55 protein-coding genes and 3 tRNA genes (1 of these 58 only partly in view) are annotated in these 57,671 nt (G+C 40.7%); 42 read left to right on the forward strand and 16 right to left on the reverse strand.

Annotated elements, in window-relative coordinates:
• From pcaF to I593_RS10810, 15 genes are all read left to right on the forward strand, one after another.
• The coding region (pcaF, locus tag I593_RS10740; RefSeq protein ID WP_035309901.1) for a 3-oxoadipyl-CoA thiolase at positions 1–1,113 on the forward strand (1,113 nt) is incomplete at its 5' end.
• 22 nt (positions 1,114–1,135) lie between these two features.
• Positions 1,136–2,491 (forward strand): 3-carboxy-cis,cis-muconate cycloisomerase, encoded by a 1,356-nt coding sequence (pcaB, locus tag I593_RS10745; RefSeq protein WP_016167599.1) that lies wholly within the window; start codon positions 1,136–1,138, stop codon positions 2,489–2,491.
• Positions 2,492–2,499: 8 nt separating this feature from the next.
• On the forward strand, positions 2,500–3,276 hold the full coding sequence (pcaD, locus tag I593_RS10750; protein WP_035302136.1) for a 3-oxoadipate enol-lactonase: 777 nt from the start codon (positions 2,500–2,502) through the stop codon (positions 3,274–3,276).
• A 41-nt stretch (positions 3,277–3,317) separates the two neighbouring features.
• Positions 3,318–4,673 (forward strand): 4-hydroxybenzoate transporter PcaK, encoded by a 1,356-nt coding sequence (locus I593_RS10755; protein WP_016167601.1) that lies wholly within the window; start codon positions 3,318–3,320, stop codon positions 4,671–4,673.
• Between the two features lie 14 nt (positions 4,674–4,687).
• Positions 4,688–5,122, forward strand: coding sequence for a 4-carboxymuconolactone decarboxylase (pcaC, locus tag I593_RS10760; RefSeq protein ID WP_016167602.1), 435 nt, complete (start codon positions 4,688–4,690; stop codon positions 5,120–5,122).
• A gap of 26 nt (positions 5,123–5,148) precedes the next feature.
• Positions 5,149–5,874 carry a protocatechuate 3,4-dioxygenase subunit beta gene (gene pcaH / locus I593_RS10765; protein WP_016167603.1) on the forward strand — a complete coding sequence of 242 codons (726 nt, stop codon included), beginning with the start codon at positions 5,149–5,151 and terminating at the stop codon, positions 5,872–5,874.
• A 15-nt stretch (positions 5,875–5,889) separates the two neighbouring features.
• The gene (gene pcaG, locus I593_RS10770; RefSeq protein ID WP_016167604.1) at positions 5,890–6,519 is read left to right on the forward strand and encodes a protocatechuate 3,4-dioxygenase subunit alpha; all 630 of its coding nucleotides are present in this window, start codon (positions 5,890–5,892) and stop codon (positions 6,517–6,519) included.
• Positions 6,520–6,662: 143 nt separating this feature from the next.
• Complete coding sequence (aroD, locus tag I593_RS10775; protein WP_016167605.1) at positions 6,663–7,523, forward strand: type I 3-dehydroquinate dehydratase; 861 nt, start codon at positions 6,663–6,665, stop codon at positions 7,521–7,523.
• A 28-nt stretch (positions 7,524–7,551) separates the two neighbouring features.
• Positions 7,552–9,012, forward strand: coding sequence for a right-handed parallel beta-helix repeat-containing protein (locus tag I593_RS10780; RefSeq protein ID WP_016167606.1), 1,461 nt, complete (start codon positions 7,552–7,554; stop codon positions 9,010–9,012).
• Positions 9,013–9,072: 60 nt separating this feature from the next.
• Positions 9,073–10,389 carry a carbohydrate porin gene (locus tag I593_RS10785; protein WP_016167607.1) on the forward strand — a complete coding sequence of 439 codons (1,317 nt, stop codon included), beginning with the start codon at positions 9,073–9,075 and terminating at the stop codon, positions 10,387–10,389.
• A 179-nt stretch (positions 10,390–10,568) separates the two neighbouring features.
• On the forward strand, positions 10,569–12,998 hold the full coding sequence (locus I593_RS10790) for a glucose/quinate/shikimate family membrane-bound PQQ-dependent dehydrogenase (RefSeq protein ID WP_016167608.1): 2,430 nt from the start codon (positions 10,569–10,571) through the stop codon (positions 12,996–12,998).
• Between the two features lie 149 nt (positions 12,999–13,147).
• Complete coding sequence (locus I593_RS10795; RefSeq protein ID WP_228130581.1) at positions 13,148–15,202, forward strand: TonB-dependent receptor; 2,055 nt, start codon at positions 13,148–13,150, stop codon at positions 15,200–15,202.
• Positions 15,203–15,344: 142 nt separating this feature from the next.
• Positions 15,345–16,382 carry a hypothetical protein gene (locus tag I593_RS10800; protein ID WP_016167610.1) on the forward strand — a complete coding sequence of 346 codons (1,038 nt, stop codon included), beginning with the start codon at positions 15,345–15,347 and terminating at the stop codon, positions 16,380–16,382.
• An 89-nt stretch (positions 16,383–16,471) separates the two neighbouring features.
• Positions 16,472–17,245, forward strand: coding sequence for a Rossmann-like and DUF2520 domain-containing protein (locus tag I593_RS10805; protein WP_016167611.1), 774 nt, complete (start codon positions 16,472–16,474; stop codon positions 17,243–17,245).
• 125 nt (positions 17,246–17,370) lie between these two features.
• Positions 17,371–18,156 (forward strand): fatty acid desaturase family protein, encoded by a 786-nt coding sequence (locus I593_RS10810; RefSeq protein WP_016167612.1) that lies wholly within the window; start codon positions 17,371–17,373, stop codon positions 18,154–18,156.
• Positions 18,157–18,210: 54 nt separating this feature from the next.
• Here the strand turns inward: I593_RS10810 and trmB are convergent, their stop codons facing one another.
• Together trmB and I593_RS10820 are read right to left on the reverse strand one after the other, a co-directional pair.
• A complete protein-coding gene (trmB, locus tag I593_RS10815; protein ID WP_016167613.1) occupies positions 18,211–18,927 on the reverse strand; it encodes a tRNA (guanosine(46)-N7)-methyltransferase TrmB in 717 nt (238 codons plus the stop codon).
• A 225-nt stretch (positions 18,928–19,152) separates the two neighbouring features.
• The gene (locus tag I593_RS10820) at positions 19,153–20,601 is read right to left on the reverse strand and encodes a SulP family inorganic anion transporter (protein WP_016167614.1); all 1,449 of its coding nucleotides are present in this window, start codon (positions 20,599–20,601) and stop codon (positions 19,153–19,155) included.
• Between the two features lie 226 nt (positions 20,602–20,827).
• Here I593_RS10820 and gstA point away from each other — a divergent pair, with 226 nt between their 5' ends.
• The gene (gene gstA / locus I593_RS10825; protein ID WP_016167615.1) at positions 20,828–21,439 is read left to right on the forward strand and encodes a glutathione transferase GstA; all 612 of its coding nucleotides are present in this window, start codon (positions 20,828–20,830) and stop codon (positions 21,437–21,439) included.
• A gap of 46 nt (positions 21,440–21,485) precedes the next feature.
• On the opposite strand, the gene I593_RS10830 is transcribed toward gstA, so the two are convergent.
• The 6 genes from I593_RS10830 to I593_RS10855 form a co-directional block, all read right to left on the reverse strand.
• A complete protein-coding gene (locus I593_RS10830) occupies positions 21,486–22,175 on the reverse strand; it encodes a hypothetical protein (protein WP_016167616.1) in 690 nt (229 codons plus the stop codon).
• A gap of 79 nt (positions 22,176–22,254) precedes the next feature.
• Positions 22,255–23,040: a thiazole synthase gene (locus I593_RS10835; protein WP_016167617.1), complete on the reverse strand. Its 786-nt coding sequence runs from the start codon at positions 23,038–23,040 to the stop codon at positions 22,255–22,257.
• Positions 23,041–23,052: 12 nt separating this feature from the next.
• Complete coding sequence (thiS, locus tag I593_RS10840; protein WP_016167618.1) at positions 23,053–23,250, reverse strand: sulfur carrier protein ThiS; 198 nt, start codon at positions 23,248–23,250, stop codon at positions 23,053–23,055.
• 25 nt (positions 23,251–23,275) lie between these two features.
• The gene (locus I593_RS10845) at positions 23,276–23,641 is read right to left on the reverse strand and encodes a DUF423 domain-containing protein (protein WP_016167619.1); all 366 of its coding nucleotides are present in this window, start codon (positions 23,639–23,641) and stop codon (positions 23,276–23,278) included.
• 137 nt (positions 23,642–23,778) lie between these two features.
• Positions 23,779–24,648 carry an RNA polymerase sigma factor RpoH gene (gene rpoH, locus I593_RS10850; RefSeq protein ID WP_016167620.1) on the reverse strand — a complete coding sequence of 290 codons (870 nt, stop codon included), beginning with the start codon at positions 24,646–24,648 and terminating at the stop codon, positions 23,779–23,781.
• 141 nt (positions 24,649–24,789) lie between these two features.
• Positions 24,790–25,023, reverse strand: a complete 234-nt coding sequence (locus I593_RS10855) for a sulfurtransferase TusA family protein (RefSeq protein WP_016167621.1) — start codon at positions 25,021–25,023, stop codon at positions 24,790–24,792.
• 384 nt (positions 25,024–25,407) lie between these two features.
• Between I593_RS10855 and I593_RS10860 the strand changes: the two genes are divergently transcribed.
• Both I593_RS10860 and rhlB read left to right on the forward strand, forming a co-directional pair.
• Positions 25,408–25,620 carry a cold-shock protein gene (locus I593_RS10860; protein ID WP_005177104.1) on the forward strand — a complete coding sequence of 71 codons (213 nt, stop codon included), beginning with the start codon at positions 25,408–25,410 and terminating at the stop codon, positions 25,618–25,620.
• A 98-nt stretch (positions 25,621–25,718) separates the two neighbouring features.
• Complete coding sequence (gene rhlB / locus I593_RS10865) at positions 25,719–26,870, forward strand: ATP-dependent RNA helicase RhlB (protein WP_016167622.1); 1,152 nt, start codon at positions 25,719–25,721, stop codon at positions 26,868–26,870.
• Between the two features lie 78 nt (positions 26,871–26,948).
• Here the strand turns inward: rhlB and I593_RS10870 are convergent, their stop codons facing one another.
• The gene (locus tag I593_RS10870; protein ID WP_026441043.1) at positions 26,949–27,326 is read right to left on the reverse strand and encodes a hypothetical protein; all 378 of its coding nucleotides are present in this window, start codon (positions 27,324–27,326) and stop codon (positions 26,949–26,951) included.
• Positions 27,327–27,523: 197 nt separating this feature from the next.
• On the opposite strand from I593_RS10870, the gene I593_RS10875 reads away from it, so the two are divergent.
• From I593_RS10875 to I593_RS10940, 14 genes are all read left to right on the forward strand, one after another.
• The gene (locus tag I593_RS10875; protein ID WP_016167624.1) at positions 27,524–28,099 is read left to right on the forward strand and encodes a nitroreductase family protein; all 576 of its coding nucleotides are present in this window, start codon (positions 27,524–27,526) and stop codon (positions 28,097–28,099) included.
• Between the two features lie 29 nt (positions 28,100–28,128).
• Complete coding sequence (locus I593_RS10880; protein ID WP_016167625.1) at positions 28,129–29,202, forward strand: NAD(P)H-dependent glycerol-3-phosphate dehydrogenase; 1,074 nt, start codon at positions 28,129–28,131, stop codon at positions 29,200–29,202.
• Between the two features lie 113 nt (positions 29,203–29,315).
• Positions 29,316–29,771 (forward strand): phosphoglycerate mutase family protein, encoded by a 456-nt coding sequence (locus tag I593_RS10885; RefSeq protein WP_016167626.1) that lies wholly within the window; start codon positions 29,316–29,318, stop codon positions 29,769–29,771.
• Positions 29,772–29,798: 27 nt separating this feature from the next.
• Positions 29,799–30,941 carry a type II secretion system protein GspL gene (gspL, locus tag I593_RS10890; protein WP_026441042.1) on the forward strand — a complete coding sequence of 381 codons (1,143 nt, stop codon included), beginning with the start codon at positions 29,799–29,801 and terminating at the stop codon, positions 30,939–30,941.
• On the forward strand, positions 30,941–31,420 hold the full coding sequence (gene gspM / locus I593_RS10895; protein ID WP_016167628.1) for a type II secretion system protein GspM: 480 nt from the start codon (positions 30,941–30,943) through the stop codon (positions 31,418–31,420). The genes gspL and gspM overlap by 1 nt, the downstream gene beginning before the upstream one ends.
• Before the next feature lie 90 nt (positions 31,421–31,510).
• Positions 31,511–32,521 (forward strand): quinone-dependent dihydroorotate dehydrogenase, encoded by a 1,011-nt coding sequence (locus tag I593_RS10900; RefSeq protein WP_016167629.1) that lies wholly within the window; start codon positions 31,511–31,513, stop codon positions 32,519–32,521.
• Complete coding sequence (locus I593_RS10905; RefSeq protein ID WP_016167630.1) at positions 32,518–33,102, forward strand: CvpA family protein; 585 nt, start codon at positions 32,518–32,520, stop codon at positions 33,100–33,102. The genes I593_RS10900 and I593_RS10905 overlap by 4 nt, the downstream gene beginning before the upstream one ends.
• Before the next feature lie 24 nt (positions 33,103–33,126).
• Entirely contained in the window at positions 33,127–34,668 is a 1,542-nt protein-coding gene (purF, locus tag I593_RS10910) for an amidophosphoribosyltransferase (RefSeq protein WP_016167631.1), read from the forward strand.
• A 130-nt stretch (positions 34,669–34,798) separates the two neighbouring features.
• Positions 34,799–36,649, forward strand: coding sequence for a M48 family metallopeptidase (locus tag I593_RS10915; RefSeq protein ID WP_409360593.1), 1,851 nt, complete (start codon positions 34,799–34,801; stop codon positions 36,647–36,649).
• 97 nt (positions 36,650–36,746) lie between these two features.
• A complete protein-coding gene (locus I593_RS10920; protein WP_016167633.1) occupies positions 36,747–37,439 on the forward strand; it encodes a hypothetical protein in 693 nt (230 codons plus the stop codon).
• Positions 37,432–38,397 carry a 2-hydroxyacid dehydrogenase gene (locus tag I593_RS10925; protein ID WP_016167634.1) on the forward strand — a complete coding sequence of 322 codons (966 nt, stop codon included), beginning with the start codon at positions 37,432–37,434 and terminating at the stop codon, positions 38,395–38,397. Before I593_RS10920 ends, I593_RS10925 begins: the two co-directional genes overlap by 8 nt.
• A 120-nt stretch (positions 38,398–38,517) precedes the next feature.
• Positions 38,518–39,921 carry a M48 family metalloprotease gene (locus tag I593_RS10930; protein ID WP_154653740.1) on the forward strand — a complete coding sequence of 468 codons (1,404 nt, stop codon included), beginning with the start codon at positions 38,518–38,520 and terminating at the stop codon, positions 39,919–39,921.
• A 43-nt stretch (positions 39,922–39,964) separates the two neighbouring features.
• Positions 39,965–40,330, forward strand: a complete 366-nt coding sequence (locus tag I593_RS10935; protein ID WP_016167636.1) for a GFA family protein — start codon at positions 39,965–39,967, stop codon at positions 40,328–40,330.
• A 71-nt stretch (positions 40,331–40,401) separates the two neighbouring features.
• Positions 40,402–40,767: a hypothetical protein gene (locus I593_RS10940; protein WP_016167637.1), complete on the forward strand. Its 366-nt coding sequence runs from the start codon at positions 40,402–40,404 to the stop codon at positions 40,765–40,767.
• Positions 40,768–40,836: 69 nt separating this feature from the next.
• On the opposite strand, the gene I593_RS10945 is transcribed toward I593_RS10940, so the two are convergent.
• Both I593_RS10945 and rpsU read right to left on the reverse strand, forming a co-directional pair.
• Positions 40,837–41,283, reverse strand: a complete 447-nt coding sequence (locus I593_RS10945; protein ID WP_016167638.1) for a GatB/YqeY domain-containing protein — start codon at positions 41,281–41,283, stop codon at positions 40,837–40,839.
• 37 nt (positions 41,284–41,320) lie between these two features.
• Entirely contained in the window at positions 41,321–41,536 is a 216-nt protein-coding gene (gene rpsU, locus I593_RS10950) for a 30S ribosomal protein S21 (protein ID WP_001136722.1), read from the reverse strand.
• Between the two features lie 145 nt (positions 41,537–41,681).
• Between rpsU and tsaD the strand changes: the two genes are divergently transcribed.
• Positions 41,682–42,698: a tRNA (adenosine(37)-N6)-threonylcarbamoyltransferase complex transferase subunit TsaD gene (gene tsaD / locus I593_RS10955; protein ID WP_016167639.1), complete on the forward strand. Its 1,017-nt coding sequence runs from the start codon at positions 41,682–41,684 to the stop codon at positions 42,696–42,698.
• Positions 42,699–43,240: 542 nt separating this feature from the next.
• A complete protein-coding gene (locus I593_RS10960) occupies positions 43,241–44,368 on the forward strand; it encodes a tetratricopeptide repeat protein (RefSeq protein ID WP_016167640.1) in 1,128 nt (375 codons plus the stop codon).
• A gap of 119 nt (positions 44,369–44,487) precedes the next feature.
• On the opposite strand, the gene I593_RS10965 is transcribed toward I593_RS10960, so the two are convergent.
• Entirely contained in the window at positions 44,488–45,360 is an 873-nt protein-coding gene (locus I593_RS10965; protein WP_016167641.1) for an ATP-binding protein, read from the reverse strand.
• A 181-nt stretch (positions 45,361–45,541) separates the two neighbouring features.
• Here I593_RS10965 and I593_RS10970 point away from each other — a divergent pair, with 181 nt between their 5' ends.
• The 5 genes from I593_RS10970 (at position 45,542) to I593_RS10990 (ending at position 48,284) form a co-directional block, all read left to right on the forward strand.
• Positions 45,542–47,056 (forward strand): DUF3336 domain-containing protein, encoded by a 1,515-nt coding sequence (locus tag I593_RS10970; RefSeq protein WP_016167642.1) that lies wholly within the window; start codon positions 45,542–45,544, stop codon positions 47,054–47,056.
• A 106-nt stretch (positions 47,057–47,162) separates the two neighbouring features.
• Entirely contained in the window at positions 47,163–47,870 is a 708-nt protein-coding gene (locus I593_RS10975; RefSeq protein ID WP_051195117.1) for a serine/threonine protein kinase, read from the forward strand.
• 108 nt (positions 47,871–47,978) lie between these two features.
• Positions 47,979–48,063 (forward strand) — tRNA-Leu (locus I593_RS10980).
• Between the two features lie 31 nt (positions 48,064–48,094).
• Positions 48,095–48,168 (forward strand) — tRNA-Trp (locus tag I593_RS10985).
• Between the two features lie 31 nt (positions 48,169–48,199).
• Positions 48,200–48,284 (forward strand) — tRNA-Leu (locus tag I593_RS10990).
• Between the two features lie 300 nt (positions 48,285–48,584).
• On the opposite strand, the gene I593_RS10995 is transcribed toward I593_RS10990, so the two are convergent.
• Together I593_RS10995 and metK are read right to left on the reverse strand one after the other, a co-directional pair.
• Positions 48,585–48,788, reverse strand: coding sequence for a hypothetical protein (locus I593_RS10995; protein WP_016167644.1), 204 nt, complete (start codon positions 48,786–48,788; stop codon positions 48,585–48,587).
• A 350-nt stretch (positions 48,789–49,138) separates the two neighbouring features.
• Complete coding sequence (gene metK, locus I593_RS11000; protein WP_016167645.1) at positions 49,139–50,305, reverse strand: methionine adenosyltransferase; 1,167 nt, start codon at positions 50,303–50,305, stop codon at positions 49,139–49,141.
• Between the two features lie 1,055 nt (positions 50,306–51,360).
• Between metK and tkt the strand changes: the two genes are divergently transcribed.
• Together tkt and I593_RS11010 are read left to right on the forward strand one after the other, a co-directional pair.
• Positions 51,361–53,349 carry a transketolase gene (gene tkt, locus I593_RS11005; protein WP_016167646.1) on the forward strand — a complete coding sequence of 663 codons (1,989 nt, stop codon included), beginning with the start codon at positions 51,361–51,363 and terminating at the stop codon, positions 53,347–53,349.
• Between the two features lie 357 nt (positions 53,350–53,706).
• On the forward strand, positions 53,707–54,291 hold the full coding sequence (locus I593_RS11010) for a YceI family protein (RefSeq protein ID WP_016167647.1): 585 nt from the start codon (positions 53,707–53,709) through the stop codon (positions 54,289–54,291).
• 104 nt (positions 54,292–54,395) lie between these two features.
• On the opposite strand, the gene I593_RS11015 is transcribed toward I593_RS11010, so the two are convergent.
• Positions 54,396–55,109 (reverse strand): glutamine amidotransferase, encoded by a 714-nt coding sequence (locus I593_RS11015; RefSeq protein WP_016167648.1) that lies wholly within the window; start codon positions 55,107–55,109, stop codon positions 54,396–54,398.
• Positions 55,110–55,524: 415 nt separating this feature from the next.
• Entirely contained in the window at positions 55,525–57,036 is a 1,512-nt protein-coding gene (gene exaC, locus I593_RS11020; protein ID WP_016167649.1) for an acetaldehyde dehydrogenase ExaC, read from the reverse strand.
• A 196-nt stretch (positions 57,037–57,232) separates the two neighbouring features.
• Here exaC and I593_RS11025 point away from each other — a divergent pair, with 196 nt between their 5' ends.
• On the forward strand, positions 57,233–57,671 hold the 5' end (the start) of the coding sequence (locus I593_RS11025; RefSeq protein ID WP_016167650.1) for a hypothetical protein. It continues 752 nt past the right edge of the window; the window shows 439 of its 1,191 coding nt (coding positions 1–439); the start codon lies at positions 57,233–57,235; the stop codon falls past the right edge of the window.

Genomic DNA, 57,671 nt, shown 5'->3' on the forward strand with positions numbered 1-57,671 from the left:
GTGCCGATTCAGGCCTTAATGCAACGTAATCCAAGCGTGGACTGGAAACAAGTCGATGATGTGATTTACGGCTGTGCCAACCAAGCGGGTGAAGACAACCGCAATGTCGGTCGTATGTCAGCACTACTTGCAGGCTTACCTGTCGAAGTACCAGCAACCACCATCAACCGTCTATGTGGTTCATCCCTAGATGCGATTGCCATGGCAGCCCGTGCCATTAAAGCGGGTGAAGCGAACCTGATCATTGCGGGTGGTGTGGAAAGCATGTCACGTGCTCCCTTTGTGATGGGCAAATCAGAAACGGCTTATAGTCGTAGTCAGAAGATTGAAGACACCACCATGGGATGGCGTTTTATCAATCCGAAGCTAAAAGCCATGTATGGTGTAGAGACCATGCCACAGACTGCAGAGAATGTGGCACAACAATTTAAGATTGATCGTGCAGATCAAGACCAGTTTGCCTTGACGAGTCAACAGCGCACAGCAACCGCGCAAGCTCAAGGCTTTTTTAAACATGAGATCGTCCCTGTAAGTATTGCACAGCGTAAGGGTGATCCGATTGTGGTGGACACCGATGAACATCCTCGTGCATCGACCACCTTGGAAGGTTTGGCGAAACTGAAGCCAGTCGTCACAGCAGAAGGCACCGTCACAGCGGGAAACGCGTCAGGCATCAATGACGGTGCGGCTGCTGTACTGATTGCTTCGGAACAAGCCGTCGAGCAATACCAACTTAAACCACGTGCCAAGATTATTGCATCTACGGCTGTGGGGGTTGAACCTCGCATCATGGGCTTTGCCCCAGCACCAGCAATTAAGAAATTGCTGAAACAAGCTAATCTCACAATCGAGCAGATGGATGTGATTGAGTTGAATGAAGCCTTTGCGGCACAGGCACTGGCGGTTACCCGTGATTTAGGTCTGGCAGACGATACGACACAAGTGAATCCCAATGGTGGTGCGATTGCGATTGGTCATCCGTTGGGTGCATCGGGTGCACGTTTAGTCACCACGGCTTTAAACCAATTGGAACAAACGGGTGGAACCTATGCGCTATGTTCGATGTGTATTGGTGTCGGTCAAGGTATTGCAATGATTATTCAGCGGGTTTAAAGCAGAGTTAAGGATAGCGATCATGAGCCAGTTATATGCCAGCTTATTTTACCAAAATGAGGTGACTGAAATTTTCAGTGATCGCGCTTTGGTGTCTTACATGATTGAGGCGGAAGTTGCCTTGGCACAAGCACAGGCTCAAGTTGATGTCATTCCAGAATCTGCCGCAACCGCAATTTCAAATATTGCAGCAACTGCACTCGATCAGATTGACTTTGATGCTTTAGCTATTGCTACAGGCTTGGCGGGCAATATCGCGATCCCTTTTGTGAAGCAATTAACTGCGATTGTGAAACAAAACGATGAAGATGCTGCACGTTATGTACATTGGGGTGCAACTAGTCAAGACATTTTAGATACTGCCTGTATTTTGCAGTGCCGTGCAGCAATGACACATGTTGAAGCTTTAATTCAACAATGTTATCGCACAGCTTTGGCTCAAGCAGAACAGTATCGCTCACAAGTGATGATTGGGCGCACGTGGTTGCAGCAAGGTTTACCCATTACCTTAGGTCATAAATTAGCACGTTGGGCTTCGGCCTTTCATCGTGATTTGGCCCGTATTGAAGCCATGAAATCACGCGTGTTGACTGCTCAATTGGGTGGTGCAGTCGGTTCATTGGCTTCTTTGCAGCATCAAGGCACAGCAGTTGTACAAGCATTTGCAGCGCAGTTACAACTTTCTGTTCCAAGCTGTACTTGGCATGGTGAGCGCGACCGTATTGTTGAAATCGCGAGCGTCTTAGCAATGGTGACAGGTAGCTTGGGCAAGATGGCACGTGACTGGTCTTTGATGATGCAAACTGAAATTGCTGAAGTGTTTGAGCCAACCGCAAAAGGTCGTGGTGGCTCATCCACTATGCCACATAAGCGCAATCCTGTCGCGGCGGCATCTGTATTGGCCGCAGCCAATCGTGTCCCTGTGTTGATGTCGAGTTTGTATCAAAGCATGGTGCAAGAACATGAGCGCAGTCTAGGGGGATGGCATGCGGAATGGCTAGCATTGCCTGAAATTTTCCAACTCTGTGCTGGTGCTTTAGAGCGAACTTTGGATGTTTTACAAGGGATGCAAGTTAATGCAGAGAACATGCAGCGCAATTTGGAATGTACTCAAGGCTTAATTATGGCAGAAGCGGTGATGATGGCATTGGCGCCACACATCGGACGTTTACAGGCTCATCATCTAGTAGAGGACGCGTGTAAAACAGCTGTTGCAAAAGGTGTGCACTTAAGAGATGTGATTGCTGAATTGGATCAAGTTAAAAACTTATTTAGCGTAGCTCAGGTTTTAGAAATTTTTAAACCCGAATCTTATCTTGGCAATATTCAAGACCAGATTGATGCGGTGTTGCAAGAAGCAAAAGGAGAGGCAAAGTGAATATCACGATGACCAATCGTCAAGGCAAGACTTTAGCCGTTGCGATTAGTGGGCAAGACAATGCGCCTGTGATTGTATTTTCAAACTCGTTGGGTACAGATAAAGGCATGTGGCAGCCGCAAGTTGCTGCTTTTGAACAGCAGTTCAAAGTGGTGACTTATGACACGCGTGGTCATGGGCAAAGCGATGTGATTGAGCAGACCACTGTACAAAATCTTGCAGAAGATGTGATTGATATTCTTGATGGTTTAAACATTGAAAAAGCACATTTCTGTGGAATTTCGATGGGCGGTATGACGGCTTTATGGCTCGGTATTCACCATGCGGATCGTTTTCATAGCATAACTGTGGCGAACTCAGCAGCCAAAATTTGGACTGAAGAGGGTTGGAATGCACGTGCAGATGCAGTGACAGCCAATGGCTTAGCAGATTTGGTCAAAACTACGCACACCCGTTGGTTCAGCGAACAGTTTGATTATCAACATGATGCTTTGGCACAGCGCACCATTCAGTCTTTAGCGACTACGCCAGCACTGGGTTATGCAGAATCTTGCCGCGCATTGGCTCAAGCAGATTTGAGCGAAGAAATTCAACAGATTCAGATTCCTACTTTATTGATTGCAGGCGCATTTGATCCAGTCACGACAGTGGCAGATGGCGTCTTTATGCAACAACAGATTCAAAAGAGTGAACTTGCGGTGATTGATGCATCGCATCTTTCCAATATTGAGCAACCTGAGCTGTTTACCCAAACCCTCAGCCAGTTTATTGGATCGATTCAATAGTTTAAGGATTTTAAAAGGACTTTCAGCCCAAGGAGGCAGGTATGGCGTCTCAGGAATACGCTACTCAAAAAACGAGTATAGACGCACAAGCACTGATTAATGATGCACCGATTAGCAAATATCAGTGGCTTATCGCAATTGTATGTTTTCTCATTGTTTTTGTTGACGGTATTGATACTGCAGCAATGGGTTTTATTGCTCCCGCTTTAGCACAAGACTGGGGTATAGACCGTTCGCAACTGGGTCCAGTCATGAGTGCAGCCTTAGGCGGCATGATTATTGGCGCTTTGGTGTCTGGTCCAACCGCTGACCGCTTTGGGCGAAAGATTGTTTTAAGCGTTTCGATGCTGATTTTCGGTGGTTTTACTTTGGCATCAGCATATGCAACTGACTTAAATACTTTAGTGATACTGCGCTTTTTAACGGGTATTGGTTTGGGCGCGGCAATGCCGAATGCAACCACGCTATTTTCTGAATATTGCCCGCAGCGCTCCCGCTCGTTACTCGTGACCTGTATGTTCTGTGGTTATAACTTGGGTATGGCGACGGGTGGTTTCATCAGCAGTTGGTTAATCCCAACCTTTGGTTGGCACAGTTTGTTTTTACTCGGCGGTTGGTCGCCACTGATTTTGATGCTTCTGGTGATTTTCTTCCTGCCAGAATCCTATCGGTTCTTGATTGTGAAAGGTCGTGATAATGCCAAAGTTCATCAAATTTTGATGCATATTGCACCGACGCAAGTACAGGGTGTCACTGAGTTTCATGTGCCAGAGGAAAAAGCAGAAGGTGCAGAGAAGAAAGGCGTGTTTGGCATGCTGTTCTCTCAAAAATATGTCAAAGGTACAGTTTTATTGTGGCTGACCTATTTCATGGGTTTGGTGATGATTTACCTGCTCACCAGTTGGTTACCAACCTTAATGCGTGAAACAGGGGCTTCTTTAGAGCGTGCAGCATTCATCGGTGGTTTGTTCCAATTTGGCGGTGTACTCAGCGCTTTATTTATTGGCTGGGCAATGGATCGCTTCAATCCGAACCGTATTATTGCAGGTTTCTATTTTGTCGCTGGAATCTTTGCCTTCGCTGTGGGGCAGAGCTTAGCAAACCCGACATTACTTGCCATTTTAGTGCTTTGCGCAGGTGTTGCAATTAATGGTGCACAGTCGGCTATGCCAGCACTCAGCGCTCGTTTTTACCCGACGCAATGCCGTGCAACAGGTGTGGCTTGGATGTCTGGAATTGGTCGTTTCGGTGCGGTATTTGGTGCTTGGATTGGTGCGGTATTACTCGGCAATGACTGGTCGTTTACTGCAATTTTGAGCTTACTCATGATTCCTGCAACGGCAGCGGCTGTCGCAATTTTTGTTAAATCACTTGTTGCACATACTGACGCAACTTAATTGAGGATTCTCCCATGAATGATGAACAACGCTATGAACAAGGGATCAAAGTCCGAACTGAAGTGCTAGGTGAAAAGCATGTGAATCGTTCGATCGAGAACCTGAATGATTTCAACGCAGATTTTCAAAACTTTATCAGCCGTTTTGCATGGGGTGAAGTGTGGTCTAGACCAGGTTTGCCCCGCCACACCCGCAGTTTAGTGACGATTGCAATTTTATTGTCTCTAGGTCGTGAAGACGAATTACGTATGCATTTACGTGCTTGTTTTAACAATGGTGTGACTAAGGATGAGTTAAAAGAATTGATTCTGCACTGCTCACTCTATGCAGGTCTACCGGCAGCCAATGCTGCTATGCATATGGCAGAAGAGGTATTTGCAGATTTGGGCATTGCACCAAAAAAACTCAGTGAACTGCAATCTAATTCAGAACAAACCAATCAAGAGTAATGGAACAAGATTAAGAGGGACGTCACATGTCGCAACTTATTTTAGGTGCATACGCACAACGCAATACCGATGATCATCCGCCAGCATACGCACCTGGCTACAAAACCAGTGTATTACGCTCGCCTAAAAATGCATTGATCTCAATTGCAGAAACTTTAACTGAAGTGACCGCACCGCATTTCAGTGCAGACCAGTTTGGCCCTAAAGATAATGATTTGATCTTGAACTATGCCAAAGAAGGTTTGCCGATTGGCGAGCGCATTATTGTGCATGGTTATGTCCGTGACCAGTTTGGTCGCCCAGTCAAAAATGCTTTGCTCGAAGTTTGGCAAGCCAATGCTTCTGGTCGTTATCGTCATCCAAATGACCAATTTATTGGTGCAATGGACCCGAACTTTGGCGGCTGTGGTCGCATGATGACTGATGCCAATGGTTATTTTGTATTCCGTACCATTAAACCGGGTCCTTACCCATGGCGTAACCGTATTAATGAATGGCGTCCTGCGCATATCCATTTCTCTTTGATTGCTGATGGTTGGGCGCAACGTCTGATTTCTCAGTTCTACTTTGAAGGCGATACGCTCATTGATTCGTGTCCAATTATTAAAACCATTCCTTCGGAAGAACAACGTCGTGCATTGATTGCTTTAGAAGACAAGAGCAACTTCATTGAAGCAGACAGCCGTTGTTACCGCTTTGACATCACTTTGCGTGGTCGTCGTGCGACTTATTTCGAAAATGATTTGACTTAATTCAGGGAGAACAACATGAACAATTGGAACTTTCAAGAATTGCATGAAACTCCATCTCAAACAGGTGGACCATATGTACACATTGGTTTGTTACCAAAACAAGCCAACATTGAAGTCTTTGAAAATAACTTTAACAACCAGCTCGTTCAAGAAAACACTTTAGGTGAACGCATTCGCTTGGAAGGTCAGGTGTTTGACGGCTTAGGTTTACCATTACGTGATGTTTTAATCGAGATTTGGCAAGCTGATGCCAATGGTGTGTATCCAAGTGCGGCCGACATTCAAGGCAAAGCAGTTGACCCTAATTTCCTTGGTTGGGGACGTACAGGTGCAGACTTCGAAACTGGTTTCTGGAGTTTTAATACTATTAAGCCGGGTGCTGTTCCGGGCCGTAAAGGCACAACTCAAGCCCCGCATATTGCACTGATCATTTTTGCACGTGGCATCAACATTGGCTTAAACACGCGTGTTTACTTTGATGATGAAGCGGAAGCAAATGCACAAGATCCTGTGCTCAAAGGCATTGAATGGGCACCACGTCGTCAGACTTTAATTGCTAAGCGCGAAGAGCGTGATGGTGAAGTGGTTTATCGCTTTGACATTCGTATACAAGGCGAAGACGAAACAGTTTTTCTAGATATCTAAGCTTATAAGCGCAAGAAAGCTTGCGCTTATCAAAGAGATAAAAGTTTATACGTGGTGATTGCATGTCCCATTGCATGAATCCCACGTATGTTTGCGGCTGATGACTAAAGTCAGGCAATAGTTTGAAAATACAAGGAACTGTAATGATTACCATCAAAAAATTAGCAATGCAATTATGCTTAAGCAGCGCTGTTATCGCTGCAATGCCAGCGACCTTTGCCGCTGAAGTGGCTCAATCAAACGCACAACACTATATGGTGAAAAACGTCAATATTGGCGACTTACCTGTTAAAACCATCGTACCCATTACTGCAAAAACAGCTGAACAAGCGATTGCACAAGCCAAAGTGATTGCCAGCAATCCAGATGCCGACTTGGCTGAATTCCGTATCGATTTACTCAAATTTTCTGCAGACACCAAAAAAGTCATCGCACTCGGTCAGCAACTCAATCAAATTTTAAAAGACAAACCGCTTATTGCCACCATTCGTACTCATAACGAAGGTGGAAAAATGACGGTGTCTGATCAAGACTATGAAAAAATTTATCGTGAATATCTAAAAGCTCCATTTATGCAGTTGCTGGATATCGAGATGTTCCGTGATGCAGGCAGCGTCGCAAAATTAACCAAATTGGCGCATGATCAACATGTGTTAGTGATCATGTCGAATCACGATTTTAATAAAACCCCAGAACAACAAGAAATTGAAAACCGTTTGCTGAAACAAGACCAAATGGGCGCAGATATTTTGAAAATTGCGGTGATGCCGAAATCTAAACAAGATGTCTTTACCCTGATGAATGCAACGCTTGCTGTAAGCCAAAAAAGTCAAAAACCATTACTGACCATGTCGATGGGGCAATTGGGCACGATCTCGCGTGTCGCTACTGCCAACATGGGTGGCAGCCTAAGTTTCGGCATGATTGGTGAAGCTTCGGCACCAGGTCAAATTGATGTGACTCAACTTAAACAGTTCCTTAAAACTGTGCAGCCTACACCTTAAGACTTAAAGATATAAAAAGGATTTGAACATGAAATTATCAGCTTTACGTTTAAGCACACTGGTTTTAAGTTTGGCGGCTTCTGGTCTTGCCAGTGCAGAAACTTATATTGTTGACCGCTATCAGGACGATAGTGCCAAAGGTTCATTACGCTGGGCAATTGAACAATCCAATGCCAATGCTGCACAAGAAAATGAAATTCAGATTCAAGCAGTGGGCAAAGCGCCTTATGTCATTAAGCTGAATCAAGCTTTACCGCCCATCAAATCTTCCGTGAAAATTATTGGTACCCAGTGGGATAAAACTGGTGAGTTTATTGCCATTGATGGTTCTAATTACATTAAAGGCGAAGGTGCTAAAGCCTGCCCAGGCGCAAACCCTGAACAGTATGGCACCAACGTGCGTACTATGACTTTACCGGGTCTGGTGCTGCAAGATGTGAATGGTGTGACCTTAAAAGGTTTAGATGTTCACCGTTTCTGCATTGGTGTCTTAGTTAACCGTTCAAGCAATAACTTGATTCAGCACAACCGTATTAGTAACAACTACGGTGGTTCAGGCGTGATGTTGACGGGTGATGATGGTAAAGGCAACCCAACCTCAACCACCACCAATAACAACAAAGTCTTGAATAACTTGTTTGTAGACAATGGCGATGGTTTAGAGCTGACGCGTGGTGCGGCATTTAACCTTGTGGCCAATAACCTGTTCACTTCAACTAAAGCCAACCCAGAGCCATCTCAGGGCATTGAAATTCTTTGGGGTAATGACAACGCTGTGGTCGGCAATAAGTTTGAAAACTATTCTGATGGTTTGCAAATTAACTGGGGCAAACGTAACTACGTCGCTTATAACGAACTGACCAACAACTCGATAGGTTTTAACCTCACGGGTGATGGCAACATCTTTGACAGCAACAAAGTGCATGGTAACCGTTTAGGCATTGCTATACGTTCTGAAAAAGATGCCAATGCACGTACCACCTTAACCAAAAACTCGATTTGGGATAACGGTAAAGATATTAAGCGTTGTGAAGCGGGCGGTTCATGTGTACCCAATCAACGTTTAGGTGCCATTGTCTTTGCTGTGCCAGCACTTGAACATGCAGGTTTTGTCGGTTCTCGTGGTGGTGGTGTGGTGATTGAAGAGTCTAAATTGCAAAAAACCTGCACACAGCCAAACCAAGAAGGCTGTAATGCGATGCCTAACCAAAATATCCAAGCACCGCGTTTAAGCTATAGCAAAGGACAAATTACCGCGACAGTTCAAGGGCAACCAAATCAGCGTTATCAGGTTGAATTCTTTGCCAACCGTCAAGCGAATAGTCAAGAAGCTGAACAGTACTTAGGTGCTCAAGTGCTCACAACCAATGCACAAGGTCAAGGTCAAGCCACTTGGAAAGCACTGAGTGGTGCTGCAAGTGTGACAGCCAATGTAACCGACCATTTGGGCGCAACTTCTGAACTCAGCCCAGCTGTTCGCATTAAATAATAAAAACCGCATGGAAAGCTCACTTGAGTTGAGCTTTCCTCACAAAAAAGGATGTTTGGTATGCAACAACTATTAAAACTTGGCACATTATCTTTGGCACTTTTAACTTGCCAACTGGCTTCTGCAAATGAATTTTATTCGGCTGATCGTCAATGGTTATTTGGGGATTGGAACGGTGAACGGAAGCAGCTGGAAGATCAAGGTTATAAATTTACAGCAGCCATTATGAGTCAGGCGGCAACCAATCTGGATGGTGGTTATAACGATAACAATACTTTGGAAAATGCTGGACAACTGACCTTAGGTGCAAATTTTGATTTGAACAAAATTGCGGGTTGGGAAAATACCACAGCAGGTTTAATGATCACCAAACGTGACGGTAATTCTTTAACGCTAGAGCGTATTAAAGATCCACGTGCCAGCACATTAGGCAATACCCAAGAAATTTACGGACGCGGAAAAATCTGGCGCCTTACTCAAGCATGGATCAAAACTGGATTTGATGACAATAAAGTCCAATTCAAGATTGGTCGTATGGGCATGTCGGATGACTTTAACAGCTCACAATGTGAATTCCAAAATTTGCTGCTATGCGGCGGTCAGTTAGGTAAATCGATTGGTTCAATCTGGTACAACTGGCCTGTCGGGGTTTGGGGTACTAACCTGAAGTATCAATTTGCCCCTGCATGGTCACTCGGCTTGGGGGTGTATGAAGTCAATCCTGACAATGTCAAAACACAATCCAACAGCGATGGCTTTAACCTTGATATGGACAATGTTGAGGGTGCCACCATTCCTTTAGAGTTGGCTTGGAAACCCAAGTTAGCGGCATTCAACAGCTTGCCGGGGGAATATAAAGTGGGTGCTTTGTACTCTACTGCGGAAGCGAAAGATATTCGCAGCGGTGAAATGCAAGATAGCAAATACAGTTTCTGGCTGAATGCCCAACAACAATTGACGCAACACGGCACCGATCCAAAACGTGGTTTATACATTAGCTTTAATGGCGTCGTGAACGATAAAGCCACGACAACAGTGGAAAGTACACAACAATTGGCACTTTGGTACAAAGGTCCATTTGATAGCCGTCCGAACGACTCGATTGGTCTGGGCTTTGCAAATTATGTGGTCAATGATCGCGTTACAGATAAACAAATAGCCACCAATGAAGGTCGTGGTTACTACAGTTACGATGCCATTGCCAGCGACTACGTTCCGATTCAACGTGACGAGCTGAATGTCGAGCTGAACTATACCTACCAATGGTCACCAGCGGTCATGCTTAGACCGAACCTGCAATATATCTACCAACCAACAGGGGTTAAAGAAGTAGAGGATGCATGGGTTGCGGGTTTAAGTATGAAAGTTAATTTTTAACAGCACTTAGATTAGAAAAATGCTTAAAATATAAACAGTAGTGCTGTTTTGTTTAAACACTTAAGTCATGGCTTTCGCAACCCAGTTGCGAAAGCACAAGAATTTATTCGTGAAGATAAATGATACTCAAAGGAGAGAGGGAGTGATCATTTAAACGCACGGCACTTGGAGTAAGATGTATGTCTGAAGCTCAATCAAAGCCAGGACTCATATTTAAAATATGGTGCTTTGTCCTTGGCTTAGCCTTATTGTTAACAGGCCTATTTTATTTAATTGGTGGCGGAAAGCTTATCAGTTTAGGTGGCTCTTGGTACTTCTTTATTGCAGGCTTAGTGACCATTGTTTCAGCGATTTTCATTTTTAGAAAAAAAGCCCTTGGGGTTGGATTATTCAGTTTAGTCTTTATTGGCACTGTCATTTGGGCATTGATTGATACTGGCTTTGAATTCTGGCCACTGCATTCACGCCTGATGTTCCCAGCAGGACTCTTTGCTGCAGTACTGTTTACGCTGCCATCTATCCGTAAATACCAGCAACAAGATGCAATGAACGCGCCGGCTTACGTTGTGGGTGGATTAACTGTTTTGGGGATGATCGGCGGTTTGTATGGCATGTTTATTCCACATCCAACCGTTGAAGCATCGGGTCAGGAATTACCGCTTGTCCCTGTAGAACCAAATAAACAACAAGTGAATTGGGATCATTACGGTAGTGATGCAGGTGGAAGTCGTTTTGCTGCGCTTGATCAAATTAACCGCAACAACGTGTCTAAGCTCAAAGAAGCTTGGCGCTTCCAAACGGGTGATATGACTACAGGCTCAGGTAATGGTGCAGAAGATCAAATGACTCCATTGCAGGTGGGCAACAAAGTCTTGTTGTGTACCCCACATAACAACATTATTGCTTTGGATGCGGACACAGGGAAGCAAATCTGGAAAGCTGAGGTCAACTCTAAAGCAGATGCGTGGGAACGTTGCCGTGGTGTAGCTTATTTCGATTCAACTCAAGCATTGGTTCAGCCAAGCTTGGTAGGTGCAACAGCAGTAACTGCAGTCGCGACCAATACAGCTTGCCCTCGTCGTGTCTATACCAATACACCTGATGGGCGTTTAATTGCAGTCAATGCCGATACAGGCGAACGTTGTAAAGATTTTGGTGTCGATGGTACGGTAAATCTACTTGAAGGCCTCGGTGATGGTACTAAAGCACCACGCTTTGAAGTGACTTCAGCACCGACTATTGCAGGAACATCTATTGTCATTGGTAGCCGTATTGCCGATAACGTGGGTGCAGACATGCCGGGCGGTGTGATTCGTGCATACGATGTCATTACAGGTCAGTTACGTTGGGCATTCGATCCGCGTAATCCAGATCCAAACTATGTGTTAAAACCAGGTGAAACCTATAAGCGTAGTTCAGCCAACTCATGGGCTGCCATGTCTTATGACCCGCAAATGAATACCGTGTTCTTACCGATGGGAAGTTCATCTGTGGATCTTTGGGGTGCAAACCGTCAGCCACTAGATCATAAATACAATACGTCGGTATTGGCACTGGATGCGACCACAGGTAAAGAGAAATGGGTCTATCAAACGGTTCATAATGATTTATGGGACTTTGACTTACCAACGCAACCAAGTTTGGTGGATTTCCCGCTGAAAGATGGTTCGACTAAACCTGCTGTGGTGATTGGTACCAAGTCTGGTCAGTTCTTTGTGCTTGACCGTGTGACAGGTAAACCATTGACCAAAGTCACTGAACAGCCTGTTAAAGCCGCGGATATTCCAAATGAACAATATAGTTTGACCCAACCGCGTTCAGTTGAAATGCCGCAAATTGGCAATCAAACGCTGACTGAATCAGACATGTGGGGTGCTACACCATTTGACCAATTGATGTGTCGTATTAATTTCAAATCGATGCGTTATGAAGGTCTATTTACTGCACCAGGCACTGATGTGTCATTGAGCTTCCCAGGTTCGTTGGGTGGTATGAACTGGGGTTCTATCGCATTCGATCCAACACATCGTTATATGTTTGTGAATGACATGCGCTTAGGGCTTTGGATTCAGTTGATCAAACAAACTCCTGAAGACTTGGCGATTCAAGCCAATGGCGGTGAGAAAGTGAATACGGGTATGGGTGCAGTACCAATGAAAGGCACACCATACAAAGTGAACAAAAACCGTTTCTGGTCAGCGTTAAGCATTCCTTGTCAAAAACCACCATTTGGTACCATGACTGCAATTGATATGAAAACTCGTCAAATTGCATGGCAGGTTCCTTTGGGTACAGTCGAAGATACAGGTCCAATGGGTATCAAAATGGGATTAAAAGCACCGATTGGTATGCCAACCATTGGCGGTCCAATGGCAACACAGGGTGGTTTAGTGTTCTTTGCAGCAACACAAGATTACTACTTACGTGCCTTCAATTCATCTAATGGTGAAGAATTGTGGAAAGCACGTTTACCTGTGGGGAGTCAGGGTACGCCAATCAGCTACATTTCACCAAAAACAGGTAAGCAATATGTGGTCATTTCTGCAGGCGGTGCACGTCAGTCGCCAGATCATGGTGATTATGTGATTGCTTATAGTTTAGAAGACTAAAACGTATTATTGTTGGGAGAGTCCTTCCTTGAGGAGGGGCTTTCCACATTCCTACCAAGATGATAATAAAAGGATGTCTTGTGAAATTATATAGTCGCAATCCACTTCCCTTTAAATATGCTTTATTAGCCACAGTGATTCTAAAATCGATGGCACTGTATGCTCAAGATACAGGAGCATATCAACTCCCAGTCATTACAGTGCAAGCCGTACGTACTGAAAATGAATTGTTACAGACCCCAGCTTCTATACAGAAAGTTGAAGTTGCGCAATCGCAATCCAACACTCATGTGAATGTGTCTGAAGTACTGCAAGGTGTTGCGGGTTTACAAATGAATAACCGTGAAAATTACGCGCAAGATTTGCAAATTTCCATGCGTGGCTTTGGAGCGCGTTCTACTTTTGGTGTGCGGGGCATACGGCTTTATGTCGATGGCATTCCTGCTACCATGCCTGACGGTCAGGGGCAAAGTTCTAATATTGATTTAGACAGCTTGGACAATATTGAAGTTTTGACAGGTCCATTTTCTGCCATTTATGGGAACTCATCGGGTGGAACCATTCTCACCGAGACCAAAGAAGGGCAAGGGAAAGACTCGATTCAAGTGGGGCTAAATGCAGGTAGCCACCATAAACAACAAGCCAATATTCAATTACAAGGGGGTTCAGAGCAAGCCAATCAACCCGCTTATGTGATTAGTTCTTCCTATTTTGATACTGATGGTTTTCGCGATCATAGCGCTGCGCGAAAAGTGTTGAATAATGCCAAGCTCACTTGGAATTTGGAGGATGGTAGTAAGATTAATTGGCTCATAAACCGTACAAAAATTGAAGCAGATGATCCTGCTGGATTGACACGTAAAGATTGGCAGAGTAATCCAAAACAGCAAGCAAGTTTTTTAAGACAATTTAATATACGAAAAGAAATTGAACAAACTCAAACAGGCTTAACGTGGAGCAAACCCCTGAATGACCAAAATGAACTCTATGGCATGGTTTATTTGGGAAATCGTCAGGTCGTGCAATATCAGTCTATTTCTAAAAATACGCAAGAAGCTAATGATCGTCATGCAGGTGGTGTGATCGATTTTGATCGAGATTATTATGGTGCAGACTTCCGTTGGATGGGGAAAGAGCTCTTGCCGAATACTACATTTATTGCAGGTTTGGCATTTGATCAGATGCGGGAAGATCGTCAGGGGTATGAAAACTTTGATGCGACTGGGCGTTATGGTGTGAAAGGTAATTTACGTCGTGATGAAATCAATACCTTATGGAATCTCGATCCTTACATCCAAGCCTCATGGCAGTTTTTACCACAGTGGCACTTAGATGCAGGTTTACGTTATAGCAACGTCAATTATGAATCTGAAGATCATTACATCACCACAGTTAATGGTGATGACAGTGGTTCAACGGATTACCAAAAGTTACTTCCAACTGTCGCCTTAGGTTGGGAAATTTTACCCGAGCTTTATGCCTATACCAGTTATGGTAAAGGCTTCGAAACACCAACCTTTACCGAAATGGCTTATCCTACAGTAGGGACTTCAGGCATTAATTTTAATTTAAAACCTGCGACGAGTGATACCGCAGAACTTGGATTAAAATCGCAGAATAGCTTAGGACTGTTTACTTTTGCTGTATTTCATACTGAAACTAAAAATGACATTGTTCCTGACGATGCCAATGGTGGGCGTAGCACATTTCGCAATGCAGACAAAACCTTACGTGAAGGCTTAGAGTTATCGTGGCAAAAACAGCTCTGGCAGGCACTCAATGTTCGAACCAGTTATAGTTATTTAGATGCGACTTTTGATGCTGATATTCCAGCAACCTCAACTAAGCCGCTGATACGGAAAGGAACATACATTCCCGGAATTGCCAAGAATCAAGCTTTTGTAGGCTTGGCATGGCAACCTGAGCAGGGCTTTCAGGCAGGCTTGGATGCACGTTATATGGACAAGATTTATGTCGATGATATCAATTCCGATACTGCACCAAGTTATACGGTCGTTGCGGCAAATTTTGGCTATTTGTGGGTCAATAAAGACTGGAAAATCAATACTTATGCACGCGTCGATAATTTGTTTGATCGAAACTATGTGGGTTCTGTGATCGTTAATGATAGTAATAGTCGCTTCTTTGAACCTGCGGATGGTCGAAACTTTAGCGTTGGTGTGAGTGTGAACAAGACTTTCTAGAAAGCTCACAGTAAAACTAAAAAAGGGACGAAATAGTCCCTTTTTTACGATTTAAAATCTTTCATGATTTAATTACTCGTTTTTTTAGCCCAAATTTGCTTAAATACGCCTCGAAAAATAACAAACAGACATTGGGCTTTATATGAATAAACTTGCCAATTCTTTGGTTTTTGCAACATTGTGTAGCAGCATGCTTTTAACGGGTTGTGATTTCTTTAAGGGAAAGAAAGACAGCGCCGAAGCAGAACAAGCCACACCCGCAGTGAATGAATGGGACTGTAGCAATGAGGCGAAGTTAAAAGAGATTAAGAATGCTTTACAGCAAGACTATTTGAAAAAGTTAGATAAAGCCTTACGTAACTCGAGTTACTATCAGTCGGATAAAAACCTGACCGATACCATCACGCAGAATATTAAATTTGAAGTCAAAAGTATTACAACAGTAACGGAACAACCTGAGACGGCCAAACAACTGGAATGTCGTAGCGAGTTGGTCGTGAAAATGCCGAAAGGTTTACAGAAACGTGCTGAAAATGCTTTTGAGGCAGAATATTGCGAAGAGTGTGAACGAGAAGCAGAGACGCTTAAAGACTATATTGAAAGTGAAGTATATGGTTTAACGATGCAAAATGATCAACTCAAAGGATCATTTAATTATCAACTGATTAAAACGGATAAAGAAGGTATTCAACTCCAGCTACCAAAAGAAAATAAAGTGTTAGATGGACTCGTTTATATCACCGAAAAAGCAGTACAACTTGCTGCTTATGAAGAAGAGAATAAAGGTATTGCGGATAGTCAAGAAGCCAATGCCCAAGAAGAAGCTGCGCAACAAGAACTCGCTCAGAAATCTATGGATATCCGTCAGAAAGAGCTCAATGCTGATCAGGCAAAAGTGGTAGATCGTTTGAATCAAACATGGGATCGTTTTAGTAGTGAGCAAAAAGCACAATTACAACAGGACCAGTCAGATTGGTTTGAAAAGCGTGATGTAGACTGTAAAGTGCTTGCACAAACGAGCATTCATAATATTGCTGAAAAAGATCGTGAAACTTACCAACAGCATTACAACTATTGGGATGAGCAAATGAGAGCACAAAATCAGGACATGCAATACACCAAATGTTTTAATCAAAAAACGTCGGAGCGTATTGTTTATTTAAACAATGTCTTTAATTAATCAGAAAGTTGCTTGAAATGAAAAGGACGAATTGATTCGTCCTTTTTTTATTGGCATGCTTAGCGCAGAAATAGAGAGTCAGTGTAGACATGCGAATTAGTTTTATTGGTGCTGGACGTGTTGCCCACCATTTGGCATTTGCTTTAAAGCAACACCATCAAATTGTACAAATATATAGTCGAACTTGGGAAAAGTCACAACATTTGGCAGAGCTGGTGGCAGCACAAGCATGTCCCTCATTAACCGACTTATCTTCAGAAATTGATTTGCTCATTCTTACTGTCAGCGATCAATCTATTGCTGCCGTCATCGCTGAAGTTGCACCGTTGTTGCCAGAGGTTCTGATCGTACATACTTCAGGTAGTACTGATCTGCAAATCCTACAGCAACAGCATTCAAATTCGGGCGTATTTTATCCTTTACAGACCTTCAGTTTAGAGCGAGAGGTAGATTGGAAACAAACCCCATTATTTATTGAAGCTGCAAATGAAAACCATCAAAAACAGCTATTGGATTTGGCTCAACAGTTGAGCCAGCGTGTCTATGCTTATAGTTCACAGCAACGTTTAAGTTTGCATTTGGCTGCGGTATTTGCCTGTAATTTTGCCAATTACTGTTACGATATGAGCAAGCAAATTGTCGATCAGACGCAAGTTGATTTTAGTTTGTTATATCCGCTGATCTTAGAAACAGCAGCGAAAGCCACCCAAAATGATCCGAAAATGATGCAAACCGGACCTGCGGTACGCGGTGATGTGAATATTTTACAGATGCATCAGTCAATATTAGCAGATTTAAAACGACCTGATTTAGCAGAGGTTTATACCTTAATGAGTCAGCAAATTATGCAGCGACACAGTTAATTGAAGGATGAATAACTCGTGTACCTGTAATAAAAACAAGTAAAGCCGCTGAAAAAGTGGCTTTTTTTATGCATTAGGATTCGGTAGAGTGCTTCTGAAAATAAATACAAACAATTAGAGGGTGTATGCGTTCACATTTACTATTAGAACAGGTGCAGTGGAAAGATCTTGTGCAGTTAGGCCGTACTGATGTCATCAGTGAGTTACTCATTTCTTTACCATGGTTACTGGTCTCATTCATTTTCGCAGGTTTTCAGTGGTATCTTTTGGCACTGTTTTGCTCGTTTATGTTTTTCTTAACAGGGCTTAGACAAGTGCATAATGCCTTTCATTTCGCTTTAGGGATTAGCCGCCCCGCGACACATTGGGTCATGTTTGTCTTAAGTATTATTATGCTTGGTTCAATGCATGCGGTACAAATTAATCATCTTCGACACCATCATCACTGTATGCAAGAAGAGGATATTGAAGCAAAAAGTGCAACCATGAAGTGGTGGCAGGCTTTGTTATTTGGCCCTATTTTTCCGTTGATGTTGCATAAAAAAGCATTCGAGGTTGGAAGTAAGACGCAGAAAAAGTGGATGTCTGCTGAGCTTGTTGCCAATCTGATCGTGCTGTTTTTGGTTTTTATCATTTTGGATATCGGTGTCTTAAAATACCATGTCAGCGCAATGTTGATTGGGCAATGTATGACGGCTTTTTTTGCGGTATGGACGGTGCATCATGATACAGAAGATCATATTTATATGGCACGTACAGTACGTAATGAGTTCAAACGCGTAGTGACCTACAACATGTTTTATCATGTGGAGCATCATTTATTCCCCGCAGTACCGACACGACGTTTACATATTTTGGCAAAACGCTTAGATGCACATGATCCGACAGTTGAAATTCGGCATGTGTTTTAATCATTTCAGAATAAAAAAATAGGGCACTAAGCCCTATTTTTTAAAACACAAAACTTATTTAATTTTCTTAAATAAGAAGTCGTTAATTTTATGACCTTCTTCCAGTCCTCGACGTTCAAACTTAGTCTGTGGACGCCAGTCAGGACGTGGGTAGCTGTTGCCTTTACCTGCCATATTCTCAAGATTTGGACGGTTGTCGAGCACATCAAGCATCCATTCTGCATACGGTTCCCAGTCCGTTGCTGCGTGGAATGTTCCACCCATTTCTAACTTCTGTTCAACCAGTGGCATACGGTCATGTGACACGAAACGACGTTTGAAATGACGTTTTTTCTGCCATGGGTCTGGAAAGTAAAGTTGCACAGCGTTAATGCTGTTGTCTGGCATTTCACGCAACACTTGAATTGCATCGGCATCTAAAAGACGGAGGTTGGTTAAACCCGCCATGCCAGCCTCATATACACATTGAGCAATACCTGGAACATGGACTTCAATCCCGACAAAGTTTCGTTCAGGATTGGCTTTTGCCATAAGCACCAGTGAACGTCCCATACCAAAACCAATTTCAACAGTTAATGGGCGTTCAGGGTGTTCAAAATGTTGACGTAAATCACCAACTGGATATTCCAAAATTAAGTGACCATATTGTTCAAGCGCAGTACGTTGAGAAGTATTCAGCGGAGAAGAGCGACGCATAAAAGTCACAATTTCACGATGCTCATTCAAGTTGTCTAGCTCGACGACTTGCGGTTCTAATAGATCGGTTGACATAACTTCGGCAAATGTAAAAATTCGAAAGCGGTATTTTAAATCCTAAGACTAGCAAGTCAAATTATTTACCGTTATTTCGGCAATTAAATTGTTTTTGAGTTTTTCAAATCTCTTTTTTTCGACTTTTATCGAATTATAAAGTTCATTTATTGAATGAAATCTATAGGTGATTTGAAGGGCGAATAAAAAGAGCTGAATAAACAGCTCTTTAGTGAGATAGAAACATCAAAGTGGATTATAGCGGTCAATCAACGTACTACTGGCTTCATTTAAACCGAGGACTTCAATTTCAATGCCTTGATCTCGAAATTTTTGTACCACAGTATTTAACATATTCACCGAAGTAATGTCCCAGACATGAGCATGGCTCAGATCTAGAATCACATGTTTGGCTGAAGTTGTGAAATCAAAGAATTGATAGAATTTTTCGGCACTACTAAAGAAAATCTGCCCTGAAACTTGATATTGCAAAGTTTCAGCGTTAATCAATTTAGATGTAACTTTCACCTCACTTTCCAATTTATTTACAAGAAAGAGCGCAGAAAGGCAGACGCCAACAAAGACTCCTAAAGCCAAATTGTGCGTTGCTAAAACAATGAGCACTACACTGAGCATCACGATGTTGCTTTGTTTCGGATGTTTACTAAATTGTTTGACTGAGTCCCAGTTAAAGGTGGTAAAGGACACCATAATCATAATCGCAACCAGTGCCGCCATTGGAATATAAGCCAGCCAACCTTTTAAAAAAACAACCAGACAGAGCAAGAATACACCAGCCACCAAGGTAGAAAGTCGTGTACGAGCACCAGAACTCACATTGATGATGGATTGACCAATCATGGCGCAACCTGCCATACCACCCATAAAGCCGCTAATAATATTGGCAAGTCCTTGTCCGCGACATTCTTGATGACGATCACCTTCAGTTCCTGTCACTTCATTTACAATGGTGGTGGTCATCATGGTTTCGAGTAAGCCAACTGTGGCCAAGGTTATTGCGTAAGGAAAAATGATTTTTAAGGTTTCAAGATTCAGTGGAATATCTGGAATCAAAAAGACAGGCAACGTATCTGGAAATTGACCTAAATCACTGACAGTTCGCATATCTGCACCAAATAATAGCGCGACTAAGCTCAGTAAAATAATACAGATTAACGGTGCAGGCAGTAATTTCCCAATCTTGGGGATATATGGAAATAGATAAACAATAGCTAAACCTAAAGCCACAAAGCTATAGCCTATAAAGTCCATGCGTTGTATTTCAGGAATCTGTGCGACAAAAATTAAAATGGCTAATGCATTTACGAAACCATAGACCACAGATTGAGAGACAAAGCGCATCAATTTTGCGACTTTAAAATAGCCAGCAATAATCTGAATACAACCTGTCAAAATGGTGGTCGCAAATAAATACTGTAACCCATGATCTTTGACCAAGGTAATCATCAGCAATGCCATTGCACCTGTTGCCGCAGAAATCATGGCGGGGCGTCCACCAAAAAAGGCAATACTCACGGCTATACAGAACGAAGCATATAAACCAACCTGAGGATCAACACCGGCAATAGCAGAAAAGGCGATAGATTCAGGAATCAAGGCTAAACCAACCACAATCCCTGCAAGTACATCAGTACGAATATTGGATAACCATTCTGATTTTTTAAGGTTAATCATTATGGCATTTCATAAAATTTAAAGGATGTGTATGTTAAAACATCTAGCAATAAAAAAGCACACAGGATTAACTTGAAAAAAATTAAAAATTGAACAATATTCAAAAGGTAATTGTTTTTATATGTTTTATAGAATGGTTACGTTTTTGCAATTTACAGGTCTGATCGCTTGAAAGTTTGTCAGAAGCAATTTAAAAAAGTGAAAAGTTAGATAACAAGGATTATATATGAAGCTTTATTATTCCCCAGGCGCATGTTCACTGGCATCTCATATTATTCTAAATGAAATTAATGTCGATTTTGATCTGGTTCGCGTAGACCTAAAAACCCATAAAACAGAAAAAGGTGAAGATTATTATGCAATTAACCCTAAAGGTTATGTTCCTGCCTTAGAAATTAATCCTGGGTTAATTCTGACTGAAAATGTGGCAATTTTACCTTTCCTTGCTCAGCATGATCCTAAGCAGGATTTAATTCCACCATCAGGTTTAGGTCGTGCCAAAGTGCTGGAATGGTTGGGCTACCTCAACTCTGAGTTGCATGATGCCTATGCTGTATTCTTTGGTGGACCTTTATCGGAAGAGGCTAAAACCAAGGCTTATGCAGAAATTGATCGCTTATTGACCTATATTGATAACGCCATTGCTGAATCTGATCATGACTACTTGGTCGATGATAATTTTGGGCCAGCAGATGCATATTTATTTGTGCTAACAAATTGGTCAAATTCGATTGAGCACGATTTAACACCTTATAAGAACATTATTGGCATACGTCATAAAGTCGCAGAGCGCCAGTCTGTACAAATGGCGATGCGTGATGAAGGCTTAATTCCATAATTGCCTAAAAGTTTGGTCTAAAAAATGCCTCGTGAAGAGGCATTTTTTATTGATATTCAGCATATTCACTAAAATCTATGTCTTGTAATTGAATCTGATATTTATTTTTAAGTTTGCTCCACTGAACTTTCACAGGTTGTGAAGTGTCTGCAAATTCATTTTTACCTGTGGTAGTTTTCACTTTGCCAGTAGAAAAATTAATGCTCTTTTCGGTGATGTCACCTGAGGCACGATGGAAATCATTACTGTCAAAACCAATTAAATTGAAATTATTATTTTGATAACGGAAGGTATAGCTATTATTGGTAACATACCAAGAACCGCAGCTTAACCAATAATGTAGGCTTATTTTTAACAAGCCTTTAGTTATGGTAATACCGCCATCTTCTAATGGGTCTGCAAGGCAAGGGGATTCGGCATCGTTCTCACTAGGCAATAGCTCATTTTTACTTATTAATTGGTAACCTGAAGCGGTCTTAAATAAAACAAGCAGTGTTCTGGGGTTGGTATTGAGTACAGAACTGCCTAAACCAGCATTGGCGATCACATTTTCTGGATTGTTTTCTTCAATAACCAAGATGGTGTCATTCTGACCATCACGGTTCAAATCCCCAGTGGTTGTTTTCAAAATTTTCCAACCTTGTGGCACAAACTTTGAATAACCAGAAGTTTCTGAAGCTGCGAATGCTGAGGAACTTAAGGCTGCGAGTGTAAGAGCAAGTATATTTTTTAGCATGATGTTCTGAACTTTTATTATAAAAAGATTATAGAAAGTATAAAAAATGGATTCCGAAGAATCCATTTTAAGTGCAGTATTATTTAAAGAAATAACCTGTTTCAGGGGAACTAGCATTTGCCATACGTTTACGTGGCATACGTCCTGCAAGGAATGCTTCACGTCCTGCTTCAACTGCCTTTTTCATAGCAGACGCCATTAAAATTGGATTTTGAGCAGCAGCAATCGCAGTATTCATCAGTACGCCGTCACAACCTAATTCCATTGCAATTGCAGCATCACTGGCTGTACCTACACCAGCATCTACCAACACTGGAACTTTGGCGTTTTCTTTAATAATTGAAATGGTATGCGGGTTTAAAATACCTAAACCAGAACCAATCAAACTGCCTAAAGGCATAATTGCAACGCAACCCATGCTTTCTAATTCTTGCGCGACAATAGGATCATCCGAGGTGTATACCATAATCTCGAAACCATCATCAATCAGTGTGCGTGCTGCTTTTAAGGTTTCGGTAATGTTCGGATATAAAGTTTTTTCATCCCCTAAAACTTCCAGTTTTACCAGATTGTGACCATCTAACAGTTCACGAGCCAACATACAAGTACGGATTGCACTATTTGCATCAAAGCAGCCTGCTGTATTCGGCAAAATGGTATATTTTTCTGGTGGAATCACAGAAAGTAAATTGGGTTGATCAGGGTGTTGCCCAATATTCACACGACGAATTGCCACCGTGACAATTTCGGCACCACTGGCTTGAATGGCTAAATCAGTTTCATTTAAATCTTTATATTTACCTGTACCCACCAAAAGGCGTGAGTTAAAGGTTCTTGAACCAACAATAAGAGGGGTGTCTTCCATGGGAGCTCCGAATTAGCCGCCACCAACGGCGTGAATAATTTCAATGCGATCTTGATCACAAATTGGGGTTTGTTCGAGTTTGGATTTAGAAATAATCATTTCATTTTGTTCAACTGCAAAGCGTTTGCCTTCGAGTTCTAATTCCTGAACCAGTTGTAAAAGATTGCAGCACGTGGTGTCTTTTGCTTCACCATTCAGAAAAATTTGCATGTTTCATTCCCAAAAAATTGCGACTTTATTTGGCGTATTTGAAAGCATTCCAAGCCAGAATCAGCCATCCAGCAATCATGAGCGCACCACCAATAGGGGTAATGGCACCTAAGCCGCGAGGTAATCCCAAAGCCATGACATACAATGAGCCGCAAAAGAAGAAAATTCCAATTTGAATAAGAGTAAAACTCATTCTAATAGGAAGTTGGGGAACGACTTTTGCCAAAATGGCGAGCGCCAATAAGCCCAAGGCATGATAGAAAAAATAATCTGTTGCAGTGTGCCACCAAGTCAATTGAGCCTCAGTTGCACGCGCTTTTAAACCATGTGCACCAAAAGCGCCTAACATGACAGCAATTGCTAAATTAAGTGCAGAGATTGCAATCCACATAAGTCGTGATGACCTGAACAAATTTGCCCATAACCTTAGCATATTCTCTCTGAGGTAAAAAAGCGAAATGTGACATTGTCAAAGCGTTAATGTAAAAAAGGCACAATTTGAAATTGTGCCTTTTAAAAACAGAAAACTTAATTGGATGACATAGCGACTTTAATTTTTTCCATCGCATTTTTTTCTAATTGACGAATACGTTCAGCAGAGACGTTATATTCAGCAGCCAATTCGTGCAAGGTAGACTTGTCATCATCTAACCAGCGACGTTGTAAGATATTGCGTGAACGATCATCCAGTTGCTCCATGGCTTCATGTAAAGCAGAGGTACTTTGTTCTTCGTAATCTTCACTTTCTACTAAGCGAGCAGGATCGTAACGATTATCTTCTAGATATAAAGCAGGCGCGACATGGGTTGAACCTTCATCGTCATCATCGCCCTGTGCTTCAAATGCAGCATCATAAGCAGTTAAACGACCTTCCATCTCAAGAACTTGTTCTGGAGTCACGTTTAAATCGTTTGCAATCGATTGCGCTTCTTCAAGCGTCAATTTTTTGCTTGATTTTTTTAGACTGCGTAAATTAAAAAACAATTTACGTTGGGCTTTAGTCGTTGCAATTTTGACAATACGCCAGTTACGAATGACGTATTCATGGATTTCAGCCTTAATCCAATGCACCGCAAAGGAGACCAAACGTACGCCCATATTGGGGTCAAAACGTTTTACGGCTTTCATTAAGCCTAAGTTACCTTCTTGAATAAGATCACCTTGAGGCAATCCATAACCTGCATAACTACGTGCAATATGTACGACAAAACGTAAATGTGACATTACCAGCATTTTGGCTGCATCAAGGTCTTGGTCGTAGTAGTAACGTTCAGCCAACTCTTTTTCTTGTTCGGCTGTTAAAATTGGAATCTGATTGACAGTACTAATATATGCCCCAAGGTTTACACCTGGTGCAGATAATGACAGGGGCATCAATTGATTGCTGCTGTCACTCATAGGTACTCCTTAATAAAATTGGACATTGATGTTCCACTACCTTTCATCTTAATGCCAATACGCTCACACATTAAGGAAATTTGGGTAGTGTTATGTAATTTTTTATGCCAAATTGAAACCATTTAGTTTAATTGAAAATAATTAAGATTCAATTAAGTAATGGTATTCATGCTCTGAAATTTTTTGCACTACACAGGTCATTTGATGCATTTGGCAATACCTTGTTACATCAATTTGGCTATGTGGGTCGGAGGACTTTAGTAAGACTCGACCATGCGGCGAATTTTTTAAAGAACGCTTCAACATGAGTAATGGCATTGGACAAGGTTTACCCATTGCATCAATAATGAGGTCACATTCGCTTTGATTCGACATATGAAGTGAGAAATATCAGGATACATCGCCAAATATTAGCAAATTTAATGCCAAACCCCAACTTAAATCACAGTAAAACTATATTTATGTTTATATTGGTCATAAATAAGTATCGAAAAAAAAATACTAAATTTGATATGGAATAAGTAAAAAAAATTCTATTAATTGTCATAAACCCATGTTAAGCTCGATGCCGTATTGAGGATTTAACACAACTATAAATTGTTTTAAACCCATACTCTACAAATGGATGTAACCGGGATTTTGTTAATAGTTATACAGAATGATTACAAGCTTAGAAATAATAAATGTTTTTAAACCTTGTTTGCTCTGCTGTTTGCAACACCGGGTGGTCCTTCTTTTAAATACAATGAGGATTAACTTATGACAGCTCGTGAACAAGGCGTAGTTAAATGGTTCAACGACACTAAAGGTTTTGGTTTTATTCAACGCAATGGCGGTGACGATGTATTCGTTCACTTCCGTGCTATTCAAGGCGAAGGCCACCGTTCACTTCGTGACGGCCAACGTGTTGAATTCAGCGTTGTGAAAGGCCAAAAAGGCTTCCAAGCTGAAGAAGTTCAACCTTTAGACTAATACGCTAAAGATTCTTCGAAACGCCTCAATGTATATTGGGGCGTTTTTTGTTTATAATGACCCTGTTTTTCAATATTCATTAATTTGAGCACGTATTTATGTCATCTGGTTTTGAAACCCTAAATTTACACCCGCAACTTAAACAAGCGATTGATGCTTTAGGGTTTAAGGAAATGACGCCAATCCAGCAAAAGGTGCTTAAATTTACTTTGGCTGGGCATGATGCGATTGGTCGCGCACAAACTGGAACAGGAAAAACGGCTGCGTTTTTAGTCAGTGTCATCAATGATTTGCTTAATAATCCAATTAAGGAACAGCGTTTCCGTGGTGAACCACGTGCATTAATTTTGGCACCTACACGCGAATTGGCTTTACAAATTGAAAGTGATGCGAAACATTTAACTAAGTTTACTGAACTACATTTAGTGACTTTGCTGGGTGGTGTGGATTTTGATAAACAAAAAGCACAACTCGACAAAAAACCTGTTGATATTATTGTGGCTACACCAGGACGATTGATTGATTTTGTAGAGCAAAAAGAAGTCTGGTTAGATCAAATAGAATTTTTGGTGATTGATGAGGCAGACCGTTTATTGGATATGGGCTTCATTCCTTCAGTTAAGCGAATTGTGCGTTATTCACCACGTAAAGAACAGCGTCAAACCCTCATGTTCTCTGCAACATTTAGTTATGATGTTCTCAACTTGGCTCAACAATGGTTATTTGAGCCAGTGACGGTAGAAATCGAACCTGAAAAGAAAACTAATGCAGATGTTGAACAACGTGTGTATATGGTTGCAAAGTCTGATAAATATAAATTGCTACAAGACATTTTACATGACGAGCCGATTGAAAAAGTCATGATTTTTGCCAACCGTCGTGATCAAGTTCGTAAGTTATACGACACCTTAAAACGCGATGGTTATAAAGTAGTGATGTTATCGGGCGAAATTGCTCAAGACAAACGTCTGAAAATGTTAGACCAGTTTAAGAATGGTCAGCATAATATTATGATTGCAACAGACGTTGCAGGGCGTGGTATCCATGTAGATGGTGTGTCACACGTAGTTAATTTTACTTTACCAGAACAGTCTGATGATTACGTACATCGTATTGGACGTACAGGACGTGCGGGTACGCGTGGGGTGAGTATCAGCTTCCTTTCTGAAGATGATGCATTCCATTTACCTGAAATTGAAAAAGCAATTGGTCAGAAGTTACCATTAACCCGTTTGGAAGGGTATTGTTAATTCCATATTGAATCTAAAAAAGGGTTGGCATTAAAGCTAACCCTTTTTTATTCTATTTAGACGTTGAATTGGACGGTGTTATTTTGCTTTGCAATAAAAAGTCAAAACAGTCTGATAATCTGTATCTTTGGCAATACTTGTATTGGTACCTGCAATACTGCCGATCACATCCGCAGCCGATTGAATCATTTGCCCAGTTTTTTCATCAAAAACACCTTTTAAGGCACCATTGTATTCAGTCTTTTCACTAACGACGATAAGCGTTGAGTTTTTACACGTCTTGTTTGCAGCTTCAATCGCATTGTTTTTAGCGATAATATTGGTTTTACCTAGTCCTGTAACTTCAAATTGATTGTTTTCTTTTTGAATTACCGTAGAAGAGGTGGGTGTGGATGCACATGCAGTTAATAAAATAGTGAATAATGCAGTTGTGCCTAAAGTTAAAATTTTATTCATATTTTCCCCATCCATTATAAGAAACCTCTGAGGCAATGGTTTCATGATCATGCTGCGGATGCTGTATAAAAAATGCAGTTTTATTTTATTGCAATGTGAAAAGAGTTTTTGAAGTGACAATTTATTCAGTTGGCTAGAGTAATATGAAAATATTGTGATACTCTTGCTGAAGTATTTATGTATAGATCTTTGAATCAATGACGGATTTAACAGTTGACCTTGTTCATCAAAATATTCATCAACGTCAGTCAATTGGACATCTTGTTGAGCCTGCGCCTAATGCAGCGCAATTGGAGTTGGCATTTCAGGCAGCATTAACAGCACCTGACCATCATCGTTTAAAGCCTACAAGATTTGTAGTGATAGAGTCAGAGCAACGTGAAGCATTTGGGCAATTATTGTCTCAAGCATTAGCAGACTTGGGCGAGCAAGATCAAATTCAACTTAATCGAGTTAAGAATCATCCATTTCGCGCACCTTTGCTGGTACTCGCGCTAACCAAGTTTCAAGAACATATAAAAGTTCCTAATTTTGAGCAAACTTTAAGTACAGGTGCAGCAATTCAAAACTTTTTACTATCTTTACAAGCGCAAGGTTTTTCGACCATGTGGCGAAGTGGTGCGGTTATTGAATCAAAATTATTAAAACAGGCCTTGGGCTTAACGGAGCATGATCTTATTTCAGGGATTATTTATGTCGGTACAGCAGCAAAGGCAATTCCTGCCCGGGCTGAAATAAATACTGCCGACTATGTAAGTACTTGGAATAAATAAGTTAGATCCATTTTGGGATATAAAAATAAATGTCTGAATTAAACTTTAGTGATTTGGTAGAACCTGTAAATATTGACCGCAAAACTGCTTTACGTGTCACGGTATTGGGTGGGGGTAGTTTCGGAACAGCAATGGCCAATACGGCTGTGCGGAATGGTTGCGATACCATGATCTGGATTCGTGATGAAGCGATTGCTGAAGAAATTAACCGTACTCACGTAAATCAACGTTATTTACCAGATTTTCAATTAGAACAAAATTTGGTTGCTGTTTCAGATTTAGAAAAAGCGGTACGTGATCGCGATATTATTTTGGTTGCCATTCCAAGTCATTCATTCCGCGATGTGCTTAAGCAGATTCGTCCATTTATTAGCTCACAAGCTGTGGTGTCTTTAACTAAAGGGATTGAAGCGAAAACATTTTGCTTTATGAGCGATATTATTCAGCAAGAATTACCAGAAATTCCTTTTGGTGTGCTTTCAGGTCCAAACTTGGCAAAAGAGATAGTTGCAGGACAACCTGCGGGTACCGTTATTGCGAGTGACTCTGAATTAGTACGCTATGCTGTACAGCAAGCCTTACACAGCGCCTTATTTCGTGTATTTGCTAGTGATGATGTGCATGGAGTAGAGTTAGGTGGTGCACTTAAGAATATTTATGCAGTCGCAATGGGGATGGCGGCTGCTTATAATGTAGGTGAAAATACCAAAAGTATGATTTTAACTCGCGCTTTGGCTGAAATGAGTCGCTTTGCAGTGAAGTTAGGTGCGAATCCATTAACTTTCTTGGGGTTGTCTGGGGTCGGTGATTTATTTGCAACTTGTAATAGCCCACTGAGTCGTAACTATCAGATTGGCTATGCTTTAGGAAAGGGAAAAAGCTTGGAGCAAGCTACCAAGGAATTAGGACAAACCGCAGAAGGGATTAATACAGTTGTTCAAGTTCGCGCACGAGCGCAAGAGTTGGATGTCTATATGCCAATTACCTGTGCATTGTATGATGTTATTTTTGAAGGTGCTCCGCCCTTATCTATTGCAGTTTCATTAATGAAGAATGGTCACCGTAGTGATGTAGAATTCGTACTGCCTCACCATGAAGTTTGATGAATTGAACGCGTTAGAATTGTCATAAATCTTGTATATACTTGAAAATTAGACGCCTGCAGAATTTTAATTTGATCATGCTGCTGAGTGTTCTGAAATAATAAGGAAATTTTATGTTACTTACATTGGTTCGTCATGGCGAAGCCGCGCCAGCAATTGACGGTAATGATATGAAAAGACCACTTACTGCACGTGGTCATTTACAGGCACAAGAAACAGCAGATTATTTAAAAGATGTTGTGCAACCTGATATTTTTATTGTGAGTCCATTATTAAGGGCACAAGAAACTTTGGCGCATATCCAAACGCATTTTAAAGGTGTGCCAGTATTACTTTGTAATGCAATTAAACCAGATGATGATGCGCGTGTAGCAGTAGAATGGTTGTCGCATTTGCCTTATGAGTCAATTGTTGTGGTTTGCCATATGAATGTTGTGGCACATATAGAAGAATTGTTGACGGCCGAGCCTTTTCATCCTTTTTCGTTGGCAGAAGCCCGCTGTTATGATCAAAGTGTGATTGCAGCAGGTTTATCAACGGTTCAAAATCGCTTTATTCCTCAAGCTTAAATTATTCTAAACGGCAGATAAAAATAAATGTTGTATATATGGATGCCAGAAGCCAATGAGGCATGGCAATGGTCGCAAGGGGAATTCTGGCAAAGCGCTTTGAGTTTGGAACAGTTGATTCAAGATTTGCAGCCTTTTGCTGCTCAAGAAGCGACTGTTTTTTTTCCAAGCCGCCATGTGCAAATGTTACAACAGCAGTTGAGTAAGGCAAATTATAAACAACTGGGGCAAGAAGGTATTAAGTATCTGTTAGAGGAATATATTGTATTCCCTGTCGATAGTATGAAAATCTTGTATCATTTTCAAAATCCAGATCAACTCACATTGTTGGGCGTTTCTCAGCATTTGGTAGAAACATGGCAGCATTCGCTTTCCTTATTACCTACAAAAATTACTGCACTTCTTCCTGACTTTTATGCAGCACCACCACCCCAACAGGCAGATGAAACAGTTTTGTTGGATTTGCATGGACGTTTATTGGCAAGAGAAAGTGAATGGATGGGGTGTTCTATTGATGACTTGCCACTTTATTTAGATTATCAAGAGGTGTCGCGACTTTATACCGTCTCTAATTTAAATACAGCACAACTAAATAGTTTGCAGGCTCGTGTAACGCAAGATCAGATTCATGGATTTCAATATCACTTCACGGAACTGAAAAAGCCGAAACAACATCCTTTTAATGTTTTACCAAAGTTGAAATCGGAAGCAAAAATTTCTGGTTATTGGAAAGCTTGTGCAGCTGTTTTATTTGCAATTTTAATTGTTCAATTTGGTTACGATGCAAGTCGCTGGTATAAAAATAAAAAGGTGGCTGATGAAACAGCACTGCAAGCAGTATCGCAATTTAAATATTGGTTTGGACAAAATTATCCAGTAACTGAGCAGACGCTGAAAAGTCAATTTGAGTTTCAGATGCGGACCAATCAAATGGGGCAAAACGCAGGACTACAATTATTGAGTCGTGTTGGTCCAGTATTGATGCAGAATAAAATTATTGCGGATCGTGTCTCGTATGATGCATCAGTTCTTAATTTAGATTTAAAAGCCAATTCATCGGTAGTATTGCAAAATTTGACACAGCAATTGAATCAACAAGGCTTTAAAGTGGAGCTTGGTAATATTCAGCCAAATGGTTCTGGGGTAATTGGTTCGGTGAAAATACAATAATGAGTACAATAGAAAAATTTCAAAATAGATTAGATGGTTGGGTTGAGCAATTCACACAATATCTAGAGCGTTTGTCTGTTCGCGAGCGCGTCATGGTCATTTTTACTATGGTCTTTGTACTGGTTGCAGCGGTGGGATCTGCTTTATGGTATATGCATAAAGCAGCAGAATATCAACAGCAAAGGGTGAGCGAGTTGAAAGATTTAGTGGTGTGGATGCAAAGTAATGCGGTCACCATGAAGCCGGCAGGGGATGTGCAACTCAGCGCAGCTGAAAAAGTACAGCGTGCTGCGCAACAACAAGGATTGGGGGTTGCTTCACAACAAGTAGGGGAGCAAATTCAAGTTGTTGTGAGTCATGCAAATTATTCTATTCTGGCGAATTTTCTCACTCAATTAGCCCAGATGGGTTTAAGCATTGAAAAAATGGAACTTCAGTCTAATGCTGGACAGATTAAATTAACAGCGACACTACAATAATAGGTCAAAATAAACAGTTGCCAAGCATGGCGTTTTTGGTGGGCTACGCCTATAATATACCGACCTAAAAAGCAGTAGACTTTTCTAGATATGTTGTATTCTCTAGCCCGCCCTTTGTTGTTTTCTTTAGCACCAGAGCGTGCACATGAGCTAACATTGTCCTTGCTGAAATCAGCCCATGCGATGGGAATGATGCGCCAACATGTTGCAGCAAAGCCTGTGACTTGTATGGGTATTGAATTTCCAAACCCTGTTGGTTTAGCGGCAGGTTTAGATAAAAATGGTGCTTATATTGATGCCTTGGCTGCTCTCGGCTTTGGTTTTATTGAAATTGGAACGATCACTCCGCGTCCACAAGCAGGTAACCCCAAACCTCGTCTTTTCCGTTTGCCGCAAGCACAAGCCATTATTAACCGTATGGGTTTTAATAATGATGGTGTAGATCAACTAATTGAAAACGTAAAAGCATCTAAATTTAAAGGTGTGTTAGGAATTAACATTGGTAAAAATGCTGATACACCTGTCGAAAATGCAGTTGACGACTATCTCATTTGCTTAGAAAAAGTCTATAACTACGCGTCTTATATCACCGTAAATATTTCCTCTCCGAACACTAAAAACCTACGTAGTTTACAAAGTGGTGATGCGCTGACTGACTTGTTGGTGACTTTGAAGAAACGTCAACTTGAGTTGGCCGATGAGCATCAGCATTATGTGCCTTTAGTATTGAAAGTTGCGCCAGATTTAACACCTGAAGATATTAGCTTCATTTCGCAACAATTAATTACGAATAAAATTGATGGGCTAATTGTCACGAATACGACTTTATCTCGTGAAGGCGTAGAAAATTTACCACAAGGTGATGAGGCTGGTGGATTGTCTGGTGCGCCTGTATTTGAGAAGAGTACGGCATGTCTATCTGCGTTTGCTCAAGCGTTAAATGGTCAAGTGCCATTGATTGGTGTGGGTGGAATTTTGGCAGGCGAACAAGCACTAGTAAAACAAAATGCAGGCGCAACACTTGTACAGGTGTATAGTGGCCTTATATATACTGGACCTAAACTGGTTAAAGATTGTGTTGATGCTATGCTTGCAAAATGAATACCATTGATATCTTCATACTGATCATTTTGCTCATTGGAGGGCTAAACGGTTTGCGACAAGGATTTGTTAAAGCCTTTGCGAACTTGGTGGGTTGGATTTTTGCACTGATTGTCGGTGCAAAATATGCCGCTATCATCGCTCCTTCAATGGGTGCTCTCAGTCAAGATCCAGTGGTTCAGAAAATTGCAGCGTTTGCCTTTATTGTGTTGCTCATTGTTGTTCTAACTTGGCTCGCAACAGCACTGTTGAATAGTGTTTTAAGTACCCTGAAGTTAGGTCCGTTTAATCGTCTTGCGGGTGGTGCATTTGGCACACTCAAAGGACTGATGGTGGTTTTAATTACAATGCAAGGTTTAAGTCCATGGGTGGAAAGCTCTCCACATTGGAAGCAATCCAAAATGGTTCAATCTTTATTGCCTTATGCGCCTTGGGCTGCCCAGTTGTCTAAAGATGCAGCGCACGAAGCGCTTGAACATATTCAGTCGGAAGATGCTCAGAAATCTTCTCACTCTTTGTCTGAACCAGCGCCAAAAGATCATTCGCGTTCAGGCAATTCAACAAATAATCCTTTTTATTAATCCTAGCTTGTCTGCGAGGTTGCTATGTGTGGAGTTGTTGGTATAGCTGGTAAATCACCCGTTAACCAAATGTTGTTTGATGCATTAACGATGTTACAACATCGTGGACAAGATGCTGCTGGGATCGTAACTTGCCATGAAGGACGTTTATTTCTTCGTAAAGACAACGGCATGGTACGTGATGTTTTCCATACTCGCCATATGCGAGCTTTGCTTGGTAATTATGGTATCGGTCATGTGCGTTATCCAACTGCGGGTTCTTCAAGCAGTGCAGAAGCGCAGCCATTCTATGTAAACTCTCCTTATGGTATTACTTTGGCGCACAATGGTAATTTGACCAATGCCGAAGAAATTCATGACGATTTGTTTAAAACAGATTTGCGTCATATGAATACTGATTCGGATTCGGAAGTTTTACTGAATGTTTTTGCGCATGAATTGCAAAAGCGCAGTAAGTTAGAGCCGACGCCAGAAGATATTTTCCATGTGGTTTCACGTGTTCATGAGCGTTGTAAAGGTGCTTATGGTGTTGTTGCCATGATTACGGGTCAGGGTTTGGTTGGTTTCCGTGATCCAAATGGTATTCGACCACTCATTTACGGTTCACGTTTAACAGAAACGGGCGAGAAAGAATATATTATTGCTTCTGAATCTGTAGCAATTACTGCGCTTGGTTTTAAAGTTGAGCGTGATATTGTGCCGGGTGAGGCAATTTTCATTAATGCTGATGGCGAAATTTTTACACAGCAATGTGCGGAAACCCCACAATATCGCCCATGTATTTTTGAATATGTGTACTTTGCACGTCCAGATGCAACTATTGATGGTATTTCAGTGTATAAAGCTCGCTTAAAAATGGGTGAGAAGTTAGCACACAAAATTCTTAGCGAATGGGGTGAGGAGCACGACATTGATGTGGTGATTCCAATTCCTGATACATCACGTACTTCAGCATTAGAGTTGGCGAATACTCTTGGTGTAAAATTCCGTGAAGGTTTTATGAAGAACCGATATATCGGTCGTACCTTCATTATGCCAGGTCAACAACAGCGTAAAAAATCAGTTCGTCAAAAATTGAACCCTGTAGAACTTGAGTTTAAAGATAAAAATGTATTGCTGGTGGATGACTCGATTGTACGTGGTACAACGTGTAATGAAATCATCCAAATGGCGCGTGATGCTGGTGCAAAAAAAGTATTCTTTGCTTCTGCGGCACCAATGGTGAAATATCCAAACGTGTACGGCATTGATATGCCGGCGAAACAAGAGCTGATTGCATCAGAGCGTAGTGTCGAAGAAATTCGTGAGATTATTGAAGCTGATCGTTTAATTTTCCAAGATTTGGAAGATTTAAAAGCTGCGGTTCGCACCAGTAAGGTTCCTGATTTACAAGACTTTGATTGCTCTGTATTTGATGGTGTTTATGTGGCTGGTGGTATTGATGCAGCATATTTAGATGAATTGGAGCAAAAGCGTAGCGATACAGCTAAGAAATCGAAAGATGGCTATATTGATGTGAATATTGATGCTGCATCTGTTGATTTAACAGGTGTGACCGAGCAATAATTTTCAATGATTTTGCATGAAAAAGGTGGGTATTTCCCGCCTTTTTCATTTATGATGTGGCTGAATTACAATGTAATAAAGGAATTTTACATTGAAAGAAATAGGTGGCTTTTTGATCAAAAATAAAAATATGATGTGGACTGCCAGTATTTGTGCTTTGGCTGTTCTTTTGACTATGTTTATTCTCAATACTGTTTTGGGGCTTTTGGTTTATTATTTTGATCAATCACAATCTATTTTTTGGCATCAGCTTAGTCCCTACGTCATTATTTTACTGTTACTGATTATTGGCTCGTCTATTCTGTATGAATTTTATGTGTTTCGTTCAGGTGGACACTCGCTGGCAAAACAATTACGTGCAAGAAGACTGAGTCTGATAGAAAGCACTCCAGAAGAATTTATTGCACTAAAGATTACAGAGCAACTTTCTGAGCGTTTCCTTATTGATACACCAGCTGTATATGTGTTGCCTGATGAAGTTGGGGTGAATGCACTTACAGCAGGCTTTTTGCCTCGTGATATCGCGATTATTCTGACTTGGGGGGCTTTACAAAACTTAGATGAATCTGAGTTATTTGGTTTGTTAAGCCATGAGTTTAATCAAATTTTATCTGGGGAAACTGCGGACAACACCCGTCTAAAAATTTTATACAGTGGCTTAACCACTTTTAGTCAGTGGGGGAGTAAGGTTGCGAAATTAGGCTTTAGTCGTCGTGGATATAATCAACCCCAGAAGTTCGAAACTATTTTAGTGGCATTGGGTGGTGTCATTTGGTTGGCAGGAAGTTTGGGTGTCTTAATCACACGATTTATTAAGTATTTAACTTTAGGTAGTCGTACCTTTAGAAATGATTTGAAAACCAAGCGACTGATTCAAAATAGCGCCAATATCCAGACGCTTTTACGTATTTATGTTCATCATGCAGGCTCGCAAATTCATAGTGAATATTCTGAATCAATTTCACATATGTGTTTTGCTAATTCACTAAGTCCGCAAAGTTGGATGAATATTCATCCAAGTATTGAGCAGCGGATTTATGAAATGAATCCTGGGTTGGTGCAGGATTTACAGCTAGAAAATCTAAAAAGATTAAAAAATCAGCCCTTATTTGGTTTGTTTCGCCCGTTAGAAGAAACTAATGCTGAATACCATACGCCTTGGAGTTCACCTCAGCCTTTGCCTCTCTTGCGTTTATCTCCCATTAGTTTCGCTATTAAAGATGCAATCAAGCCGTTGAATCCCGAAGTGCGGAGCTCTATGCAGCGTCCAGAGTTGATTGAGCGAGCGTTACAAACAGCGACAGGCTCACGTGAGGTGATGGTTGCGATTCTCATGATTCGTCAATATCGCGAGTTTATTCCAGCCGAAGCAGAAGTCAGCCGTGCAATTATTGAAGCATTGCTTCATTTGGATGGACGTGTGCATTTATCTATTTTTCATGAAGCATGTGCTAATATTGGTGGAATGCCAGCGACTATTGCTCGTCAATTTGTCACTAAGTTGGCACTCATTATTCAAGAAGATGGCGAGATTGGACTATTAGATGCATTATTACTTGAGCGGGTAAAATATGAACTAAACTTATTGCCTGCGCATACTCCAACAGCTTTAGATGAAGTGAAGCCGCAAATTGTTCGTTTGATTGATGCCTTGCTGCACGTGCAGCAGATTAATAGTGATAACCAGCTTACTGTTCGTGAGCGTATATTAAAAAAAATCCTGACGGTAGATGAGCTTGATATCTACGAAGAAATATCTGATGAGCCGATTGATCTTGCAGAAATCGTGCATGATATTTCGGGATTGCTTTTGCGTGATCGCCTAATTATTTTGGGAATAGCAGAATTATGTCTTTGGAATGATCGTATTATTACCCAAGATGAATTGGATGTTTTAGAATTATTATATTGGCGTTTTGGCTTTGAAACTGCAGAAATCGTTGAGCAAATGCAAAAGAAAAATAGTTTAATGATTATGTGATTGGGATATAAGTGCAGATCTGATAGATATTGGTGAGCGCTTTAATAAAGCACAGCAAAATGATGCGAATGTCGTTAGAATAGCGCTAAAGATTGAAATGTTGAACACAGGCATGATGGGGCATCAGCGAGATATATTGGCAACGATGGGAATCGATATCTGGATTCCTAATCATAGCGTTCGCGTGCAGCAAACTCAGCCATCTTCTTTGTGGCGTGATCAGGCTTTACCAGAAGTAATGGTAGAACTGCCTCAAAACCAGATTGAGGTCCCAGCTTTTAGTCCACCAGATATTCGTGAAATTGATTCGACATTAACTCAGTTTGTTGAAACTGAAAAAGAAAGTCGCCATCAAAATACTCAGGTTGTCTCAATTGAACCGTTAGAAGCTGTTCCTCAAGCTGCGATTCAGATTGAGGCATTTGAGTTGCAGGCGATCAGTTCAGCATCATGCTTGATTGTGGTAGATGCTTCTACTTTAAGCGAGTCGCAAGTAGAATTATGGTTAAATATACAACGTGCCATACCCACCGAATATCATGAGTTGAAATGGCCATTTCCGTTAGCTGAAATGCAAGATGGCCGTGGAGCATCCAGTTATGTTCAGGGATTTATTGATGGTATGGGGGTAGACAAAGATCTGATTGCATTGGGAGAGATACCTCATTTACAACAAGTAGATCTGCATCAATTGGCGAGTTTGCAAGAAATGCTTGATCAGCCAATTTTGAAAAAACGTTTGTGGCAGTTTACGCAAAAATCACTCAATACACGGATGACTGATGAATAAAAAAGTTGTTGTTTTTAGCCAAATTGACCCTGAAATCTTAACTCGCTTAAAAGCACAATACCATGTTGTGGTTATAGACCCTAAACAGGGTGATGTGAATCAACAAATTCAACAGCATGTTCAAGATGCGGACGGTATGATTGGTGCGGGTCGATTGCTCAATCAAAGTAATTTGGCGACAGCGCAACAGCTCAAGATTATTTCAAGTGTTAGTGTTGGTTATGATAACTACGATGTAGATTATCTGAATCAAAAAAATATTTGGTTAAGTCATACACCACATGTATTAACAGAAACTACCGCCGATTTGGCATTTACCTTGCTCATGAGTGCAGCACGTAAAGTACCATATTTAGACCATTGGACTAAAAGTGGTGAATGGAAGCGTACAGTATCACAAGCGCAGTTTGGTCAAGACATTCATGGGAAAACTTTAGGAATTATTGGTTTAGGTAATATTGGAGCAGCAATCGCTCGTCGTGGTTTATATGGCTTTAATATGAATATTTTGTACCATAATCGTCGCGAAAAATTAGAAATGGCACAGCCACTCAATGCACAATACCGTTCTTTAGAGCAACTGTTGCAAGAGTCGGATTTTGTGGTGGTTGCAGTTGATCTGAATGCTGAATCAAAAGCCTTACTTTCTACCGAGCAGTTTGATTTAATGCAATCGCATGCGGTGTTTGTGAATATCGCGCGTGGTTCAGTGATTGATGAGCAAGCATTAATTCAAGCATTGAAAGATCATAAATTTTTTGCTGCGGGTTTGGATGTTTACGAGAAAGAACCACTTCAAACGTCTGAACTGTTTCAGTTAGACAATGTGGTGACATTGCCACATGTAGGTTCTGCAACAGCAGAGACGCGGAAGAAAATGGCTGAGCTTGCTTATCGTAATTTAGTCGATGCTTTAGATGGACGTCAACCACGCTATTTGGTGAATCCTGACTTTTAAAATATTGATAACACATCATTGCAAATCATAAGTTGTTTCAATGTTATAGTCTGTTCAGAACGAATAATATTTTGAGATGTAACATTGAAACGGTTTTTCGTCATTGGTAGTTTGTGTGCAATGGCTCATATCGCATGGGCTGATACAGCGCACTTTTCATCTTCTCCTCAGTTTAATGTTCCCGAAATTGGAAGTGGGATAGGCTTAATTGATCGCCAAAATGAAAAAATGATTGGTGAAAAAGTCTATCGTGAAGTGCAGCATCAATTACCTATTGCGCATAATACGTGGCTTGAAGACCAGCTTTTATCAGTATTTTCAAATATTTTAAGTCAAACTCAGTTGGGGCAGCCCATTGGTTTGGTTCTGGTTAATGATGCTCAAATTAATGCTTTTGCTGTGCCTGGGGGCTTATTTGCTTTAAATACAGGCATGATTACTTCTGCGCGCAATATGGATGAAATTGCAGGGGTGATGGCACATGAAATTGCGCATGTTACACAACGACATTACAGTCGTTCCCAAGATGCATTTAAAGGGCAGAGTCTATTGGCTTTAGCGGGTATTATTGTTGGGGCTTTGGTGGCTTCACAGGCAGACGGCAATGCTGGGGCTGCGGTGATGATGGGTTCTCAAGCTGCGTTAATGGATCAACAACTGACGTACAGTCGAAATCAAGAGCGTGAAGCTGATCGTATAGGTATGCAGTATATGTATGCTGCGGGCTATAACCCACAAAGCATGGCAGATTACTTTGAGGTGATGCACCGAGCAACCAGTCGAGTCAGTTTCTTGCCAGATTTTTGGTTAACCCATCCCTTAACTACAGAGCGTATGAGTGAAGCGCGTTTACGTGCGAATCAGTTACCTCAAGTTAAAGGCAGTATGCGTGATGAAAATTTTGAAATTTTAAAATGGTATACTTTAGTTATTACCAATCAAGCGACTGAATTACAATTGCAAACCCTTGCAAAACAAGGAAGCTTTGCAGGAGAGTTGGCTTTAGCGGCGTTTTATAATCAGCAGGGTGATTATGTATTGGCACAAGCACAGCTCAATCAGCTCAAAAAACAAAATAAGTTACATAATTTACTGACTTTAATTCAAACAGATGTTTATCTTGGTCAAAATAAATTAGATGATGCTTATCAGGCGATCGCATCATCCGCGCGAATTATGCCTGAGAATCGTGCTTTGGCATATAAACTGGCAGAAGTATTGATTCGTCAAAAGCAACCCGCACAAGCCACTAACTTAGTGCAAAATTTTGTGAATCAAAACCCACGTGATATTACGGGATGGAACTTACTACAACAGTCTGCGAATATTGATGTGGCTTCACCACTCCGAGTAGTGAATGTATTGCGTTATCGTGCTGAAGTTGAGTATTGGAGTGGCTTGGAAGAAGGTGCAATAAAATCATTATTGCATGCACAGCGCTTGGCAAAGGATAATGTTGCAATGTCCGCACAGTTAAAACAGCGTATTGATCAAATGCAAAAGGAGCGTCAGCTCAGAATTTAGTGTATGAATAGATTATAAATTATAAGAATAATAGGAGGATAAAATGATAGAGGGGCAGTGTTTATGCGGTACAGTCAGTTACCGATATCATGGGGAAATTGAGAAATCAATTTTATGTTACTGCCAGCATTGTCAAAAAGCCCAAGGGGGTTTTGCTGGTTGGAATAGCCCATTGCAGAAGTCGTTGTTTGAAATTGTACGTGGTGTGAAAGTCCTAAAAGAGTATTTCCATAGCCCGAACAAAGCTCGTGTTTTTTGTCAGGAATGTGGAAGCCCAATTTTTTCCTATCGTGTAGATTTGCCAGATATTATCCGGCTAAGACTGGGTACGGTCACTGTAGGACAAATACCCCTACCAACTGAAGAAGCATATAAGCAATATAAGCCTGAATTTATTCAAATTAAATAAACGATGCTAGTTTTGCTATAATAGGCGCTGTATGATGGCGGTCAATCATGTTTTGATTTTTAATGGTTCACATGAAGAATAAAGTTCAATTTTTAGCAGCACTTTGGCTTGCTGTTTCTTGTGGTTCGGCTTTTGCGAGTGTCGAAGATTATGTGGTTACGGTGGATAAAATTAATCGTAATTACAAAGCGGATATTCGACAGTTCTTTGCGCAACTTAATCCGCAGCAAACTAGTTTTACTGCTGAACAGCAAATGCGATATTGTGGAATTATGGGGCGTTATGTAGATCAGCTATATATAGCGGCGGATAAGAATAGAAGTTCGCTTGATGCGCAATATCGAAATTTAACTAAACAAGATGTGATTCAACAAGTAATGTCATCGAAAGAAATGATGATTTTGAAGAAATATAATGTGCAGTGTAATTTGACTTAAATGCTGTTATCTAAGAACTGTCTTATTGTTAAGGCAGTTCAACGATAAAGAAAGAATATTTTTGAAAGATTAAGCGAGTTTCGCTTTGATTTTAGCAGAAACGAGAGCAGGATCGGCGCGCCCGGCTATGAGCGGACGCAGAGAGTTCATCACCTTACCCATATCTTTCATGCTAGTAGCTTCTTGAGCAGTAATTGTTTGCTCAATGATAGAATCAAGCTCTTCCTCAGTCATAGCTTCTGGTAGAAATTGAGATAAAACGTCAATTTCGGCTTGTTCTTTACTAGCTAAATCATCACGACCAGCGCCTTCAAAGGCTTTGATCGATTCTTTACGTTGCTTTATTTGCTTTTCAATGACCGCAAGAGTTTGAGCGTCGTCAAGCTCTTTGCGCTCATCGACTTCGATTTGCTTGATTGCTGCTTGTAGACTACGAATGACCGTTAACTTATCCATTTCTTTAGCACGCATAGTGGCTTTTAAAACTTCAGTTATTTGGTTTTTTAAAGTAGTCATTTATTTTTCCAAGTCGTCAATCAATCACAAATTAATCTTAGTAAAGGCGTGTAGTACGAACTGATTCGCGCGCCAATTTCTTTTGGTAGCGCTTAACAGCAGCAGCTTTTTTGCGCTTACGTTCTTGAGTTGGTTTCTCATAGAATTCGCGCTTACGAACGTCAGCTAAAACACCTGCTTTTTCGCAAGAACGTTTGAAACGACGGATAGCTACGTCTACTGGTTCGCCTTCTTTCAATTTAACTTGTGGCATGAAGAATCCTCATTAAGTTATGGATAAGATCTCAGCTTGATTGCCTTGATCACAAGTGAAGGTCAGTATTTTACTCATTTACATCTCATACCACAAGTCTATAATAGGTTTCGCTTTAGATTTGATATAGGTTGTAGGCAGTTTAATGATCGTTTTAGGCTTAGAAACATCGTGTGACGAAACAGGTTTGGCACTGTATGACAGTGAAAACGGCTTACGCGGGCAAGTTTTGTATAGTCAGATTAAACTGCATGCAGAATATGGTGGGGTCGTACCAGAATTGGCTTCGCGTGACCATGTACGCAAATTAATCCCATTATTAAATCAATTGCTTTCGGACAGTGGCGTTAAAAAATCCGAAATTGATGCGGTTGCGTATACACGTGGGCCAGGATTAATGGGCGCGCTCATGACAGGCGCTTTGTTTGGTCGAACTTTGGCTTTTGCTTTAAATAAACCTGCTATTGGTGTGCATCATATGGAAGGGCATATGTTGGCACCGTTACTCTCTGCGACACCGCCTGAATTTCCTTTTGTTGCACTGTTAGTGTCTGGTGGGCATTCTCAGTTAATGGCAGCCTATGGCATTGGGCAGTATGAATTGCTCGGCGAGTCTATTGATGATGCTGCGGGTGAAGCCTTTGATAAAGTGGCGAAAATGATGGGTTTACCATATCCAGGTGGTCCAAATATTTCTAAACTGGCAGAGCAGGGTGATCCAAACGCATTTGCTTTCCCTCGCCCAATGTTGCATCAGGGCTTAGAGTTTTCATTTAGTGGTTTAAAAACAGCTGTATCTGTACAAATGAAAAAATTGGGTGATGAGAACCGTGATGCTGATATTGCTGCAAGTTTCCAAGAAGCGATTGTGGATACTTTAGTTAAAAAATCCGTTAAAGCATTAAAACAAACAGGTTTAAAGCGTTTAGTGATTGCCGGTGGTGTTAGTGCGAATAAGCGTTTACGCGAACGTTTAGAAGCTGATTTGGTGAAGATACGTGCTCAAGTGTATTATGCAGAACCTGCACTTTGTACGGACAACGGTGCCATGATCGCATTTGCAGGCTATCAGCGTCTAAAAGCAGGGCAACAGGATGGATTGGCGGTAACTACGACACCGCGCTGGCCGATGACAGAGTTAAGTAATCCTGCGGACATTTAAATCGTCTTAATCAAATTGTGTAGTAATAAAAAAAGCCCGACATCCTGTTGGGCTTTTTCGTATGGGGTATTTAGTATAACTCCTGTCGTACCTCACGTCCGAGTGCTGACTTTATCATTGTTGTTTTGAGTTTTTGGAACATCATGTTCTCTATGACTTTATAATATAAATCTTGTGGTGAATGGTATAGCGATTATCTGCCTGAATAGGTGTAAGCAGAAGCTCATAGAGTTGTAATACACTTACCCCTAGGGTTATCCACAGAAATTGCGGATAAAATTAAGGGTTCTAAGTGTTGATTTACCTAGTGTTATTGAATTTTAGTATGTTTTTTGATCTATCTGGAGTGTTGAAAGTAAGAATACTGCTGATAAGAAGTAGATGATCTAAAATATAAATAATTTTTTCATGTGATATATTTGCGGTGAGTTAAATTAAGTTGTGAGTGAGTTCATGTTTAGATAACTGTCAATTTTATAAGAGTTATTTTAATTTTGCGTATAATCAACTAGATTTAATTCATGATGTTTAAATGTTAAAAAATGAGTATTAAAAATATTTTATTCAAAGTAACTGTTTTACCTATATTGCTTGCTATTAGTCCAACTTTTACCAAATTTATAATCTTTAAGTACACATCAATATTCGCTAATCGAGGGCATGCAAATGCCCAGTATAATTTGGGAACACTTTATCAGGTTGGTCAAGGTGTACCTCAAAACTATAAGGAAGCAGTTAAATGGTTTAGAAAGGCGGCTATTCAAGGTAATGATTCGGCTCAGTACAATCTTGGAGTAATGTATCAGAAGGGGCAAGGTGTAGAGCAGAACTATGAAAAAGCTTTTGAGTGGTTTAGCAAGGCTGCGATTAAAGGGATTGATACAGCACAGTTTAACCTTGGATTAATGTATCAAAAGGGTCAAGGTGTAGAGCAGAACTATGAAAAAGCATTTAAATGGTTTGGCAAAGCTGCTGCACAAGGAGATACTGAAGCGCAAAATAACTTAGGTTGGATGTATCAGCATGGTGAAGGCACGTTACAAAACTATGAAAAAGCCTTTGAATGGTTGAGTAAGGCTGCAGCAAAGGGGAGCTCTTTAGCACAAACTAACCTTGGCTGGATGTATCAGCAAGGTCAAGGAGTTATTCGAAATTATACTCAGGCATTGGAATGGTATCGCAAGGCAGCTAAACAGGGCGTTACAAAGGCGCAATATAATATTGGAAGGATGTATCTGAATGGTGAAGGTGTGACCCAGAGTGATACGAAAGCCTTTGAATGGATTCATAAGGCTGCTCTTCAGGGAGATATGGATGCACAAAATCACCTTGGAGTAATGTTTGTTACGGGTCAAGGTATTTCTCAAAGCAATATGAATGCATTTGAATGGTTTAGTACTGCAGCGGCTCAGGGATGTGCTAGTGCGCAAACTAACCTTGGCTCAATGTACTACCAAGGTCTTGGCATAATTCAATGTTATGAGAAAGCGTTTGAATGGCTTAGTAAGGCCGCTGAACAGGAGGATATGAGCGCTCAATATAGCCTAGGTACTATGTATGACAACGGCTATGGAGTTGTCAAAAATATTGTCTTGGCAAAAGAATGGTATTCAAAAGCCGCGAATAATGGTCATGCCCAAGCCCAATTGGTACTTGATGAAATGCAATAAATATAGATTTCGCTAATGCACAAATATTTTTTATTTATAAGACAATAAACTAAATCGAATAAAAAAGCTCAATTTGAGACAATTGAGCTTTTTTATAAATTTAATATAGCGATAAAAAATTAGAGCTGCTGTAATTGCTGTGAACCTACCCAATGTTTTGAGAATTGATAAGCGGCGCGCCCAGAACGTTGCCCACGTGCCTGACACCATCTCAATGCTTCTGCGTGTACTTCTTCAGTCATTGGCATTTTTAATTTTGCTAAATAGTGCTCAACGATTTCTAAGTAAAGTGCCTGATCCATAGGATAGAACGACAACCACAAGCCAAAGCGATCAGACAACGAAATCTTTTCTTCAACCGCTTCTTGAGGGTGTAGTTCTGTGTATTGAGGAACGTCAACGCGGGTGATGGGTGTATTTTCATGCATAAACTCAGGAAGTAAATGACGACGGTTACTGGTGGCGTAAATAATAAAATTACTTGAGCCAGACTGTAATGAGCCATCCAATACACTTTTTAAACTTCGGTAGTTTTCATCTTCAGCGTTAAATGCTAAATCATCACAATAGACGATAAACTTTTCAGGACGGTTTTGAATAATTTTTTGAATTTCGGGTAATTCTGATAAATCATCACGTTCAATTTCAATTAAACGTAAACCTTGATCTTGATATTGGCTTAATAAAGCACGAACAATAGATGACTTACCTGTACCACGTGAGCCTGTCAGTAATACATCGTTTGCAGGTAATCCATTTAAAAATTGTAGTGTATTTTGAATGACTTTGGCCTTTTGACGCTCAATCCCTTTTAGGTCGTCTAAATCAATTTTTTTGGGATGGAAAATAGGAATAAGTTCCTTATTTTGCCACTTAAACGCTGGCGCAGAAAAATCAGGTTCTTGTTTCAATGAGGGGAGCGTTTGATGTAATTGAGCAAGAACTTGCGAGAGTGATTGTAAAATCGTGTCAGGTAATTCGATAGTTGCCATAGTCATTCAGCTTATAATTACGATAAAGTAGCAAATAAGACCAACATCAGCCTTGGTTTTAGACTGTATAGTATTATGACTATGATTGCTAATCGAATCGTAATTCGCTTAAGCCAAATTTTAAAATTGAAAATGAAGAAGTTAAGTTAATGTATTTAAGCGCAGGTGTTTGAGGGAAGCTATGTTATTTCAAGAATTCATACAGGACATGAATCCACATCAAGCCTATCGTATAAAAAAGTTAAAACGCCAATTAGAACATGCGGAAAGTTATGCAGAGTGGAAAAGTATTGCGCTCAAAATTGATCAAGAGTCGGGAGCGCAAGAGTGGAAGTATGATAACTGCTCGCCTTATTTTGATGCGGAAATGATCTCATATCGTTTGAAATTACTAAAACGCTATCGCTATCAGCACCGAACACGTGACTTAATGTATTTATTACGTGAGGGGCTAACCTATGACATTGCCAATATCGCACATCCAATGCTTTTTGCAGCGACGTATGTAGGTACTAAAACTATTATCGAGGACTATATTGAAGAAGTAAGCGCGAGCTTAGCGTTTATTGCCTCAGAAGCTTGCGAGTGTCTTTCTCATCAAGAGAAAATGGATTTCTTTAAACATTGTGAAAAAGCCTATGGACAGCCAGCGTTAATGTTCTCTGGAGGTGCAACTTTAGGTTTGTTTCATACTGGGGTGTGTAAAGCCTTACTTGAGCAGGATTTAATGCCTAAAGTGCTTTCAGGTTCAAGTGCGGGTGCAATTATGACTGCTATGCTTGGTGTCTCAAATCCTGAAAATATTTCGAAAATATTAAATGGCGAGAACTTTTTTAGTGAAGCTTTTCATTTTCGAAAGTTGGGTGACTTGTTAAAAGGCAACGGTGGCGTTGCCGATGTGAAGTATTTGAAAAAATTCCTCGTTGAAAATTTAGGCAATGTTACTTTTGATGAAGCATTTAAACAGTCAGGGTTATATATTAATGTAGCAGTAGCACCTTACGATGCTTCACAGGAAGCGCGTATTATGAATACCTATACTTCACCTGATTTATTGGTGTGGAGTGCGGTATTGGCTTCCTGTGCGGTTCCTATTTTATTTCCGCCTGTTAAGCTCACCAGTAAACGCTATGATGGTGAACTTACACCATATATGGCAACGACGCGTTGGGTAGATGGCAGTGTACGGAGCGATTTCCCACAACAGAAAATGGCACGCCTTTATAATTTAAATTACAGTATCGCCAGTCAGGTTAACCCACATATTGTGCCATTTATGCAGGATGATGTTTCTCGGTTCAGACGTGATATGTTGAGTTGGCCTGAGCGTATTATTCGTCGTCAAGGCAAAGTTATCGCTAAGGGTGTGATGGACTTTACGCGTGAACGGGTGGGGAAAGTGCCATCTATACGCCGTTTACTTGATCATGGTTATGGTGTGGTGGATCAGCGCTATTATGGTGATGTCAATATTATTGGTAGATATAGTCTGCGTCATTATAGTTATATGTTGCAAAATCCTCGTCCACACTTATTTAAGTTGTTACAACGCGAAGGAGAGCGGGCAACATGGCCCAAAATATCGAGCATTGAAACTCATGCTCGAATTGGGAAAACCATTCAGCACGCTTTAGAGCTTCTGAATTATCAGCAATTACACCGACAAGAAACACATGTCCAAGTTCATACTGCCTGATTCTAATCATATAGATTGTTTGGAATTAAAAACCAAGACGAACAGCCTGCGATATGGACGCAGGCTTTATTATTTTCAGTATCAAGAAAAACTTTATTGGTTAAAGATGCAAATGAAACAAGGGCATCATATCTACCAACAAGGATTTCAGCATGAATTGGCTTTTTATCAAGAAAGTCTGAACTCTACTTCATTGTCTAGCATCATATTGCCTTGTGACATCGTGCCTAAAGCATTTTTAGCATTTAAGGCAGTAGATATTGAAGTCGAGCAATCCTTAGCGCAGATGCTCATTCTGCCTGATGCAGTGCCATACTTTACAGTGGGTGCTCAGACATTGCCGATTGCAAGTATTCAGCATTATCTATTACGTGCTTTAGATGCCCTACAGGGATTACATGAAGCAGGATGGATACATGCTGATTTAAAACAGGAGCATTTTGTAGAATATCAGGGGCAGGTCAAACTGATTGATTTTGAGCAGGTTCAATCTGTTCGCCAACAAGCGATAACTGAAATGAATGCGACGCCACGCTATATGGCACCAGAATTATTTCACGGTGAAGTGAAAACAATACAATCCGATATTTATGCTTTAGGCATTATTTTCTATGAATGGCTATCTGGGCAGAAATTATATGCAGAAAATTATACAGAATGGGCATATTTGCATTGTCAGCGGTTGCAGATTGAATTACCTGAGAAACTTTTAAGTTTTCAATCACTTCTTTCGAAGATGTTGGCAAAGCATCAAGCCGCAAGATTTGACAATATTTATGCAATAAAACAGGCCTTAGTGTCTGAAATTGCTTAAGAAAAGTACATAAAAGAGGTTTTTGTTTCATATTTAATCAAACAGGAGTTTTTTTCATAAAAAGGGCTTGCCAGAGGAGGGTGATCTCTATAATATACACAGCCATCGGGGGGCGTGGCGAAATTGGTAGACGCACTGGATTTAGGTTCCAGCGCCGCAAGGTGTAAGAGTTCGAGTCTCTTCGCCCCCACCACTTAATCATCAGTTGATGATGTTTAGGTAACAGAGGATTGGTGTAATGGTAGCATGACGGTCTCCAAAACCGTTCGTCAAGGTTCGAGTCCTTGATCCTCTGCCAAATTTATTCACGATAAAGTGAAACCTGGTATGGGGGCGTGGCGAAATTGGTAGACGCACTGGATTTAGGTTCCAGCGCCGCAAGGTGTAAGAGTTCGAGTCTCTTCGCCCCCACCATTTAATATACTGGGAAAGATGAAGCAAGGTTAAAACCTTGTTTTTTTTCATCTGGAGAAAAGTGAATGTTTAAAGTTCACTAAGAAAATTGTGCATATTAAATTTTCTAAATATGAAAATGGGTGTAGAGGATGCTCAATCACTTTCAAAGGATGTTGGATTTGAGAATCGCTGTATTTTAGACTAGCCTGAATGAGTTAAATGTGGCAAATAAAAAAGCCCCGTAGGGCTTAAATCTATAGGAATAGCAACTCGATGAGCTGTGAAAATCGTGTACGACTTACAGGAATGCTTATTTCATTACGCTTTTAAATGATCTTCAAATTCTTCGCCTAATTGCATTGCTAAAGAATTTCCTGCCAAATCACAGGTAACTAAGCCATATTCTTTTTTAAAACTAAAGGTAAAACCACGATCATCAGCGAGGCTTTTAACTGAATAACCTAATTTTTCTAACCAAATACGAAATGCGATTAAATTTTTTGCTTTCACAACCTTTTTCACGAGAGAACTCCTGTAAACATATAAATATTTAATAGGGATAGGCAAAATTTTTTAAAGGGCAAAAACCTACTTTTTTATTTATAAGCATTTTTTTGCCTAATTTCTATGCTGTTGTGTAATTGATTTGGTGAACTTAATTGAGGGGGAATAGTTGAATGAAAGTAAAAATCAATTAGTATTTTTAGATTAAAGATTTGATTAATAAAATATTATTTTCTTTAAAATCGGAAAATATTTTTGTATTAAGGCATTAAGCATCAATATGTGAGAAATATTTTGTTATGAGAAATTATTTTGCAATAGATGTAAAAAAGCTCACCGAAGTGAGCTTTTTTTGATGGTGGGAAATATTAGAGACCAGCAGAAGACTTAAGTGCTTCAACTTTGTCTGTTTTTTCCCAAGTAAATGCAGTATCTGAACCTTCGCGACCAAAGTGACCATATGCAGCAGTTTGCTTGTACATAGGTTGAATAAGGTCAAGCATACGTGTAATGCCGTATGGACGTAGATCGAAGTGTTCACGAACCAATTGAATAATCAATTCATCAGGCACTTTGCCCGTGTTAAATGTATTAATAGAAATAGAAGTCGGCTCGGCAACACCAATTGCGTAAGACACTTGAATTTCACATTTATCAGCTAAGCCAGCAGCCACAATGTTTTTCGCAACATAACGACCAGCATATGCAGCAGAGCGGTCAACTTTAGATGGGTCTTTACCAGAGAAAGCACCACCACCGTGACGTGCCATACCACCGTAAGTATCTACAATGATTTTACGACCTGTTAAACCACAGTCACCTACTGGACCACCAATCACAAACATCCCTGTTGGGTTGATGTGGAATTGAGTGCCTGTGTGGAACATATCGGCAGGAATAATTTTTTTCACGATTTCTTCAATCACAGCTTCTTTTAAGTTCGCTTGTGAAATTTCAGGATCGTGTTGTGTAGACAGTACAACTGCGTCTAAACGTACAGGCTTGCCATTTTCATAAGCAAAAGTCACTTGGCTTTTTGCATCTGGGCGTAACCATGGAAGTGAGCCATTACGACGTAATTCAGCTTGTTTTTCCATTAAACGGTGTGCATATGAAATTGGAGCAGGCATAAGCACGTCAGTTTCACGGCTTGCATAACCAAACATTAAACCTTGGTCACCTGCACCTTGGTCTTCAGGTTTTTGACGGTCAACACCCTGAGCAATTTCAGGAGACTGTTTACCAATCATGTTGATGACCGCACAAGTCGAACCATCAAAACCTAAATCTGAATGGTGGTAGCCAATACCGTTTACAGTTTGACGAACAACAGCTTCGACATCAATGTTTGCAGTTGTTGTGATTTCGCCAGCAAGTACGACAGCACCCGTTTTTACAAGCGTTTCACAAGCAACCCGCGCATATGGGTCTTCTTTTAAGATTGCATCCAAGATAGCATCACTGATTTGATCAGCCATTTTATCTGGATGGCCTTCGCTTACAGATTCCGAAGTAAATACAGCGTACTCGCGCATAAGTCCTATCACAGTTAATTTTAAAGACGCAATATCTTACATCGAGTTAGACTTTAGGACTAGCTCAACTTGTATAAAAAAGGATGAATTTATTTCAATTCAATGACTTTTTATTTGATATAAGCATCTATAAAACTGATAAAGAAGGGGTAATTCTTTATATAGTTAATATTAAGAGTAGATAAATTACACAATTAGATGCAATTTTCTCAGATACAAATCACGGTCTATTTGCCTGAAACTAGCTAAATAACTTATCTGAAGTTGAATTATAGCAACTTAACCTTTCATTTATATTAAAAAATAGAACGGTTTGAATGTGGTTGGTGTTAGCGCAGAGTTTTTCTTGGTGGTTTAAGATATTTGTTCTGCGATGCTGTAATGTTGGGGGTAGAAGTTCTATTCAAAGATTAGTTATATGCATTCTTGGTTTGCCGTTTAGATCCTTTGTAATATGTAGCTAAAGGATGACTAGATATCTATCATGATCACAAAAAGACTGAGATGTTGTATGCAACAAATCAGTCAGATTTTGGAGGTCAGTGAATCGCTATGGTTAAGCGTACTTTGAATTAATTAAATTGATACGTGTAGGAGAGGATCAAACGTTCATCAGGATTGTCTAAATAGGTGTTGTTATCCATCATAAAAGCTATCTTATTAGAGGAATCACACTTTTTATGGGAAGGGCTTCGTTAGAGCTAAGTTAACTTTGCTTTGATTCTGTATTGAGCTGGAATAAACATAAATTTTGAGTAAGGGGGAGCTATTTTTCATTTTGATCTGTGTTTTAAAGCTTTAATCTGATTTTGCATGTACAGCGATAGAACGGAAGACATGGTTGGGCGTAACTCTAGATCAAAATAATAATTTTTTTGTTTGCTCGTATAAATAAAATTCTTAATATTTCCATTCATTCAAGTCCACATAAGTAGCAATTAATAAGGAAAAATTGTGTATAAGGCTTTACCCATATCGCTTTTTTTAAGACAATAGTGCCTAGTTTTGAATGTGATATTCATCTTCTTTAAATTGTTTTAATTGGACTCTGATCTATGACAACCCCTTTGAACGAACGTCGTATTGCAAATGCAATTCGTGTATTGGCTATGGATGCTGTGCAAAAAGCCAACTCAGGACATCCAGGTGCACCAATGGGGATGGCAGATATTGCAGATGTCGTTTGGCGTGAATTTTTAAATCATAATCCGACTAACCCGCAATGGGCGAACCGCGACCGTTTTGTATTGTCGAATGGTCATGGTTCAATGCTTCAATATGCATTGTTACATTTAACAGGTTATGAGCTTTCAATCGAAGATTTAAAAGCGTTCCGTCAGCTTCACTCTAAGACACCGGGTCACCCAGAATTGGGTTATGCACCTGGTATTGAAACTACAACTGGGCCGTTGGGTCAGGGTATTGCCAATGCTGTAGGCTTTGCGTTGGCTGAAAAAACTTTGGCAGCGCAGTTCAACAAAGAAGACTTGGCAGTTGTTGACCATTTCACTTATTGTTTCTTGGGTGATGGCTGCTTAATGGAAGGTGTTTCACACGAAGCATGTTCACTTGCAGGTACTTTAGGTCTAGGTAAATTAATTGCTTACTATGACGACAATGGTATTTCAATTGATGGTGAAGTTGAAGGTTGGTTCTCTGACGATACAGAGCAACGTTTCAAATCTTACGGCTGGCAAGTACTTCGCGTGGATGGTCATGATAACGATGCGATTCGTGCTGCAACTTTAGAAGCGAAAGCGGAAACTCAAAAACCGACCATCATTATTTGTAAAACAATTATTGGTTTAGGTTCGCCTAACAAGCAAGGTAAAGAAGACTGTCACGGTGCACCACTGGGTAATGATGAAATTGCATTAACACGTGAAGCTTTAGGCTGGACTGAAGGTCCATTTGAAATTCCTGCTGACGTTTATGCAGCTTGGGATGCGAAAGCGAAAGGTGCTGAATCTGAAGCGGCTTGGGATGCGTTGTTTGCTCAATATGCAGCTAAATATCCGACTGAAGCAGCGGAGTTAAAACGTCGCCTTTCAGGTGAATTACCAGCTGAATTCCTTGCGCAAGCCGATGCGTTCATTGCTGAAACCAATGCTAAAGCAGAAACAATTGCAACGCGTAAAGCAAGCCAAAATACTTTACAAGCGTTTGGTCCATTATTGCCTGAATTATTAGGTGGTTCTGCGGACTTAGCTGGTTCTAACTTAACACTTTGGAAAGGTTGCCAAGGTGTTCAAGATAACCCTGCTGGTAACTATGTACACTATGGCGTACGTGAATTTGGTATGACTGCAATGGCGAATGGCGTTGCTTTACACGGTGGTTTCATTCCTTACGTTGCAACATTCCTTATGTTTATGGAATATGCACGTAATGCGGTGCGCATGTCTGCACTTATGAAACAACGCGTAATTCACGTGTATACGCATGACTCAATTGGTTTAGGTGAAGATGGTCCAACGCACCAACCTGTTGAACAAATTGCATCTTTACGTGGTACACCAAACCTAAATACATGGCGTCCAGCAGACACCGTTGAAACTGCGGTTTCTTGGAAGTCTGCGCTGTCTCGTCAAGAAGGTCCTTCTGCGTTAATTTTCTCTCGTCAAAACTTACCATTCCAAACACGTACTCAAGCGCAAATTGAGAACGTGGCAAAAGGTGGTTATGTATTGGCTGAAGAAAAAGGCGAATTAAAAGCAATTATTATTGCAACAGGTTCTGAAGTATCGTTAGCGATGGAAGCTTATGCACAATTAGAAGGCGTGCGTGTCGTTTCTATGCCATGTGCTGAAGAGTTCATGAAGCAAGATGCTGCGTACCGTGACGCGGTTCTGCCTGCTCATATCCGTGCACGTGTAGCGGTAGAAGCAGCGCATGTTGATTACTGGTGGAAGTTTGTTGGTCTAGACGGCAAAGTGATCGGTATGACAACGTATGGTGAATCTGCACCAGCGAAAGACTTATTCCAATTCTTCGGTATTACCACTGAAGCGGTTGTGAACGCGGTTAAAGAATTGACTGCTTAATCGGTCATTTCTAAATAAAAAAACGCCTCACTATGAGGCGTTTTTTTATGCGCTTAAAGTTCATAAATCATAACAATAAGAACAAATAAAACTTTATTAGAGAGGGATCGCACCGCTAAAAGCCTTAGGGTTTTATATTTCTAAAAGTAAATAGATCAAGCTTTATTGGAGAGATGCTGAGTTGGCATGCAAGCGATTCATTTACTGTGTAATCTGTCACAATCGTTCTACTAAAATTCAGAATCATATTAATTCGTTAAACTGTTCTAAATTTGAAACATATCGTCTTATTCATAACAGTGAATTATAATTTCAAAGGTATACACTAATAATCATTCTGAAACGAGATACAATCACATGAACTTCAAAACATTAACTTTGGGTTTGGCAGTTGCTTCAGTTGCAACGTTCTCTATGGCAAAACCTGTTGCATATCAAATTGATCCAACACACACAGCAACTGTGTTCTCTTGGAGCCACTTTGGTTTCTCTACGCCATCTGCGAACTTTAGCGATATTCAAGGCACAATTAACGTTGACAATGACAAGCCTGCGAATTCTTCTGTAAATGTGACGATTCCATTGGCAAGCTTAAATACCAATGTAAAAGCATTAGATGAGCATTTGAAAAAAGCTGAATTCTTTGATGCGATCAATTATCCAAACATTACCTTCAAAAGTACGAAAGTAGAATCTTTAGGTAATAATCAATATAAAATTACAGGTAATTTAACAGTTAAAGATGTGACTAAACCTGTTGTGCTTGATGCTGTAATGAATAAGCAAGGTGAACATCCAATGACTAAGCTACAGTCGATTGGTTTTAATGCTACAACTTCATTTGACCGTTCTGCATTTGGTGTCGGTGCATATGTGCCGAATGTGGGTGATAAAATCACGGTCAATATCACCACTGAAGCATCAGTTCCTGCGAAGAAATAATCTCCCCACGATTTCTTCAGGAAAGTAAAAGGCACTCATATGAGTGCCTTTTTTAGGTTCGTTGCTTATTGGAAGATAGGGAGGATTGATTTGATCTAGCGATCTTACTCAATATGCTGCATGAAAAATTGTAAGACTTGTGGTGCGCTTTGTTCTAAAGCAGGTGCAAAACACTGGTTATCTGTACGAAGGGCTTGAATGTCAATTTTCGCATGACGTAATTCACAGGTATGGCCGATCAGCCATTTTTCCATTGCATCTGCGGCAACCTCAATGTGGAATTGTAAGGCCAAAATGTTGTTACCCACCTTAAATGCTTGATGAGGATAAAGGTTGGAGCTTGCTAAAAGTTCAGCTTGTTCAGGTAAATCAAAGGTATCGCCGTGCCAGTGCAAAACTGGAGTGTCCTGCAGTGTTGCAAGTGGGTTCTGGACGACAGGTTTGATCTCCAAACTGCTCCAGCCAATTTCTTTTTGTGCGCCAGCATAGACTTTGGCACCCAGCGCATGTGCAATCAATTGTGCACCTAAACAAATCCCTAAAGTGGGTAGGTTACGTGCTAAACGCTGTTGTAATAGTTCAATTTCTTGTTTTAAAAAAGGGTAGTCTTCAGTTTCATAGACCCCAATTGGACCGCCTAAAATAACAGTGAGTCCTTCATGTTCTAGGGCTTTACGTAGGTTATCGACACCTGCTTCTACATATCTCACACGAAAGCCGAGTTGATAAAAAGTATCCTCTAAAGCACCAAGGTCTTCAAAAGCAAGATGTTGAATGGCATAAATGGTCTCAGGAAAATCGGGAGCTGTTGTTTTCATACGCTTTGAATTGTGATGAATAAACGAAATGGTTTTGAATATATACTAAAATAATAAAGCTGAGTAAGTAATAAAGTTTAAACATTAAGGCTTGCTTTTAAAAAGCTTTGCTAGACTTGATCACTTGTTTTTGTATATTTTCATCTGCCATACCACGCGCAAGGCTAATCGTACCCACCAGTTGGCAAAGGAGGCCTCATGCTTTGCTGGTTTATTTGTAATACTTGTGCTTAGAGAGAAATTAGATGGGTTTGGCTGTAATAGGACTGATTTTTGTTTGATGATCTTATTTAAAAAACAACCCGAATTTTAATCAAATCAAAAGATTGTTCTCACCTATTCAAAAATAAAAACAGCGAACCTAAGTTCGCTGTTTTCGTTTGCAAGAAAATGAAAACAAGTTTCAAAAGAGGGATTAGAAGAAACCTGCTGGTTTGGTTGAGTAGCTCACTAACAAGTTTTTAGTTTGTTGGTAGTGATCAAGCATCATTTTGTGGTTTTCACGTCCGATACCTGATTTCTTGTAGCCACCGAATGCCGCGTGCGCAGGGTAGATGTGGTAACAGTTGGTCCATACACGACCTGCTTCAATCGCGCGACCAGCACGATAAGAAGTGTGTGCTGAACGTGACCATACACCTGCACCTAAGCCATAAATGGTGTCATTGGCAATTTTGATGGCTTCATCAAAGTCTTTGAAGGTAGTTACAGACAAGACAGGTCCAAAAATTTCTTCTTGGAAAATCTTCATGCTGTTATTACCTTTGAAGATGGTTGGTTCAATGTAGAAACCACTGCCGACTTCGTTACGTGCACCACCGCCAGTAAGTACTTCTGCACCTTCGCCACGACCTGTTGCAATACAGCCCAAGATTTTTTCTTGTTGCTCTTGAGAAGCTTGCGCACCAATCATGGTGTCTGTGTCTAATGGATGTCCTGTTTTAATACGTTTTACACGTTCAATAGCTTTTTCAAGGAATTTGTCTGCAATGCTTTCTTGAACGAGAGCGCGTGAAGGACATGTACATACTTCACCTTGGTTTAAAGCGAACATTGCAAAACCTTCAAGGGCTTTGTCTAGGTAGTCATCTTCACGATCCATGATATCTTCAAAGAAAATGTTTGGAGATTTACCACCAAGTTCCAGCGTTACAGGAATAATGTTTTCAGTCGCATATTGCATAATCAACTGACCTACTTGCGTAGAACCAGTAAATGCGATTTTCGCAATACGTGGGCTAGTTGCAAGTGGACGGCCCACTTCAGCACCAAAGCCATTGACGATGTTCAAGACACCTTCTGGTAATATGTCTTGAATTAATTCAGCAACCAATAAAATACCGACAGGGGTTTGTTCGGCAGGCTTAAGAACAATACAGTTGCCTGCTGCCAGTGCTGGAGCAAGTTTCCATGCCGCCATAAGAATTGGGAAGTTCCATGGGATAATTTGACCCACTACACCCAATGGTTCATGGAAATGGTAAGCAATCGTATCTTCATCAATCTCAGAAATTCCGCCTTCTTGTGCACGAATACAACCTGCAAAATAACGGAAGTGATCGATTGCTAGAGGGATGTCAGCCGCAAGTGTTTCACGGACAGGTTTACCATTGTCCCAAGTTTCTGCAACTGCCAGTAATTCAAGATTTTGTTCTAAACGATCTGCAATTTTAAGTAACAGATTTGAACGTGTTGTAGGAGAGGATTTGTTCCATTGAGCCTTAGCTTTGTGCGCTGCATCAAGCGCAAGTTCGATATCTTCAACCGTTGAGCGAGGAATTTTTGTGAATACTTTGCCATCGACAGGCGAGATGTTTTCGAAGTATTCTCCTTTAATAGGTGCAACCCATTGGCCACCAATAAAGTTTTCGTATTGTGCTTTAAATTGAACCTTAGAACCAGGTTGATTAGGATCGACGTAACGCATATATAATTTCCTTTGCTTGTTGTTTATCTCAGCTTCTACAGCTTTGGTATAAGGTACAACAGTACATTATTTGTTTAGCATAACTAGCATAAGGTTGGAGAAAGGTTGGAAAGTAGAAGGTTTACAACAGGACGACAAATGCTTACAAAAACAGTTAAGTACAGGACGTCGAATCATTAGTTGTTGAGAGAAAGCAATGATGAATAAGCAAGCATTATTAGAAAAAAGACAAAGGATTGATCAGTTTCGCCAAAGCAGTAGCCTTTCGCCATTACATGCAGAACAATTAGGGCAAAGTATTGCAAGTTCATGGCAGCGTTCTGCTTCGGCAGCGATTCCCAAAGACCGTATGGCAGCGCCAATTAATCATCAGCATCGTCGTGGTTTAAACGGTGCATTAGAGCATGCCTTACAACTTTGCACGGAAGATCTCAAACATATTGCACAGCAATCTTCCATGGTGATTGCTGTAGGTGATATCGGTAGTACCATTGTGTGGTCGGCATCGAGTAATCAAATGCAAAGAGCTGCTGAAAGTGTACACTTTGTTGAAGGTGGGCAGTGGCGAGAAGAGTTGGTCGGTACTAATGCATTAGCATTGTCGTTAAAAACCCAGCAATCGAGTTGTGTGTTTT

Origin of the sequence: Acinetobacter tandoii DSM 14970 = CIP 107469 (assembly GCF_000400735.1) — a bacterium.
In the GTDB taxonomy this organism is placed as follows: Bacteria; Pseudomonadota; Gammaproteobacteria; order Pseudomonadales; family Moraxellaceae; genus Acinetobacter; species Acinetobacter tandoii.

What these genes read in the sequence shown, in the direction of transcription:
- pcaB (WP_016167599.1), top strand. Translation starts at nt 1,136, where the DNA reads ATGAGCCAGTTATATGCCAGCTTATTTTACCAAAATGAGGTGACTGAA.
- pcaD (WP_035302136.1), top strand. Translation starts at nt 2,500, where the DNA reads ATGACCAATCGTCAAGGCAAGACTTTAGCCGTTGCGATTAGTGGGCAA.
- I593_RS10755 (WP_016167601.1), top strand. Translation starts at nt 3,318, where the DNA reads ATGGCGTCTCAGGAATACGCTACTCAAAAAACGAGTATAGACGCACAA.
- pcaC (WP_016167602.1), top strand. Translation starts at nt 4,688, where the DNA reads ATGAATGATGAACAACGCTATGAACAAGGGATCAAAGTCCGAACTGAA.
- pcaH (WP_016167603.1), top strand. Translation starts at nt 5,149, where the DNA reads ATGTCGCAACTTATTTTAGGTGCATACGCACAACGCAATACCGATGAT.
- pcaG (WP_016167604.1), top strand. Translation starts at nt 5,890, where the DNA reads ATGAACAATTGGAACTTTCAAGAATTGCATGAAACTCCATCTCAAACA.
- aroD (WP_016167605.1), top strand. Translation starts at nt 6,663, where the DNA reads ATGATTACCATCAAAAAATTAGCAATGCAATTATGCTTAAGCAGCGCT.
- I593_RS10780 (WP_016167606.1), top strand. Translation starts at nt 7,552, where the DNA reads ATGAAATTATCAGCTTTACGTTTAAGCACACTGGTTTTAAGTTTGGCG.
- I593_RS10785 (WP_016167607.1), top strand. Translation starts at nt 9,073, where the DNA reads ATGCAACAACTATTAAAACTTGGCACATTATCTTTGGCACTTTTAACT.
- I593_RS10790 (WP_016167608.1), top strand. Translation starts at nt 10,569, where the DNA reads ATGTCTGAAGCTCAATCAAAGCCAGGACTCATATTTAAAATATGGTGC.
- I593_RS10795 (WP_228130581.1), top strand. Translation starts at nt 13,148, where the DNA reads ATGGCACTGTATGCTCAAGATACAGGAGCATATCAACTCCCAGTCATT.
- I593_RS10800 (WP_016167610.1), top strand. Translation starts at nt 15,345, where the DNA reads ATGAATAAACTTGCCAATTCTTTGGTTTTTGCAACATTGTGTAGCAGC.
- I593_RS10805 (WP_016167611.1), top strand. Translation starts at nt 16,472, where the DNA reads ATGCGAATTAGTTTTATTGGTGCTGGACGTGTTGCCCACCATTTGGCA.
- I593_RS10810 (WP_016167612.1), top strand. Translation starts at nt 17,371, where the DNA reads ATGCGTTCACATTTACTATTAGAACAGGTGCAGTGGAAAGATCTTGTG.
- trmB (WP_016167613.1), bottom strand. Translation starts at nt 18,927, where the DNA reads ATGTCAACCGATCTATTAGAACCGCAAGTCGTCGAGCTAGACAACTTG.
- I593_RS10820 (WP_016167614.1), bottom strand. Translation starts at nt 20,601, where the DNA reads ATGATTAACCTTAAAAAATCAGAATGGTTATCCAATATTCGTACTGAT.
- gstA (WP_016167615.1), top strand. Translation starts at nt 20,828, where the DNA reads ATGAAGCTTTATTATTCCCCAGGCGCATGTTCACTGGCATCTCATATT.
- I593_RS10830 (WP_016167616.1), bottom strand. Translation starts at nt 22,175, where the DNA reads ATGCTAAAAAATATACTTGCTCTTACACTCGCAGCCTTAAGTTCCTCA.
- I593_RS10835 (WP_016167617.1), bottom strand. Translation starts at nt 23,040, where the DNA reads ATGGAAGACACCCCTCTTATTGTTGGTTCAAGAACCTTTAACTCACGC.
- thiS (WP_016167618.1), bottom strand. Translation starts at nt 23,250, where the DNA reads ATGCAAATTTTTCTGAATGGTGAAGCAAAAGACACCACGTGCTGCAAT.
- I593_RS10845 (WP_016167619.1), bottom strand. Translation starts at nt 23,641, where the DNA reads ATGTGGATTGCAATCTCTGCACTTAATTTAGCAATTGCTGTCATGTTA.
- rpoH (WP_016167620.1), bottom strand. Translation starts at nt 24,648, where the DNA reads ATGAGTGACAGCAGCAATCAATTGATGCCCCTGTCATTATCTGCACCA.
- I593_RS10855 (WP_016167621.1), bottom strand. Translation starts at nt 25,023, where the DNA reads ATGTCGAATCAAAGCGAATGTGACCTCATTATTGATGCAATGGGTAAA.
- I593_RS10860 (WP_005177104.1), top strand. Translation starts at nt 25,408, where the DNA reads ATGACAGCTCGTGAACAAGGCGTAGTTAAATGGTTCAACGACACTAAA.
- rhlB (WP_016167622.1), top strand. Translation starts at nt 25,719, where the DNA reads ATGTCATCTGGTTTTGAAACCCTAAATTTACACCCGCAACTTAAACAA.
- I593_RS10870 (WP_026441043.1), bottom strand. Translation starts at nt 27,326, where the DNA reads ATGAATAAAATTTTAACTTTAGGCACAACTGCATTATTCACTATTTTA.
- I593_RS10875 (WP_016167624.1), top strand. Translation starts at nt 27,524, where the DNA reads ATGACGGATTTAACAGTTGACCTTGTTCATCAAAATATTCATCAACGT.
- I593_RS10880 (WP_016167625.1), top strand. Translation starts at nt 28,129, where the DNA reads ATGTCTGAATTAAACTTTAGTGATTTGGTAGAACCTGTAAATATTGAC.
- I593_RS10885 (WP_016167626.1), top strand. Translation starts at nt 29,316, where the DNA reads ATGTTACTTACATTGGTTCGTCATGGCGAAGCCGCGCCAGCAATTGAC.
- gspL (WP_026441042.1), top strand. Translation starts at nt 29,799, where the DNA reads ATGTTGTATATATGGATGCCAGAAGCCAATGAGGCATGGCAATGGTCG.
- gspM (WP_016167628.1), top strand. Translation starts at nt 30,941, where the DNA reads ATGAGTACAATAGAAAAATTTCAAAATAGATTAGATGGTTGGGTTGAG.
- I593_RS10900 (WP_016167629.1), top strand. Translation starts at nt 31,511, where the DNA reads ATGTTGTATTCTCTAGCCCGCCCTTTGTTGTTTTCTTTAGCACCAGAG.
- I593_RS10905 (WP_016167630.1), top strand. Translation starts at nt 32,518, where the DNA reads ATGAATACCATTGATATCTTCATACTGATCATTTTGCTCATTGGAGGG.
- purF (WP_016167631.1), top strand. Translation starts at nt 33,127, where the DNA reads ATGTGTGGAGTTGTTGGTATAGCTGGTAAATCACCCGTTAACCAAATG.
- I593_RS10915 (WP_409360593.1), top strand. Translation starts at nt 34,799, where the DNA reads ATGATGTGGACTGCCAGTATTTGTGCTTTGGCTGTTCTTTTGACTATG.
- I593_RS10920 (WP_016167633.1), top strand. Translation starts at nt 36,747, where the DNA reads ATGTTGAACACAGGCATGATGGGGCATCAGCGAGATATATTGGCAACG.
- I593_RS10925 (WP_016167634.1), top strand. Translation starts at nt 37,432, where the DNA reads ATGAATAAAAAAGTTGTTGTTTTTAGCCAAATTGACCCTGAAATCTTA.
- I593_RS10930 (WP_154653740.1), top strand. Translation starts at nt 38,518, where the DNA reads ATGGCTCATATCGCATGGGCTGATACAGCGCACTTTTCATCTTCTCCT.
- I593_RS10935 (WP_016167636.1), top strand. Translation starts at nt 39,965, where the DNA reads ATGATAGAGGGGCAGTGTTTATGCGGTACAGTCAGTTACCGATATCAT.
- I593_RS10940 (WP_016167637.1), top strand. Translation starts at nt 40,402, where the DNA reads ATGAAGAATAAAGTTCAATTTTTAGCAGCACTTTGGCTTGCTGTTTCT.
- I593_RS10945 (WP_016167638.1), bottom strand. Translation starts at nt 41,283, where the DNA reads ATGACTACTTTAAAAAACCAAATAACTGAAGTTTTAAAAGCCACTATG.
- rpsU (WP_001136722.1), bottom strand. Translation starts at nt 41,536, where the DNA reads ATGCCACAAGTTAAATTGAAAGAAGGCGAACCAGTAGACGTAGCTATC.
- tsaD (WP_016167639.1), top strand. Translation starts at nt 41,682, where the DNA reads ATGATCGTTTTAGGCTTAGAAACATCGTGTGACGAAACAGGTTTGGCA.
- I593_RS10960 (WP_016167640.1), top strand. Translation starts at nt 43,241, where the DNA reads ATGAGTATTAAAAATATTTTATTCAAAGTAACTGTTTTACCTATATTG.
- I593_RS10965 (WP_016167641.1), bottom strand. Translation starts at nt 45,360, where the DNA reads ATGGCAACTATCGAATTACCTGACACGATTTTACAATCACTCTCGCAA.
- I593_RS10970 (WP_016167642.1), top strand. Translation starts at nt 45,542, where the DNA reads ATGTTATTTCAAGAATTCATACAGGACATGAATCCACATCAAGCCTAT.
- I593_RS10975 (WP_051195117.1), top strand. Translation starts at nt 47,163, where the DNA reads ATGCAAATGAAACAAGGGCATCATATCTACCAACAAGGATTTCAGCAT.
- metK (WP_016167645.1), bottom strand. Translation starts at nt 50,305, where the DNA reads ATGCGCGAGTACGCTGTATTTACTTCGGAATCTGTAAGCGAAGGCCAT.
- tkt (WP_016167646.1), top strand. Translation starts at nt 51,361, where the DNA reads ATGACAACCCCTTTGAACGAACGTCGTATTGCAAATGCAATTCGTGTA.
- I593_RS11010 (WP_016167647.1), top strand. Translation starts at nt 53,707, where the DNA reads ATGAACTTCAAAACATTAACTTTGGGTTTGGCAGTTGCTTCAGTTGCA.
- I593_RS11015 (WP_016167648.1), bottom strand. Translation starts at nt 55,109, where the DNA reads ATGAAAACAACAGCTCCCGATTTTCCTGAGACCATTTATGCCATTCAA.
- exaC (WP_016167649.1), bottom strand. Translation starts at nt 57,036, where the DNA reads ATGCGTTACGTCGATCCTAATCAACCTGGTTCTAAGGTTCAATTTAAA.